The following is a 57,671-nucleotide window of genomic DNA, read 5'->3' as shown; positions in this document are numbered from 1 at the left end:
ACCGATCAGCGCATTATTGACGAGAATCAGGCCTTCGCGGAGCGGCATGCCGACGCGGTCGGATAGCTCAACCGGTGCTGCTCCGGTTCCGCCTTCACCTCCGTCCACCACAATGAAGTCGAGCTTTATGCCGCTTTGCAGCATGGCTTTCATCACCGCGAAAATCTCGTGTGGCTGACCAACGCATAATTTTATACCCACGGGCTTTCCGCCGGAGAGCGTCCGTAGCTGCCCGACAAAATCGAGCAATTCTAGCGGGGTGGTGAAGGCCGTATGAGCGGCGGGCGATATACAGTCTTTGCCCTCCGGAATGCCCCGGGTCGCCGCAATTTCGGCGGTGACCTTCGCGCCGGGAAGCATCCCGCCCTGGCCGGGCTTGGCACCCTGGCTCACCTTGATCTCGATCATCTTTATCTGATCGAGCGCCGCGGTTTTGGCGAATTTTTCGGGGTCGAAATTACCATCGTCGGTACGGCATCCGAAATAACCGCTGCCGATTTCCCAGACGATATCGCCGCCATGTTTGGCATGATAGGGGCTGAAGCCGCCTTCGCCGGTGTCATGATAAAAACCGCCTTTTTGCGCCCCTAGGTTCAGGGTTTCGATAGCCTTTGCGCTGAGCGAGCCAAAGCTCATCGCCGAAATATTGAGAATCGCGGCCGAATAGGGTTTTTGGCATTGGGGACCGCCTACATTGACGCGGAATTCTCTGGCGGCCCGTTCATTGGGCATCATCGAATGATTGAGCCAGTCATATTCTTCGGAATAGACATTCAATTCCGTGCCAAAGGGGTGGGTGGAATTGTCGCCCTTCGAGCGGGCATAGACGAGCGCGCGGTCGTTATGATTAAACGGCCTGCCGTCCAGATCGCTTTCCACGATATAGGAGCGCAGATAAGGACGCAGGTCCTCAAAGAACCAGCGCATATGGGCAAGGACCGGATAATTGCGCCGCAGCGTGTGGCTGGTCTGGATAATATCCCATAAACCGACAGCGAGCAGAATGATCACAGGCACCAATAGCCATATCAGCCAGGGATTCGCCGGAAGCATGAAGCCGAGCAAGGCTGCAGCTGCAAAGAGCAATATCGGAACCACAAATCGTATCATTTTCTACTCCGCATATTGCGTTTGCATATCTGCTGCCGAACCTCTGACAGACATATATTAAGATCAACCCTGCCGACGAACCAATTCACCTGTGTCGATAATTTCGAACGTCATCTTATCGATGTAACGAACAGGTTCGTCATTTTCTGTCACCAGCCTCCGCGCGCCGGGATATTCCCGGACGCCAATGTCCATATCGACTATCCTGAAATGCTGATATTCGATAATGTCGAGACAGGAGCCATCGTCGGTCATGCATCGATAGCGAACAAGTTCTTTCTCCATGATTTCAGTCCGGGCTTCCGTTCGGATGATCGGGTGGCGTGACGGCCACGATGCGCAACATCCGTTCGGTGCCGCTCCGGTCCGGCCAGGCAATGGTCTCGCCAGCGACCATCCCGATCAGGCCGGCACCCATCGGGGTTAATATTGACAGGCAATCATTCTCGATATCCGAGTCCTTGGGATAGACCAGCTTCACCATCCGGCGCAGTCCGCTCGTCTCGTCGATAAACTCGACCGTGCAATTCATAGTCACGATATTATCGGGCATATCGTCAACGCTGTGCAGCGTTGCGCGGCCAAGCTCTTCGTAGAGCATTTCCGCCACTTTCGGATTGCGGGCCTCCAACGCCATCGCGAATGCCTCGATCGCGTCGCTTTCATGGTCGATCATATGGATCACCGGACGCATCGCGCCCGGACTGATATTTGTATTTTTCATGACATTGTTTCTTTTTAAAACTGGCCGGGAAGCTACGCGAAACGCGAAGTTCTTCTCTCAATATAGATTGTGGAAATCCCGGACCCCGTTTTGTCACCCCGTTCTATCGAGGCCAATAGCGCAGATCCGGGTCAGCTTCCTGCGGCGAGCTGTCCCGAAAGGTGGCGATATCGCCCGAGAGGAATGGTCATGGCCATCGAATGAATATGGTGGAGCCCGGTGATGTTGTCAATCCGCCGCAAACGTGGTTCGAGCGCTAGTGAAGCAACGCACTGTGCAGCCCATAGGCGACACAGGATTTGGACTGATCCGCGATGGTGACCGGAACGCCGATCCTGTCGGTCAGCGTCTGGCCAATCAGATTGATTGCCGCGCTACCGCCGGTCAATATGATCCCGTTGGAATAGATGTCGTCGCATAGTTCGGGCGCTGTATCACCCAGAAGATTGGCCGACATATCGGCGATTGCATCAATATGTTTGCCCACCAGGACGGCCAGTTCCTGAACCGGAATGGTTCTGGTCTCGGGCAGACCGGTTGCCATATTCTGTCCTTTGACCTCGATAGATCCGGCACCAGTGACATCGGTGACCATCTGCTCGACCAGTTCGAGCTTTGTTTGCTCCGCCATATTCTGCCCGATCAGGAATTTATGCTTGAAATGGAGATGGTCCATAATCGACTGGTCCATACTGTCGCCACCCTTCCGGATAGCGACGCGGCCACATAGGCCTCCCAGCGACAGCACAACCGCTTCGGTGACTCCCGCACCGCATTCGACGACCATTGCGCCCGTCGGGCCGTCGATCTCGATTCCGGCGCCATGGGCCGCCGCGATCGTTTCATCGACCAAGGTTACCGAAGATATGCCGGCGTCTCGCGCCGCAGTCATCAAGGCATTGCGTTCGGCGCTGGTGGCGTCGGTCGGAACGCCGATAGTAGCGGTCACGCCCCCTCTGGGCAGCTTGCCTATGCTGGAGCGAATGGCATATCCGAGGAATATCCGCGCAGCATCGATATCGTTCAGAACGCCGTAGCTAAGCGGCCGGATGATCGTCAGGTCCGCCGAGTCATGACCGCGCATTTTTCTGGCTTCAAGCCCTGCCGCGACCAGCTTTTTCCTGCCGCTATCACCGGAAAAACAGCATAAGGACGGTTCGTCAAAAACGATTCCCTCCGCCGCCGTCATGATACGCGTGTTAGCCGTGCCGAGATCAATGGCGATGTCCGGCTTATGTTTTCTGGTCAGGATTCTGTACATCAACGGATTTTAGACTGCATCAGCGAAGCTGTCAGCATTATTCGTGATAGGGGCATCGTGGGCAGTTATATTCCGGAACCCGGCTTGACTAAAAAAATCCCCATCCTATCTTGAGGGCATGGCTAAGAAACCATCATCTCTCTGGCTTGGTAGCATGGAAAAACTGCTAACACTCTAGCCCGCCCCGATCGGGAGACAAGAGTCTTCCGGCACCGGGGACAGGCGTCTTTGACGCTCACCGCAGCCAAGACTTTCGATAAGCCGTCTGCGTTCTCAATAATCGATATGTGAAAAGCAATCGCTGCAATTCTTGCGGAGCTTTTCGCTGGCGTATCGCGCTGACAAACACGGACCAGTGCGAGCTGGTGGTGATTGGTCGCGCGCTAAAAGGACTGGAAAATGATACAGGATATGGCAGCACACAGGACTCATGCTGCGCAGATTTCTTCGCGGACTCCCTCGCTTGGCGAAGGCCAATTGCGCGCCATCATGGGCATATTCGCGATTTCGATAACCCTCTCGATAATGGCCTTGATCCAAACGAGCATGAACATGTGACGCACGCGACGAGGAGGAAGCCTTAATCTCGGCTGGTAGTCCCTGACCGGTAAAAGGCCTCCGATCCGATGCTGGAGATATCACCAATGAACTACAGAAAAATACGACCTTATCCACCCGAACCGATTGTTCTGGCCTGATCCGGAATGTGGCATTGCCATCCGGGTCAGGCGCATATCCGCAGGAGCATCAGCTCTTTGATATGAACGTAATCGACAGGATAATAAAATGGCAAAGAAGAATAAATCAGGAAACCGGGAACCGAGAAAACCCAAGAAGCAAAAGGCAATTTCCGAAGTAGACAATAGCGTATCCGGTGCGCTCCAGCGGAAAATGCCCGGCAGTATGAAATCCGGACAGCCAAAAATGGCCTAGCCGTATTTGGTCCACAGGGCAGGGGCTGCCGCTCTCTACCTCCTCTGGCAGCTCCTGTCCGACGAATTCACATTGTCGAACATCTCAACTTTAACGGAGGACAATATGTCCAAATCATTTCTGCGTCGGCTCCGGAAAAAGCACGACGTTATTGATCGCAAGATTGCGCAAAAACAAAAGTCACCGGGTCAGGATCCCGAAAAGATCAGCGAGCTGAAGAAATTGAAGCTGTCGATCAAGGATCAGATCGCTCGTATCGAAGCGGCATCAAACAGTCCGGCTGTGCCCGCTTCCTGACAGTGACACGACGGAGCCATTTCGTGTGGCTCCGTCACCCGGAGTACAAATGTGAATGAGGAATATGACGATGATGGTACAATATAGGGATGATTGCAGGCCGTCAATATTCAGGCCGTCCGCACTGGTTCGCGTGGCAATCGCGAACTGGGAAAATGAAGGCGGTGCAATATTGCCGGTGGCCGGGAAATCAGATCGTGAACGGTCTAAGCGGGCGAAACATCCCGAGCGATTGTCTTGTCCAGTGGGCAGGCACTAGCGCTTAACCTTGGTCAGGGACGGTAAGACCTGTTTTTTCCCTGCCACAAATATGCCAGCGAAAATAAGCGCAATTCCCGCCATATGGAATATATATAGTTGCTCGCCGAGAAACAGCATGGCGAGGCCTGCTCCCATGACCGGCAGAATGTTCAGGAATTGCCCGGTCGAGGCCGCCCCGATCAGTTCGACTCCTCGGTTGAAAAAAAGATAGGCGAAGAAGGACGGAAAAATCGCCACATAGGCAATAGCGAGCGCGCTGTTCCTTGAGGCGACAATCAAATGTCCACTGGCGATTTCTGCTGCATAAAATGGCGCGATAACGACCACGCCGATCATCAGGGTTGCGGCGAGAAAACTTAGCGGGTGGACGGCCGGGCGGCGGCGAAGCGCCACGGTATAAATCGACCAAAGCAATACCGCAAAGGCGATGATCGCATCGCCTCGGTTCAGATTGAAATTCATCAGCGTGGCCACGTTTCCCCGCGAGATAATCGCAAGCACGCCCGCCAGCGATATGATCACCCCGGCAATCTGCCGGGTGCTGGTACGCTCTTTCATCAATATGGCGGCCATGATGAGGATAAGGGCCGGCTGGGCCGCTTGCAGGAGCATCGCATTGAGCGCGGTCGTGCTTTGGAGGCCGGTATAGAGCAGCGTGTTGAACGCGCCGATGCCCAGTGTTCCCAGGAAGAGCATGATTTTCCAGTTCGCTTTCAATGTCGGCCAGTCCCGCTTCAGATGTGGCCACGCGAGCGGGAGCAAAAGCAATAATGCCAGGCTCCAGCGCCAGAAGGACAGGGCTGCAGGAGGAGTCAGGTCCCGCGCCGCCCGCCCGACAATACTGTTGCCCGCCCAGAATAATGCCGTGAACGAAAGCAGGATATAGGCATTCGACCATATCGCTAGGCCGGTTCTTCGGATCCGGGAGGCTTGCGGTGAATTGGTCATGGAAACTCGATATTATGACTGTCGGCCTGGCCTACCGGTTGAAGACATGTCTGCCGATGCCACGTTGCTTGAGACACGATGCCTATTATGACACCCGCTAGGATAAGCAACCCTCCGGCCGCTTGTCTTCGCTTTGGCCATAGCCCGTTGGGCATACCCGGCAGCAAATGGTTTGTTTTAACATGGGATTGGTGGTGCGCGACGCAGGCCGTAGCGGACGGGTCTCTCCCTCTCGATATCCTGCAAATTCCCTAACGCGGATCACGAATTATGAGATGCGATCCAACTGGCACGGTCTTCGGAAAGCTGGGTATCATCGCGGAGTATGTCACTGACACGGCGGCCCACGATCTAGCACAGGATTAGCATCCATTTCTTTGAAGAGAACGAAAGATGCAGAGGTTTAAATCGGTAACGAGAATATTGATGAAATATTTGCTATGCGAGATAGCTCTCTATAGCGGCAACCATAGCTGGATCGTTAGGCGGCGTGTCCGGTGCAAACCGGGCAACGACTTCGCCCTTGCGTGAGACGAGGAACTTCTCAAAATTCCACAGGACCTCGGGCGCATCCCAGATCGGTATATCTTTGCTCTCTAGACGCTCGCGCATGGCATTGCCATTGGGGCTCGCGGCTTCGGGTTGCTCAGTGGTTAACGCGGTATAGAGCGGGTGGCGATCATCGCCGGCGACGCTGATTTTCGAGAACATCGGAAAGGTGACATCATAGGTCAGCGTGCAAAATTCGGCAATTTCCTGCTCGGTGCCAGGCTCTTGAGCGAGGAAATTGTTGGCCGGGAAACCGAGAATGACGAATCCCTTGTCCTTGTTCGCGCGATATAATGATTCAAGGCCCTCATATTGAGGGGTGAGCCCGCATTTCGAGGCAGTGTTGACGAGGAGAAGAACGGAGCCTGCATAGTCAGCAAGCGTAGTCTCTTTGCCATCGATCATCTTTAGCGGTATGGTTTGAATGGCAGTTGTCATGCTCGGTCTTCTTTCTGATTGTGGAGGAACCGCTCAGTAACGGATGCCCTTGGCGGCCAGTCTCTCATGGAGCGCAGGGTCGACCGCCGCTTCGTGGGCTTCGCGCAGCTGGACGATCGAGGCGAGTGGAGATTCAGCATAATGGATGGCCTGCCAACCCGCTGCCGTCTTGCGCAGCACCATCGTAATCCGGACCGGCCCGCCAAACGGTTTGGGATAGAGCCGGTTGCCCGGGATATAGGTACTCCAGTTCGCATGGAAGAAGGCGATCGCGACATCGTTGCTAGCCTGGGTGACATGAAGATCATGCCAGGTAAGTAGTCGTTCGGATTTCGTGCGGTCGACTCCCCAATAGGCAAGTATCTCGTCCCATCCGTGGTGCGGTTCGCATTCCTCGGCGAGATAGGTCGCATTCTCTTCGCGCTCGTCCCACAATGAACGCATGGCAGGTACATCATAGCCGTTCCACGCCTCGAAATAAGCAGTGAGAAAAGCCGAAATCTCGTCATGTAGCGTCGTCACGCCGTTTGACCCTCGCCAAGCTTTGTAAGGGTCAACGGCTTGCATGGCATGCTGACCGTTTTTTGGTGCATGTAGAAAGATTCTGCTGCGCGACCGCCCTCGGCTCCAACACCTGACTCGCGAAAGCCGCCGAAGGGCGCGCGCAATTCGCGCATCATTGGTGTGTTGCACCAGACCGTGCCCGCCGAGATTTTTGCCTGCGCCTCCATGATGGTGGCGATATTCTGCGACCAGACATAACCGACCAGACCGAAACGGGACCGGTTGGCGATGGCATAGGCTTCTTCTGCAGTATCGAAGATCTGCACCGATGCGAATGGCCCGAAGATTTCATCCTGACACAGACGGTCGTCATTGGATTCGACCAAAGCAATGGTCGGTTCGAAATAGAAGCCCTTGTCGAATGCGGGAGGGCGTTTGCCGCCAGCCAGCAATTTGGCCCCATTTTTACTCGCTTCGGGAACGAAGCTCATCACGTGCTCATAATGGCGTCTTGAGGCGAGCGGCCCCACTTCGGTGGCCGCATCGCGCGGAGATCCGACCCTGATTCCCTTGGCCCGTTCGACAAAGGCTTCGATAAAGCGTTTGGCGATACTGCGCTGAACGAGAATCCGCGAGCCAGCCAAGCATTGCTGGCCATTGTTGGTAAAGATACCGATCAACGCACCGTCTAATGCTTGTTCGAAATCGGCGTCTTCGAAAATGATATTCGCGGACTTGCCGCCGAGTTCCATGATCGTCGGTTTCAGATTCTCTCCGGCCGCAGTCATGATCCTTCGTCCGGTCTCGGTACCGCCGGTGAAGGAAATGCAGTCAATGTCGGGATGACGCACCAGCCGGTTGCCCGCCGTCGCACCATTGCCGTTAACAAGGTTCAGGACACCTTCGGGCAGGCCCGCGGACTGGATGATTTCAACCAGTTTGGAGAGTGCCAAAGGTGCCTGTTCGGCAGGCTTCAGCACGCAGCTATTGCCGAAGGCGATAGCCGACGCGACTTTCATCGAGCCCAGCGTGATTGGTGAGTTCCAAGGGGAAACAAGCGCCGCTACGCCTACCGGTTCGCGCCGGACAAAGGTCAGATAGTTCGGATCCTGTTCGTAGAGCTCAGCCGTCATTTGGCCGATATAGTCTGCGAAGAACCGAAAATTGTCGGCGGAACGACCGACCTGTCGACCGCGAACCTGACTATAGGGTATGCCCGTGTTCGCACATTCGAGATCGGCGATTTCATCAGCAGCCGCATCGATCGCATCGGCGCAGCTGCGCAATATCTTCTGGCGCTCGGCGACACTCATATTCCGCCATTCGCCGCGTTCAAACGCTGCGCGCGCAGATGTGACAGCGCGGTCGACCAGTGCGTCCTCGGCGTCCGGGATTGCAGCGATGACCTCTTCGGTCGCGGGATCGATAACGGAGATTGGCGCGCCGGTTCCGGCGACGGGTTCTCCGTCGATAATGGCAGTGGGTGCGGTTATCATCGGACAGGTTTTCCTTTTGTTGGTTCGCAGGCTTCGGCAAGGCGTTCGCGCCATTCGGAGGTTATTGGCACCGGCAGGCCGACAAGGTCACATAAGCGGTTGGCAAGGCAAAGATTGGAGGAAAATATGGCCGGGCCGTTGCTGCCGGCGTCGTCGATAAGGGCCAGTGAGGGCATCCCGGTGCCGCTTAGCAGCACCGCATCGACGTCGAGCCCCGACATCGCCTCCGCGGCTGGTCGCGCGTCTTCACTGCCCAGCGTATAGATGCTGCGAGTATCGGCGCTGCCCGTATTGATCCGGCGAACCTCAACGAGATCGAAACCAGCGCCGCTCCAATAGGCGCTAGCCGCTTCCGACAAAGCGGGCGGATAAGGGGAGGCGAGAGCTATACGCTTTATGCCCAGTTTAGCGAATTGCCAGCGGATCGCGGCGGTAGCAGTGACTACGGGATAACCGAGCCGCTCCTGGATCCGTTCGACGATGCGTGCTTCTGCATCCGTATCGATCATGTAAGACGAGCCGGTGCAGCCAAAACCATAGGCATCCGGGCGCAGCGTATCGAAATCCTCGAGGCTCGTCTCCAGCCGTTCGATATAGTCGCGCAGCCGCTCCATCGGATCGTTCGAAGCACTTGTTAGGCGATTGACGACAAGGGCGCAGGCGGGAGGCAATATAATCCTCATTTCCGCCTCAACCGTAGGGTTGGCCTGGGGCGTGCCGATGCCGATCATCGCGTCCCGGCCATAATCGTACCGCCGCCCGGTCATGCGATTTCTGCCGCCTTGCGCAAGCCAGCGATCATCGAGCTGCGTAGCAAGTGCTCGCGCGCGGCATCCGGATCGGCGACCGTGCGTTGCAATGCCTGGAGCGATTCAAGTCGTTTGGCCGGATCGCGTTCCTGCATGCGCGCGCGGTTACGATCAGCTTGGGTGAGGATTTCCTGTTCCGCAATGGGCCGCCGTCGGCGCGTATAGCGATCAAGCCGGTCCAAGGCCGCCCCGTTCAGTATCTCTTCAAGCGTATTAACCAGTTCAAAAGCATCGTGAATGCCGCCATTCATGCCCATCCCGCCAGATGGCGAATTGAGGTGCGCGGCATCACCGGCGAGTAGTACTCGGCCGGACCGATAGTCGTCCACGATCCGCATATGGATGCGATAGGGACGGATTTGATCGACCTTGTGGCCGCCGTCGACCTTCACGATCTCCTGCAGCTTGCGTTCGATGCTCGCCGGTTCCAGTGCGTCTTCGATACTCTCTTCGCCGTCCGGGTACAGGCTGCAGCGCCACAGGTCCGGCAGGCGGAGCAGGCTGAACGTGCCGCCCTCCTTCCAGACATAGTTGACGTTGGAAAGCCCTTCGAGATGTTCGTCGAAGGGAAAGTGCGTCGTCGCAAGAATAGTCGTTTCGGGATAGGTTTTGCCCTTGAACGGAAAACCAAGCGCCGAGCGAACCACACTACGTGCGCCGTCAGCGGCGATAAGGAAGTCGGCTTCATCGGTTGTTGCCTCGTTTTTGGAATCGCGCAGCGCGACGCGGACGCCGTGATCGTCCTGCTCTACGCCTTCCACTTTGACGCCCATGCGGATATCTGCGCCTTCGGCTATCAGCATGTCCAGCATGATCCGGCAAAGCTTGGATTGTTCGCACTGGAGCCGATAGGGATGGTTCGTTGCATCGCTGATTACGCTCAGATCGAATACCGCGCGTTCGCCGCTTGGATGCATGCGGACCTGCCAGGTTGGACTGACCAGCCCTTGCGCAACCAGCGGCGCAGCGACTCCGAGCGTTTCGAGCATGTCGAGAGTGGGCGGATGAAAGGTCGATGCGCGCAGATCATCGGGCAATTCCGGCTCTGCTTCGTAAAGGGTAAACGGGATTTTTCGTTTCTGCAGCAACATGGCTGCTGTAAGACCTACGGGCCCCGCACCTACGATTATAATGGGTTTTACCTGTTTCATCTTGTTCAAACTCTTGCAATCTGATTTGTCTTAGATATAAGACTATTCAGCAGCTGTAATTACAAGCCGCGAAAATCGCAAGGAAGATTTGGCATTCACGAAATACGGCATCCCGGGGTTCGATAGGAAGATTGATGGTCAGTACAGTAGACGCGCTGTTCAAGCATAAAAACTCGGCCATCCCGGACATTGAGGCGCTGCCCGAGTCGAATCTCGAGGAGCGGGGTCGACAACGTTTTTGTAGTGCGCTTCGCCGTTTCGCTATCCAGGAAATGCCCGAAATGGTCCGCAAGGATTTTGACGAGCGTGTCGCACCGGCACACAAAGCCAAGGGTGAGTTGATCCGGGATGCGGTGGCGATTGAAGAGGTGATGAAGGACGAAGCCTCCTATCGTTTCTATAGTACGCTTCGTTATAATGCGCAGGAAATGTGTTTTCAGTCGGTTCAAGAGCCGATCGAGCGCGCGCTACCCGGAATGATTGACGTGGCCAAGGCTGCGATACAACGCAATCCGGCCGGGGGCTCACTGAAGCTCGATCCATCACTGGCCATTCCCGATTATGTATCCCAGCTTGATGTCCATCTGACGCCGGGTTGCTTTCACAGTGAGTGGGTTGAAGATGATGTGGCTCAGGGAGCGGTTGTTTCCCTCGGCGCACGTGTCTTTTCTGCTAGTATGAGCCATCGCAGTTGGGGCGGCGTCGCGAAAGTAATCAGTCGTTGGCTAAAGCACGAACGTCCTGATTTCGCGCCAGTTCGCATCCTTGATATCGGGACTTCATCGGCCAAGAATCTTGTGCCCTATGTCGAGGCCTTTCCCGGCACGGAAGCGCATGGCATCGATGTCGCCGCGCCGCTTTTGCGCTACGGCCATGCTATTGCGGAACATGAAGGTATCGCTCTCCACCTCAGCCAGCAAAATGCCGAAGCTCTTGATTTTCCGGACGGGCATTTTGATTTGATCGTTTCGAGCTTTTTCTTTCACGAAATCACGGTCGACGCGACCCGGAAAGTGCTGAAGGAGTGCCGCCGCCTGCTCCGGCCAGGGGGCATCATGGTCCATCAGGAACTGCCCGCAACCTGCCTTGTCGATGCCTGGGAAGATTTCTTCTGGAACTGGGATACCGAGCATAATAACGAGCCAAACTATACCAATTTCCGGGCGCAGGACCCCGCTGTCCTCTTGGAAGAGGCCGGTTTTGGCGCGGCCGAAAATTTTGCCCATCTCTTGCCTGATCTTGGTACCTATCCCGACCGGGCAAAGGCGTTCGGCTGGGATGAGCCCGGTCGCCCGCGCCATGGCAAGGGTGCCTGGTATGTCTTCGGCAGCAGCCTTCCGTCCTAGGGCGATATACGAATCTCAACGAAACGCGCGTCAGCGCCCCTGGTAAGGAATGCTTAGTGAATATTGATCGAAACAGTGGCTGGTATCGCTGGTATGTAGTGGTTCTGCTTCTCCTCGTTTTCATTCTTTCCTATTTTGACCGGTTCATTCTCTCGCTGGTGGTCGAGCCGATCAAGGAAATGATGGGGCTTAGCGATTTTCAGATTGGGCTGCTGCTCGGCCCGGCCTTTTCCATCTTTCATGTCGCGGTCGCGATTCCCCTGGGGTTGCTCGCTGACCGGTGGAGCCGCAAATGGCTGCTGATCGTGGGTCTCGTGATCTGGTGCACGATGACAACGATGAGCGGCTTCGCGATGTCGTTCCTGCCGCTGTTGATTTTCAGGCTCGGTCTGGGCCTTGGTGAAGCGGTGGTCAGTCCCTGTTCGGTGTCGATCATCAGCGACTATTTCAAGCGCGGCGAACGCGCTCGCGCGATCAGCCTTTACATGGCCGGGCCCTATCTCGGGGCCGGTATGGCATTTCTCGCTGGCGGGGTTTTGGTATCCGCGCTGCACGACGTTGGCGATGTTGAGCTGTTTGGGCATATGTTCGCACCATGGCAGATGACTTTCCTCATGGTGGGCGCTCCGGGAATTTTGTTCGCGCTACTGTTGATGACAATCAAGGAGCCTCCCAAGACCGACACGATCGCAGCCAACGCAGAAGGCGGCTCGAAGATCAGCGCTGTGCGCTACATGCTTGATCGGTGGAAGGGCTTTGGCGTCTTGTTTGCCGGTGCGACATGTAATTTTGCGATGGCGACGCTGACGTTCTGGAATGTGCCTTTATTCTCGCGCGTATATGGCTGGGACGTGATGACAACCGGTGCGGTCACCGGTCTATTTTACTTCACAGCCGGCCCGCTTGGGACCGCGCTCGCGTTATGGGCGAGCAAGCGGCTGGGCCGAGATGGTGATATGGGTGGGATGTATACGCTGATCCTCGGCCTGTGCATCACCGTTCCGATGAGTGCTCTTTATCCGATCATGCCGACTGCGCAATTGGCCGTTGTGGCCATGTTTATCGCATTCATCGGCAAATCTGCCGCAACGGCTGGTGGCCCCGCCGCGTTGCAGATGATTACACCGGGCGAGATGCGGAGCCGTTCGGTTGCTATCTTCAACACCGTGATCACGTTGGTTGGCCCGCTGCTCGGACCGCCGCTGATCGGTGCCGCAACTGACTGGTCCGGCGATCCAAGGTCGATCGGGGTCGTGCTCTGCGGCTTTGTCCTATTTGTAGGAATACCGACGATTCTGGTGATGATTTTCGGCCTCAAACATTACCGTGTACTCGCCAAGGAAATGACGGTCTTGACGACCGCGATGGACGAAAAGGAGGCGGCCACTGCGGCGCTCGGGCCCAAGGGCGCTGTCGCCTGATTAATTGATTTACCAATCGCACAAATAGTCACCGATATATGGGTGGCGTGCGGAAGGTCCAGGGATGCTCGACAATCAAACTCGGGATTTTATTGTCGAGGAGGGCAGATCTCTTTTGCCAAAGAAATTAGGTGACGCAATGACCCTTCCCATCATGACCGCCTTGCCGCGCGAACGCCGCGGCTATGTCGATGGACCCGATGGACAGCTCCATTATCGCAGTTTCGGCGAGGGTGTGCCGGTGCTGCTCGTCCATCAGGCACCTTGGTCGTCGCTGCAGTTCCGGCACGTGTTGCCAATCATTGCCGATGCAGGCTTTCGCGCAATCGCAATTGATCTGCCGGCGCACGGCATGTCGGATCCGCCCATGCAACCGGGCATCGAATGCTATGCCGCAAATCTGGCTGCGCTACTGAAGGCGCTTGGCGTCGGGCCAGCGATCGTTCTCGGCCATCGCGGCGGCGGTCTTGCGGCGGGCAGGTTGGCTGCCGAGCATCCAGAACTGGTCAAGGCGTTGATTTTGGACAATGCGCCCTTCTATACCGAGGAAGAGAGAGCATCGCGGATCGGGAAATTCCCCGATAATCAGGCGATTTCACCCGACGGCAGCCACATCACCGATCGCTGGGCCTGGGTTCGGGAGAAGGGTGACCCTGACTGGAGTGACGAGACCATCCATATCTCGGTACTTACCTATTTCCTTCATGGTCCCTGGAAGGAACATGGCCACAGCGTGATCCCGCTCTACGATTTTCGGGCAGACGTGCCGCGAATCTCCTGTCCGACGCTCGTTATCGCGAGCCGGACGGACCCGATCTATCCCTGGGGCAAGCAGATCGTCAAGACCCGGTCCGATTGGGCCTATGCAGAACTGGCTGGTGGGGCAGGCATGGTGCTTGACCGGGCCGCCGAATGGAGCGCAGTCGTGTTGCCGTATCTAAGACAATTTTCAGTTTCTGATTCATCTGATTGAATTTCTCTAGCTGAATCCACCCTATTAGCGCCCAACGGTGAGCGCATTAAGCTCATGTTAAAAAACAAGATTCTGAGTCAATTCCACTCGGAAACAAAAACTATTGGACTATGAAAATTATTGATATATAAATAGGACAAATGAGTTTCAGTTCGAGCTTGATGGACGATGGTAGTCGAGTTTGATCTAGAAAGATCTGTACACCAGGGAAGGCTAAAATGATGAATTACAAAACTACGGGGCGCGCCCTTCTGATCAGCGCGACACTTCTTTCGTCAACATCGGTATGGGCGCAGGTTGCCGCTACAGATGAAGGAGCGTCAGACGCACCGCAAGAGATCATCGTAACCGCGCAGCGTCGCGAGCAGTCGCTGCAAGAAGTGCCTTTGGCCGTGTCTGCTTTCGGTGCGGAAGATCTGCAAGCCAGACAGATCACCAATACGCTGGACTTGGTGAATTACGTTCCCAACCTTATCGGCCATCACAATACCGCAGTCGGCACTGCCAACGCCTATTCGATGCGCGGCCTTGCCAACTCCGAGTCGATCTCGACCTTCGATCCGCCCGTCGGCACTTATATCGACGACATTTATGTCTCGCGCCAGGGCGCCAACAATTTCTCGCTGTTTGATGTCGAGCGCGTAGAAGTATTGCGCGGGCCGCAGGGTACGCTCTTTGGCCGCAATACCACGGGCGGAGCGATTAACGTCATAATGGCGCGTCCGCAGGAAGAGTTCGGCGGTTTTGCCGAGGTAGGCTACGGTCGGTTCAACCGCGTTCAGCTGCGTGCTTCAGTCGATGTGCCGGTGATCGAGGACAAGCTGCTCACCAAACTATCCGGATATTATATCGAGTCCGACGGCTATGTGAACAATCTGAGCAACGGCGACCAGTTGAACGGCGAAGAGAATTGGGGCGTTCGCGGCGCTGTTCGCGCGCATCTGTCCGATAACGTCATGTGGGATGTATCGGCTGACTATATTCACAATTCGAACGCCAATCTTCCGCATTTCTACGATCCAACGACCGATCAGCGGATTACCTACACCAAGATCAGCGCTGAGACCCCTCTCGGGACCGGGCTGGTTTCATCGCGGCTCGCCGACAACACCGCGGGCAACCTCGCTGAAAGCTATTCCATCAGCTCGAATCTCGAGGTTGGAGTGGGCGACAATGCAACGATCAACGTGATTTCCGGCTACCGTCATCTTTATCAGGAATTCCTGACCGAGAGTCTGGCCGGCGCAACCGGCGTTGTAATCGATGGCGTGAATCTCGTATCGGCTTCGCCCGGAGCGGGCATCCCGCTGGCGAGCGACAGCTGGCATAGCCAGTTCAGCCAAGAGATTAAATTCAGCGGCGAGGCCTTTGGCGGCCTTCTCGATTATGTCGCCGGTGTTTATTACATCAATGAAACCAACGAGACAGACTTCGCGAACTTGCTGATCCTGTCCAGTGGAACGGCGTTCGTGAATGGTGATCGGGTCATGACCAATGATACCGAAGCTTATGCCGGCTATGTCCAGGGCGACATACATGTGACGCGGGATTTGACGTTGACGGCGGGTGTGCGTTACACGGACGAACGGAAGACCATCGCCTATTCGCCCAATGCAAACCCGTTGCCACTGACCTCATCGTCGGTTCCCTTTGATACGCAGGATCTGATCGATCTCGGCATACCTGTCGAGCAGCGTTCAAAGGTTTGGACGCCGCGGTTTGCTCTCCAGTACCAAGCGGCCGATGACATCATGGTGTTTGCTTCGGCAACGCGTGGTTTCAAATCTGGTGGCTGGAATGCACGGGCCTATTCGCCTGACAACGCAGATGCTTTCTACCCAGAAACGATCTGGTCGTTCGAAGGCGGTGTCCGTTCGCAATGGCTCGACCGTCGTCTTACCGTAAACCTGACAGGTTTTTACTTTACCGATTACGATCAGCAGCTTCCGGGCGGCGGCCTCAATCCATTGACGGGTTCGATCACTTATTTGACTCGTAACGTCGCCGACATGGAAAATTACGGCCTCGAAGTAGAATTGTCGACGACACCGGTTCACGGGCTCAACCTCTTCTGGTCATTCGGTTTGCAAAACGCGAGCTTCAAAAACGTCAACGACATCACGCGTGCGCAGCAGGCGAGTTGCCAAACCGGCGACGTGACCGCCTGTAACGTCAGCATCATCACCCCCGACGGGCAGATCGCGGAACCAACCCGTGCTCCGTCATTCACTTCGACGGTGGGTGCCAGCTACAATTGGGAACTGGGCAACGGATTGTCGGTTCAGCCCGCAGTGAACTGGAACTATATCAGTTCAACATGGGTCTCGACGTCCAACGATCCACGGGGCTTTCAACCGGGGCACAGTGTCCTCAACGGAGGCGTTACGTTGCGCTCGGAAGAGGGCTGGTCGCTCGGGGTCGAATGCAACAACTGCTTCGACGATCTCTATATGACGTCCTTCCTGATCTACCCTTATCTCAGTGATCCGGGTCGTTGGATGGCGCGTTTGCGTTACGACTTCTAATATTTTGGTGTATTGGGGAATGGGCGGCAATTATGCCGCCCATTTTCTATTCTCCCGGGCAAGGATTCCATGGCAGACAATAGCGCCGACAAACCAATGAAAGACGTAAAGCTGCCCCGTTTCAGCAAAGGCGCGCGTTCGCGCTTTTTTGACGATCCCGCGGTCGACCAGATAATGACTTTCCTGCTCGAACTGATGGCGGAGACGAATGCGCTTCGCGAACGCGCAGACACGATCGAAAGACTACTGGATGAAAAGGGAACTATCAGCCGAGATGAGATCGAGGCCTATCGCCCCGATGCCGAGGGCGAGGCTGAGCGTTCGGCCTGGAGCCAGGCGTTCATCAAGCGGGTGATGCGGTTTCACGAACCCGATTGAGCGTGACTGCATATCCTAATCTCTTCTCGCCTCTGAAGGTCGGAACCCGGGAACTTCGCAACCGGGTTGTCCATGCCTCTACGTCGACCCATTTTTCCAAGGATGGCCGCGTCACCGACCGGTTGATCGCTTATTTTGCGAACCGCGCCAGGGGCGGCGCAGCGATGCTGATCAGCGAGCCTATGGCCATGTTGAGCTGGCAGACGCTTCCGACCCGCCCCCAGATTCTCTCGGGCTTAAACGCTGATATGTTGCCGCGCTGGGCCGAAGCTGTAGCGCGCGAGGGCAGTCTGATGATTGGCCAGATCCAAGACAATGGACGTGGTTTTCGCGCCGGACATCGCAATCTTTCGGCACGGGGGGCGTCGGCACTTCCTGACGATCTAAGCTGGACGGTGCCGCAGGTGCTGGAGACCGGTGACGTTCACCAGATGATTGATGAATTCGTTACTTCGTGCGGGATGCTGGCTGATGCCGGATTTGCCGGAGTGGAGATATCTGCCGGACATGGCCATATTTTTCATCAGTTCCTTTCTGCCCGTTCCAATCGCCGCGAGGACGAATTTGGCGGCGATCTAGAGGGTCGGGCGCGGCTACTGGTGCTGCTGATGCAGGGCATACGCGCGCGTTGTGGCGCCGATTTTCTGATCGGTGCCAAATTGCCGGCGGAAGATTTTTCCGAAGGAGGTATCGGGCTCGAGGAGGCTGAGGCCATTACTGCGCTGCTCCACCGTGATGGAGAAATGGACTATCTCACCTACTGCTGGGGCAGCCATTCGGAATCGCTCTATACTCATCTCCCTGACAATCACGGGCCGCGCACCCCTTATGTCGAAACCATTCATCGGCTGGGCCGCGCCGCTGCACCGGGTGTACAACTCGGCGCACTGGGCCTGATCACTGATCCGAATGAAGGCGAGCGGATTATTCGCGACGGGCTCGCTGATCTCGTCATGCTCGCCCGTCCGCTGATCACCGACCCGGCTTGGCCGATCAAGGCGGAACAGGGGCGCGAAGCCGAGATCCGCTATTGTGTCTCGTGCAATACCTGCTGGCACATGATCACCTCTGGCCGTGCGCTACAGTGCGACAATAATCCCCGGGTCGGCTTGGACGACGAGGCAGACTGGACTCCCGCAGCGTCGCCGCAACCAAAGCGTGTCGCGGTGATCGGCGCGGGCATCGCCGGTATGGAGGCGGGCTGGGTTGCCGCAGCGCGCGGTCATACGGTCCGCATCTTCGGAGCTTCGGAACAACCCGGAGGCAAGACCAAGCTCCATGCCGGTTTGCCAGGCGGAGAAGGGGTCAGCAGCATTTACGATTACCAGCATCTTGCCGCGCAGCGCCATGGTGCACAAATGCACTTTGGCTATAGCGCGTCCGCGAAGGACGTACTTGCATTCAAACCGGAAATCGCGGTTCTGGCAACCGGATCTACTCCCGCGTGGCCGTCTTGCCTGCCGGAGGAATGGAAGGACGAGGGCATTGTCCCGGATATACGGGAAGCTGCAGCGCTGTTCCTGGATCATAAGGCGCACAACTCCGGCACGGCGGTGATCTATGACGAAGATAGCACTGCGTTTGTCTACGATACCGCTGAATTGTTGATGGAACGGTTTGACAAGGTTGTGATCCTCACGCCGCGGGAAAGGCTGGCGAGCGATGAATCCCTGATTGTCCGGCAGGGCATCTATCACCGGCTCTACCGTAAGAAAGCGCTGATCGTCACGTCGGTCCGGCCACTGGCAACCTCGCGTCTCGAAGATGGCGAGATTGCCTATGAAAATATCTATAGCGGTGAGGAAGGTGTGATCGAAGATGTCGCTTTTTTCACCTATGCAACCGCGCGAACGCCGAACGATGCGCTGGTCGCTCCGCTCCGGAATGCCGGTGTCACCGTGTACAGCATTGGCGACGCCAAGGCTCCACGTATGGCGCTGAGTGCTACGGGCGAGGGCTATCGGCTCGCCATGGAAATCTGACGAAAGGAATAGGGCATGTATCCCGATCTTGAAGGAAAAGTAGCCATTGTGACCGGCGCGGGTCGCCACAAAGGACTGGGTGAGGCCATTGCCCGCAAGCTCGCTGCCGATGGCGTGAAGCTTGTCATCCACGATCTCGGTGAGGTCGACGGCGAATTGGCACCGGCCCATGGCGTCGGCGCGTCAAAGGAGATGGCCGAAGTCGCCGAGGGAATTCGCGCGACCAATCCGGATGTCAGCACATTTCAAGCGGACATGCGTGAAGAGGCGCAGGTTGAAGCCCTTATTGGCCATGCCGTCACTACCTATGGCAAGCTCGACATTCTCGTGAACAATGCCGGTGTCGGCTATTTGTTCGGGCCGCTTGTCGATGCGACGCAAGAAATGTGGGATACGGTACTCAATGTTAACCTGCGCGGGGCGTTTTTTGCCATGAAACATGCCATTCGCCAGATGCAGAAACAGGAAATCGAAGAAGGCTGGGGACGCGGAAGAGTTGTTTCGGTCGGAAGTCGAGGTTCAAAATCGGGGTCGGCATTAACTTCTTCCTATATCGCTTCCAAACACGGCCTTGTCGGCCTTACCCGTTCGGCGGCGATCGAACATGGTGGCGAGCAGATTACCGTGAATGCGGTGTGCCCCAATCATGTGACGACGGGCCTCGGGTCCTGGCAGAATGAGTTTATGGCCGAGAAGCGCGGCCAGAGCGTTGAGGACTATCTCGCTGCGATGCGCGACCGGATTCCGCTCGGTCGGGTCGGCGAGGTCGAAGACACCGCCAATGCCTGCGCATTCCTGTGTTCGGGGCAGGCCCGCTATATCACTGGCGAGGCGATGAACGTCTCGGGCGGTGAGGAAATGCACTGAGCGGGCCATTCCGGCGAATGGGCTGGCCCGGACCGCTTCGCCACTCGCCATTTCGTGCTATATGGGCGACCACCGTCCTCTCGCAGCTGGGCAGCTTTATCCAGATTGTAGCGATCAGCTGGACAATGGCATCGCTCAGCGCATCAGCCGCGATGGTCGCGCTGGTCCAGACGGCCGCGAACTTTCCGATGATACTTTTAGCGGTAGCAGCGGGGGCGCTGGCCGACATGTTTGATCGGCGTCATGTGATGTTGACCGCACAATTTCTGATGCTGCTCTTGTCGCTTGGCCTCGCACTTTGCGCCCTTCTTGACATGTTGACACCTGTGCTGCTCTTGAGTTTTACTTTTCTGATCGGATGCGGCACCGCTCTGCACGCTCCTGCCTGGCAGGCATCAGTAGGCGAACTGGTGCCGCGCAATCAGATATCCTCCGCAGTAGCGACCAATGTATTTGGCAATAATATTGCGCGCAGTATTGGCCCGGCACTCGGCGGCGCGATAGTCTCCGTTGCAGGCGCGGGGGTTGCATTTGCCATCAACGCTTTTTCCTATGCCGGGGTAATCGCGGTTCTCCTGCGCTGGAAGGGGCCGGGTGTCCTGTCTGGGCATAGGCCAAACTTTATCCAGATGGTCAGCGGCGGGTTCGGATATGCGCTCGCGCAAGTTCGGGTGCGGAACCTCTTTTTACGGACATTTGCATTCGGGTTCGGTGCAGCCGCAATCTGGGCCTTTATGCCGCTGGTTGCGATCAGGCTGGGCGGAGGCGCGCAATTGCTAGGTGTGTTGTTTGCCTGTTTTGGCGTTGGCGCGATGTTCGGTGCGATAGCGAGTATCGCTATTCGAAGCCGCTATGGCATCGGCGCGCTGGTAGGCGTCGCCGTAATGGCTGTCGCACTACCTCTGTTCCTGCTCGGACTCACTCGATCTGTACCGATTGCGGTTTTCGCGCACCTGCTAGCCGGTGCCGGATGGGTGGCGGTGCTCTCCACCTTCAACGTTTCGGTGCAGCTTGCGGTGGCACGCAGCCATGTCGGGCGCACGCTTGCGATCTATCAGATGATGGCGTTCGGCGGCGTTGCACTTGGCAGTGCGACTTGGGGCGTAATGGCCGATTATGCCGGTATGCCGACGGCGCTTGTCGCCGCCGGCGCGTTCCTCGCGATGAGTGGAATGTTTGGTGCGCTGTTCGCGCTTCCCGAACCGACTGCAGAACAGGAGAATTAATCCAGACGCATGGCTTCGATCCCTGCCTGACCCGTCTGTTCGTCCTGCTCAGGTGTTCCGCCGGACACGCCGATGGCGCCGATGCAGCGCCCTTCAGCCATAATCGGCAATCCTCCGGTCATAGGCAGATAGTCGGTCAGACGAAGAAGGGCCGGATCGGCGGCAACGCGATCGGCCAGAACCCGGCTCGGCGCGCGCAACAAAGCAGAAGTCCGAGCCTTTTCGCTAGCCACTTTCGCCGTCAAAAGACCGGCTCCGTCCATCCGTTCGAGGCAGAGGGGATAGCCGCCGTCGTCGACGACGGCGACGGACATTGTCAGCCCGTTTGTGCTTGCAGCGCGAAGCGCAGCATCAAGGGCTGAACGAGCGAGGGCGGCATTCAATGTCGGTTTATGCGATAACATGTGGGTTTCCTTTTCGGTGCAATGGTGCCAAAGATTTGAAATGAAATCGCTAACATGCGATCAATAGAGCTAGCCGCTCGTCTTGAAAGGGGAGAATAGAACAAGTGACCGGAAAGAACGGCGGCAAAGCGGGTGTGGATCGTGGACAAGCGGTGCCACTGTACCACCAAATATTTCTGCAACTGCGCGAAGAAATCACGAGTGGGGAGCGCGCCTTTGGATCGCGGCTGCCGACCGAGCAGGAACTGACCAAAGAATATGAGGTTTCGCGCATCACCGCGCGGCGGGCCCTTGAAGAACTGGCTGATCACCAACTCGTCGAACGCAAGCGACGGGTCGGGACCCATGTGATCTTTCGTTCGCCGGCGCGCCCGATCCACGGCAATATCGAGCAGGCGCTCGAATCGCTGCGCAATTTTGGCCGCGCAACGCAGGTCAAACTGCTTGAGGTCGATATGGTCTCTGCGCGACCACCAATTGACGAGGCGCTTGATTTGCCAGCCGGGACTGAGCTTCTGCGCGTGGTTCGTACCCGCTGGCTCGACGGTGAGCCGCTCGGTCATTTTGTCAGCTACATCCCTTCCGATCTCGGCAAGGCAATGACACGTGCCAATCTCAAAACGACGCCGATGCTGACGTTGCTCGAGGACGCGGGCGCGCATATTGGCGCCGCCCATCAGACGATCTCGGCTACACTTGCTGATGCTGCCGTTTCGGCGAGCCTGCACGTCGACATCGGATCGCCGATCCTGCGAGTGAGCCGGACGGTCTTCGACGTCAATGAACGGCCGGTGCAACACATCCTCGCCCAGTTCCGCCCTGATCGTTACCAGATTCGCCTCGATCTGAATTCTCCCCGTATTCTGGAACCGCAGATTATCTGACGGTCTTTCCAGTTTCTTGGATTATTGATATAGAAATATAACAATTAAATCGCTACGATGCTAGCATCATAGTGGGGAATCTGGAGAATGAACGACTGGACCAGCGATACTGAACCGCAGCTGCTGAGAATTTTCGGCACGACTGCGACCGTTCCAGACATCGCAGCTGCCGAATCCTGTTATAGCGAACTGCTTGGATACCGGGTGTTGGAAAGAGGCCGGATCGATCAGGCACTCGCCAAGCGCTGGGGTGCGCCGGCGGCGGCCGGTGCCGCCTTCTGCACCTTGCATCCCGAAAATGATGACGATGTCTTTATCAGACTTATCGAAGCACCCGCCGTGCCGGACTATTCACCGCTGACCAGCTTTGGCTGGACGGCATTCGAAATCATCGTGGATGATGTCTATGGGTTGGCGGATCGGCTGGACGCTTCGCCCTTTCGCCATCTCGCAGGGCCGAGTCCGCTCCAGTTCATGCCATCAATCGTCGCCATGCAGGTCGTGGGCCCGGGTGGTGAATGCCTCTATTTTACAATGGAGAGTGGCGACCGGAACACATCAATCCTGCCCGGGCCTTCGGGCTTTGTCGGTCGACCATTTATCGTCGTAGCCGCAGGATCCGATTTTGATCCGATGCTTCGCTGGTATGTAGATCATTTCAGATTACGGGAAAGACCGATGCGCAAGAGCAAGGTAGGAGTGCTTCAGCATGCTCAGAATCTTCCTGCTGATCACGCCTTTTCGCTCAGCGCAATCGGCATGGCGCAGCACGGAAATCTGATCGAGCTCGACGAATATCCGACCGGTGGTGACTATATCGCCGGAGTTCGGCCCCGGGTTGAAGGCTATTTGCCACCCGGCAATGCGATTGTCAGTTTCGAGGTTACCAGCCTTTCGCCCTTCGCTGACCTTGCGCATGGACCCGAGGCTATCTCGGCAGGGGCCTGTTACGGTGGCCGACGCTCGCTTGTTCTGACCGGGCCGGCGGGCGAATTAATTGAGTTGATCGAATCGCGTTGAATTGTGATATAGATAGAACAATATAGCCGAGATATGGATTCCGCCCTTTGGGCGAAACAAGGAGTTAGAGATGAAGGTTCGTGACGTTCAACATGCCGTTCTTCCCCGCACGACTGCCGAGGAAGGCAGTAGGCAGAACGCGGTAGTTTCGCTGCGCCGGCTGCTAAATAGCAAGGTCAGGCCAAGAAACGTCGGGATATTCGAATCCGAAGCCGCTCCCGCGTTCGCCGAACGTCATGGTCGTCAGCCTCAATCGCACGAAGAGGTACGCGAAGCCTTTCTGATGTCCCCCGGCTATCGGATGTGGAGCGCCGCCAACCGGTCCGCTCAGGAAATGATATGGGTTTCGGTCGGAGAGCCAACCTATCGTGATCTCGAACGCATGGAGCAGGCGACGAAGGAGCTGATCGAAGCCGATGACAAGCTTGGTAGTCTCTCGCTGGATTCGTTCTATGATCCCTCGCCGGAAGTGGCTGATGTCGACATCCATCTCCAACCCGGCGGATATGCGATGAATCGCAGCGACTATGATGTTGTTTCGGGCGCGCTGTACGAATGTGGTGGCAATGTCTTTTCCTTCGGCCAGGGCATCGGTCGCGGCGACAGCAAGGCGGGTGTCATCATGCGGCTACTCAATGAAGAATTTGACGGGTTCAAACCAGCCAGGATGCTCGATATCGGTTGTTCAGCGGGAGCTGCCTCTGCCGCCTATCCCGCCGAATGGCCTGACGTCGAAATTCATGCGGTCGACCTCGGTGCCGGCATGTTGCGTTATGCCCATGCCCGCGCGGAGTCGCTCGGCGTTGCCGTGCATTTCCATCAGATGGACGCTTCGGACATGCGTTTCGAGGACGAAAGTTTTGATCTTGTCGTGTCGCACAACCTGATGCACGAAATCGGTGAGGAAAAGCGTCGGGCGATGATCCGCGAATCTTTCCGTCTTGTCCGGCCCGGAGGCGTAGTCATTCATCAGGATGTCGCTATCCGCAACCAACCGACACTGGTGCATGAAATCGAGCGCGATTGGGATACGCATTTCAACGGTGAGGTGCACTGGAACACCTATGCAACGGCCAATCTGCAGGCTGATATGATTGCCGCCGGGTTCCCCAAGGATAATGTCGTCGAACATGATCTTTCGGCGCTACATGGCATGGCAAATAATCGCTGGTATGCGATCAGCGGCAGGAAACCTCTCTAATGACAAACCAAGCTCAAGCCATTGCCGCGCTGATCGAATCTGCGCGTGGACAGCGTCCCCAAAGCCTCGACAATCGCGAAGCCGAGGAGACGCTCAATATCGCTCTGGCGCTACTCGTCGAGCTGTCAGTCGCCAATGACAAGATTGACAGGCTTGAGAGGGTGGTCGCGGAAATGCGCGGCGAGGACGTCGCGACGCTGCGCGATATCCGCTATGAGGGAGAGGTCGCCGAACAACGTCAGGACGCGACTGACGCATTGCTGATGCGCACACTACGGGTTCTTATAGATCCCCGTGCCCAGGCGAACGACTAGGTTAGGTTCAGCCCGTCTGGCCCTGCCAGCTGTCCACGACTTCGCAGGCGGTCGCGAACCAGCTCTTGCTGGATCCGGTCAGCTTTCCGAGCAGCTGTTCGAAAGCGTCCATCCTGTGGGGCAGGCCAGTGATATAGGGCGTGATTGTAAACGGTAACACGCGACCGCCAAACCGGTCCGCCTCGATGCTCAGCCAGTCGAACGCGTCCTCGATCTGCCGGGCGACGCCTTCCATAGAATGCTGCTGCAGGGCTATCATCTGCCGGTCGGAAAGTTCGTGGTTGAACGGCATGCTGACAATCGTGCCGGCCTCGGTCGTCGCGAGATAGGGCAGATCGTCGTTGACCCAATCGCACATATAATCGAAGCCTTCTTCGACCAGCAGGCGCGGCGTATTCCAGCTCTGCGACCGTGCGATCGACTGCCAGCCTCGTGGCATCGTGCCCATCGCCTCGGCCAGCGTATCGCGTGCCTGAGCGATCAGTGCGCGCTCTTCCGCTTCGGGTAAGCCGGTCGCAATAGTTCCGTTCATGTCCGTCGAATGGGCGATGATCTCATGGCCTTCAGCCAGAATATCCGAGATGATGGATGGGTAGCGTTCGGCAATGGCGGCATTAACCGCGATAGTCGCATGTACCCCGGCCTTCGCAAAGGCGTCGAGCAGGCGGTAGAAGCCTACCCGTGTGCCATATTCGCGCGCTGTGTAATGGCGATAGTCGGGATAAGGGGTCACCATATGACCGGGCGCGCGGAAAGGCGTATCTTCCGGTGTGATCGGGAACCATTCGAGGTTGACCAGCAGCGTGACCGCCACCGTCTTGCCATCAGGCCATGCAACCGGTTTGCGTGTGGGCAGAGGAGAGGGGATATAGAGGTCGTGGTCCATGCCTTCACGGCGCTTGGGATATTCGAGATAGGAGGGGTCGAGGCTCATCCTGCGTCCTTCGCATAGCGGGCGGCGTCGGCCGCGGTCGCGTCATAATAATCGTTGGCGAGAAAATGGTCGGCAATATCGCCCGAGCGAGTGATCCAAGCGCGCCCGTCTGCGGCGATATGCCTGAGCACCTCCTCGAACGGACCGATCCGGTGCGGCTGGCCGATCAGATAACTGTGCAGCGGGATGCACATGACGGTGCCTGATTGTTCACCCTCGGCTGCAAGCCGTTCATATTGCCGGATCAGCGTGTCAGCATATTCGCGCGGGGACATATTGTAGACGAAGAAGCCATAATGGTCGTTGACCTCGATACTGTACGGCATCGAGATCAGCCGTCCGTCCTCGACGTGGACCGGTCCGGGCTGGTCGTCATGATAGAGGTCACAGGTATAGGTCATGCCATATTCGGCGATAAGGTCGAGCGTGCGCGGTGTATGGGTGAGCGCGGGAGCGAGCCAGCCCTTGATCGTCTGCCCCGTCGCATCGCGGACGGTCTTGATCGAATCTTCGATGATCGCGCGTTCTTGTGCTTCGTCCATCCCATAGCTGTAGCGGGTGTTGTAGATTCCGTGGCTGAAGAACTCCCAGTCCAGCGCGTTGGCATGGGCGACAATTTCTGGATGGTGTTGGCACAGCGCGACCGACAGCGAAACCGATCCCTTGAAACCGTGCTTCTCCATCACCTCGGCCATCCGCCAATGTCCAATACGGTTGGCATAGTCACGATGCCCGTAGGGGACGATGTCGGGATGCGGCCTCGGCCAGCTCTTGCGTTGGGGATTGGCTGGCGGATCGATCTCGTAATATTCGAGATTGGGCGAGACCCAGACCGCGACGGTCTTGCCGTCGGGCCATTCGATCTTCGTTCGATCGCGATAGGGCCGGAAATCGTAGAGTCCGGGATCTTTTTCGCCTTCGCGCATCAGCGGGCCTCCAGCCAGTCGATTACCGTCTGCACCGGTTCGACATCGGCATATTTGAGCTGCAGGTCAATCAGATTGGCGAAGTGATAGCTTTCATGCTTGTCGGCGCAGGTCTCGATCGGGACGATGGTCCTGTAGCCGTGGCTGAGACTGTCTACCGCAGTTGCGCGGACGCAGCCCGAGGTCGAACCTCCGGTCACGACGACGGTGTCGACCTTGTGCCATGACAGATAGCTGGCCAGCGGTGTTTCGAAAAAGGCGCTCGGCATCCGCTTGGTATAGACGAGGTCATTCTCGTCGATGGCGCAACGCTGATCGAAGGCATGTCGCTCGCTTCCATATTTGATGTTTTGCAGAGAATCCTCGGTATCGGTCCGGGTGCCCCAGATTCCGGCATCGCCCGCATCGGCCTTATAGGCGACATGCGACCAGATCACCGGCATGTCGCGTTCGCGGGCAAGGCGCGAAATCGTGTTGATATGTTCGATCTGGCGTGGATCGGTTTCATAGGACGTCTTGAACATGTCGAGTCGGGTATAGGCCTGCTGGACGTCGACATTGACGATGGCGAGTTTCTCGCCAAAACCAAATTTCTTGCGGGCCGGGTTGGCCATTACCTCGTCGAACAACTGACGTGCCGTCTTGTCCTCGCAGATCATCTTGGTGCCGATCGTCATATAATAGTTTCCAATTCTGTTGGGCCAGCTTCGCCTTGAAAACCGAGCGGCAGCCCGGCATCCGGTGTGAATCCGTAAAGCTCTGCATCCGGCAGCGCTTGCTGTACAATTTTTCGCACCGCCAGAAGTTTTTCGAGATCGATTCCCGTTTTCAGCCCCATCGCCTGTAACATGAAGACGAGGTCCTCGGTTACGATATTGCCACTGGCACCTGGCGCGAAGGGGCAGCCGCCAATTCCGCCGAGCGAACTGTCAACGGTAGTGAGTCCGACGTCCAATGCAGCGAGCACATTGGCAAGGCCGAGGCCGCGCGTATTGTGTAGATGGATGCCGGTCAGCGCCCGGTCGCCGACAACGCTGCGCACCGCTTTTACCATATGCTTCACTGCGTGCGGATCGGCGTAGCCAGTGGTGTCCGAGAGACCTACCTCGTCGCAGCCTGCCTCCATCAACCGTTCGGCCAGGCGCAAGATCTGGGATTCGGGAATGGTGCCTTCAATGGTGCATCCAAAGACGGTTGAGAGGCTCCCCTCGAAATGCGGGCGCTTGCCTTCCGGCAAGCTTGCAATCGCCGTGGCTATGCCGGTCGCTTCCTCGATCACCTGATCGTGCGTGCGGCGCAGATTGGCGAGGCTGTGAGATTCCGAAACCGAAAGTGGCAATGTGATTTTATCGGCGCAAGCCGTTATTGCATCGTGCGCGCCACGCAGATTTGGTACCAGTACGGCAACGGTCAGGCCGGGAATTGTCTTGGCGAAGGCAACAATTTCGGCTGTGTCTGCAAGCTGGGGCAGCAACTTGGCGGGGACGAAGCTTCCAACCTCTATTTCGCGCACGCCCGTGGCTGATTCGGCTGCAATCCATGCCTTTTTGGCAGCGGTCGGCATGACTGCTGAAATGTTCTGTAACCCGTCGCGTGGGCCCACTTCGCTAATAAATATTTCTTGGGACATAAACCTCTGCTTGCTTTAATGTCCTATTTCTATATCAAATAAGATCAGGATGTCGAGAGACAAGATTTTGATGATGAGATTTGAAAGAGTAGGGGTATAATGGAGCGGTTGCCGTTGGAAGGGATAAAAGTTGTCGAGTTCACCCATATGGTGATGGGCCCGTCGATCGGCCTGATGCTGGGTGATCTTGGTGCTGACGTTATCAAGGTAGAACCGGAAGGCGGCGATCATACCCGCCGTCTGCTGGGTTCTGGTGCTGGCTATTTTCCGATGTTCAATCGCAACAAGCGCAGCGTTTGCCTCGATCTCAAAGGCGAGCAGGGTAACGCCGAAGCCCGCCGTCTGATCGATGAAGCCGACGTAATGATCGAGAATTTCCGGCCGGGTGCCTTGGCGAAGCTCGGGCTTGGGCCGGAAAATTTTACAGAGAGCAATCCGCGCCTCATTTATTGTAGCGCCAAGGGTTTTCTCACTGGCCCATACGAGAACCGCACCGCACTCGACGAAGTCGCGCAGATGATGGGCGGACTTGCGTATATGACCGGTCCCCCCGGGCGGCCTTTGCGTGCTGGTGCTTCGGTGATTGATGTAACCGGGGGTATGTTCGGGGTTATCGGTATCCTTGCTGCGCTTGAACGGCGGCACCGGACCGATAAGGGCGGCGAGGTGAAATGCTCGCTGTTCGAGACAACGGCCTTTCTGGTAGGCCAACATATCGCGCAAAAGGCTGTGACTGGCACGACCGCGCCGCCGATGCCCGCCCGCATTTCGGCCTGGGCGGTCTATGACGTCTTTGAAACATCGAATCAGGATGAGCAGCTCTTTGTCGGCGTCGTCAGCGATCCCCAATGGGTGGCCTTTTGCGAGGTCATGGGACTGGAGGACCTTGCCGCCGATCCGACGCTTGCGGTCAATAATGAGCGCGTGCGCCAGCGCGAACATATCCTCCCGGTGATTCGGGAACTTTTTGGCCGCATGACACGCGACGAATTGGTTGGCAGGCTGGAATCTATCGGCTTGCCTTACGCACCGATCATGCGTCCCGACGATCTGCTCGAAGATCAGCACCTGCTCGCCAGCGGTGGTTTTGTTGAGGTAACTCTCGACGATGGCAGCCGCGCGAAACTTCCTGCCCTTCCGCTTGAAATCGACGGGAAAAGGATGGGCTTGCGGCATGATTTGCCGCGGGCTGAAAATAGTAATGGCATCGATTTCAATTAGGTGAGGGCGTCTTGGAACGGACTATATTCGATAAAATCTGGGACGGTCATACGATCGGTCCCCCTGCTGGCGAGACCGATCTTGTTCTCGTTGACCGCATTTTGCTCCACGAGCGAACGGGCGGAGTAGCGCTGAAAAGCTTACTTGCACGTGATATTCCCGTTCGTGATCGCGATCATGTTTTTGCGGTCATGGATCATATCGTCGACACCTTTCCAGGGCGCACCAGCAAGACGCTGATGCCGACGGGAAAGGATTTCATTGTCGCGACCCGCGAGGGCGCCCGGGCAGCGGGCATCCGGCTTTTCGACCTCGACAGTCCCGATCAAGGAATCGTCCATGTCATATCGCCCGAACTGGGCATTGTACTGCCGGGTACGACGCTGATTTGTCCGGATAGTCATACCTGTTCGCAGGGCGCGCTCGGCGCGTTGGCCTGGGGCATCGGATCGACCGAGGCCGAACATGCGCTCGCCACATCGACCTTGCGTGTCCAGCGGCCCAAGCGAATGCGCCTCACTATTTCGGGCAGGCTCGCACGTGGGGTAACCGCCAAGGACTTGGCTCTCGCTTTGCTCGGCCGTTTCGGGGTCGGCGGCGCCGCCGGGCATATCGTCGAATATGCGGGCAGTGCGGTAGAAGCACTTGATATCGAACAGCGGCTGACCTTGTGCAACATGGGTACGGAATTTGCCGCGTTCAGCGCGATCATCGCGCCCGATGCAACCACAGTCGATTATGTGAAGGGGCGCCGATACGCGCCAGTCGGCGACGATTGGGATCGCGCGGTGAATGACTGGCTCGCTCTGCGCAGCGATGCCAACGCGATCTTTGACACTGAACTGACCTTCAATGCGAGTGATGTCGCGCCGATGGTCACTTGGGGTACTACGCCACAACAAGTGGTGGCGATCGACGGCGCGGTGCCAGCCGTCGGGGAAATTGGAAAGGCTATGGCCGAAGGTTACCAACGTGCGTTGCACTATATGGGTCTGGAGGCAGGCACTGCGCTGGAGTCGCTGAAAATTGACGCAGCCTTTATCGGTTCTTGCACCAACAGCCGGATTAGCGACCTGCGACGGGCTGCGGCTATACTCGACGGTCGAAAAGTTGCGCCCGGCGTGAAGGCAATATGCGTTCCGGGATCAAGCAATGTCAAACGTCAGGCGGAGGAAGAGGGCTTGCACCGCGTGTTCCAGCGTGCCGGCTTCGAATGGCGCGAATCGGGTTGCTCTATGTGCTTTTTCGCGGGGGGAGAAAGTTTCGGCCCGCAAGAACGGGTGGTGTCGTCTACCAACCGCAATTTCGAAAGCCGTCAGGGGCCCGGCACGCGCACGCATCTCGCCTCGCCGGAAACCGTTGCCGCCTCGGCCATCGCCGGGCATATCGCCGATCCGCGTAAGCTGGAGATCTAAGATGGAGCCATTCACCACCTTCACAGCCATCGCGGCTCCCCTGATGCGGGACAATGTGGATACTGATGCAATCATCCCTTCGCGAGAGATACGGCAAGTATCGAAAAGCGGTCTGGCTGATGGTCTGTTCGCGGGTTGGCGCTATTTGTCGATTGGCGAACGCGATCCGGATCCCGATTTCATGCTCAATGATCCGGCATTAAAGAATGCCCGGATATTAGTAGCCGGGGAGAATTTTGGCTGCGGATCGAGTCGCGAGCACGCCGTATGGGCGTTGGCCGAATATGGCTTCCGAACGATTATTGCGCCCTCATTTAACCCGATCTTCCGCAAAAATTGTCTGGCCAATGGTGTGTTGCCGGTGGTGCTTACAGCTTCGATTGTCGAACCTATCGCTCGCGGGCTTGCCGCGGCACCCGGTTCCCTCCTGACGGTAAATCTCGTAGAGCAGGAATTGCAAGACGAAGTTGGCGGTTGCTGGACCTTCGAGATCGACGGTGATGAAAAGCGAGCCCTGCTTTCTGGCCTTGACCCAATCGACCTCACGCTGACCTTGTCCGATACAATCGCCGCCTTTCGCGACCGTGACAAGCGGGAGCGGTCATGGGCCTATTCCACACTATCACGTTAACGTGATGTCGTCGTGCTGATGTTCGAACGATTGCCCGAGTTAAGTCACCGTGTATGGCAAGTGAGTTGAGGGGATGCAACGACTGAGAGTCAAAAGCTCTGATGGGCAATAACTATTACCCCCAACCCACGCCATACCCATGAGGGGCCCACGTTTTGGCACACTCAACAGCAAGAGCGATTTTACTAAGCTGAGAGTGATAGTGCGCGAAGCAGTCCACAGCGAACAGGTTTCAAGTGTGATTTCCCTGACATTAGGTAATTAACGGGAAATTTGCTCTATTGAGTACCAAGCCAGTGCGCTTCACGCTGCACAGACAAGCAAAGCAGGATGTCGGTAGCCGATGAACAGCGCTACTTCGTGTCCGAGGCCAGCGTTTAAGCGATGATCTGATCCAAGAGTGTTCTAATGTCGATATTCCGGCTATATGGTTTAAGCCTGATATTTAAGGTGGTCCAAATATTAGTCACGAGCGCTTTGGCTTAATCAGGGTGCGACATATCAAACACGCGGCGTGTGGACCAAGTCACGGATCCATCGTTTGGGGAAGAGAAGGAGCAGATGTGCTAATCGGATTTTTTGCAGCTATTTCGGCTGCGGTGGCAGTTGCTGCAGGTGCTTTCGGGGCTCATGCTGCACCAGGACAACAGGAAGCGGAATGGTTTAGAACAGGCGGGCTTTATCAATTGGTTCATGCCGTTGCGGTACTGGCGATTATGGGCGTCGCTAGAGGCCCAGCGACCTTGCTTCTTCTCGGCTCTGCAGTTTTCGCTCTTACATTATACGCTATGGCGCTTGGCGCACCACGGTGGCTAGGTGCTGTAACGCCAATTGGAGGGGCCTTCCTGATTGGGGGATGGCTATGGGCTGGTTGGATATATTACCGCGGTTAGGAAATATATTCATTTTCAGAACGATCCGATTTCGCAGTTCATTAACGCCGAACAAACTTAAGCTAACGATCGCAGGTGGTCATCATAAGTAGTTTAATGATGTGTGCCGCGTTATTACGAGGTGCGGCCACATAGCTCTAAGTTCAACTAGTTTGGATTGGCCGTCCGAACACTGTCGTGAACAAGACCCAGAGGCTGCACCGGTCGCTGGCACTCTGTTCACCCTTGGGCTTCCCGAGGAAGGCCTCTTGCTCCGACACATTCATTCGTGTCGCGTGGTTCTTGAATCGATGAACACGTCCCTCCCGCAGCTCTAAGTCAACAGGGTTGTTAGGGAGATTCCGATCAACCAATCGATGCCAATAGAAATGAAAATCGAGACCTTCTTGACCGACAGATGTTGTAGCCAGAACGAGGGTAGAAATATTTGGCGGTGCGCAAAAAATATGCCTGACAAAAAGAATCCTGGCTAGAGTTTCCCCGCCGCCTGTTTGATCGCACGTCTGATGCTCATATATGTAGCGCATCGGCAGATATTGCCGCTCATTGCCGCATCGATATCGGCATCCGTCGGGTCGGGATTTTCGCTAAGCAAAGCGGTCGCTGCCAATATCTGGCCAGATTGGCAATAGCCGCATTGGGGCACATCATTCTCCACCCATGTCTCGCGTATCACATCAGCCGCGCTTCCTCCCAATCCTTCGATGGTCGTAATCTTGGCATCGTCGAGACTGTCATGCGGCGTGATACAAGCGCGTGTCGGGACGCCATCCACATGAACCGTGCAAGCGCCGCACTGCGCAATGCCGCACCCGAATTTTGTGCCGGTCATTTTCAGATGATCGCGTAGTACCCAGAGCAAAGGTGTTCCGGCTGCCGCTTTGACGGTTTCATTTTTGCCATTTATGTTCAATGTAATAGTCATGAAATGCTCCTCAATCAGCTTGCTGCGTTTACTGGAATATCCAGCTTGCTGCGACTTGCGCCCATAAGCGGCAGGCTCCTGATCCGTTGTCCGGTCGCATTGAATATCGCGTTGGCCAGCGCCGGGGCAGCAGGCGGCGTTCCCGGTTCGCCCACTCCAGCAGGCGCACTATTGGACGGCACAATCTCGACCTCGAAAGCTTTTGGCGCTTCGCCCATACGCATGACCCGCCAGTTGGGGAAATTGTCCTGAACGACTGCGCCATTTTTTGCAGTAATCTCGCCAAATAGAGCATTGGACAGCCCGAAAATAGTGCCGCCCTCCATTTGCGCACGGGTATGTCGGGGATTGATGACCGTTCCGGCATCAACGGCGAGCCATATGCCTGGAATGCTCAACGTTCCATCTTCGGCCACCTTCACTTCAATCACAGTAGCTATATAGGACAGGAAGGATCTGTGCGCGGCGATACCAAGGCCGTGACCGGCCGGGAGCTTCCGCCCCCATTTGGCTCTTTTTGCGGCCAATTGGACAACATTGGACAGACGCCCAGTTTCAAATGGATATTCCTCTGCCGAGCCACCGTAGTTGGAATAGGTGGCTCCTTCAGCATTGGGATCAATCAATCGGGAATCTCCGATCAGTTCAAGCAGATAATCCTTCTGGTCCCTGCCAGCGGCATGGGCCATTTCCGCTGCAAAACTCTGGACTGCAAAAGCATGGTAGATATTCGCAACCGATCGTAACCAGCCGATACGCAAATGCGCCTTGGCACTGCCTGATTCGACCTGCAGGTTCGGGATTGCAAAGGGTACATCTGTTGCTCCCATGCCCATTTCGCCGTCGGATGGCACATCCATGCCCGCGGTGAATGTGGAGCCAATGGGCGGGAAAACAGTCCGATGACGATAGGCATTACACTTGCCATCGGCGTCCAGTCCCGCTTCCAGTCTTTGCGCACTAGCGGAATGATAGAAACTATGCCGGATATCATCTTCTCTGGTCCATGTTACCTTGACCGGTTTGCCCACCTCTCTTGCAATAAGAGCAGCCTCTACAACAAAATCCGGTTTGGATTTGCGCCCGAATGCACCGCCCAGCCAGGTTGCGTGGACGGTAATATTTTCCTTATCGATGTCCAGCAGATCGGCCAATGTTTGCCGGGTCGCTTGCGGATCCTGAACACAGGCCCAGCATTCCAGCTTGTCACCGGTCCAACGAGCCGTAGCCGCTGGTGGCTCCATCGGTGATTGCGCCAGATGCGGGGCGTAATATTCGGCCGTGATCCTTTTCTCTGCGCCAGCCAGGGCAGTGCCTGCATCACCTCGACTGCGCCGAACAGTGCCGGGGAGTTTTGCCTTTGCTTCCATTGCCGCACGAAAATTATCCGAGTCATAATTGGCATTCGGTCCATCCAGCCATTCGACCTCCAGCGCGTTGCGACCCTGAATCGCGGCCCAGGTATCGACCCCGACTACCGCCACACCGCCGAGCGCCTGAAACATTGCGGGCGGTTTTGCATCCGGAAGTTTTACGGTTCGCAATACGCCGGGAATTGCCAGCGCCTTGGCATCGGTGACCGTTCCGGTTCGACCAAAGACCTGGGGTGGCCGGGCAACGACGGCGTAAACCATGTCGGGCACATTGACATCAATGCCAAAGGTCCCTTCCCCTCTGGTGATCCGCGGAACAGTCAGCGAAGGAATTTCCTTGTTTATGAAGCGCCAGTCCTTCGGCTCTTTCATGACAATATCGGCTTCTGCCGGAACCTGCAGTCTGGCGGCAAGCTTCGCCAGATTGCCGTAAGACAGGGTATTGCCATTTTCGCTGTTCGAGACTTTGCCTATTGCGGCGCTGCATTGGGAGGGCTCCAATTTCCAATAAAGGGCTGCGGCAGCGACAAGCATCTGTCTCATCGCCGCGCCGGCAAGGCGCAGCCGGTGAAAATTATAACGGACCGAACGCGATCCGTCGGTGTTCTGGTCCCCATAGCGCTCGTGACCTTCGGCCTGAACGATCTCGACATTCGGCCAATCTGCCTCCAGTTCATCGGCAATGATCTGAGCCATAGCGGTCCAGACCTGCTGACCCATTTCCGAACGATGGCAAGTAATCTTGACCGTCCCGTCTTTTTCGATCGCAATCCACAATGCTGGCGTTGCATCCCCGCCGTCTACATCGGTAAGCGGGCTGGGACCTGCTTTGGGCACGTCCATATTATCAGCATCGATAGCGGGTTCCGTGTTGGAACAACCCGCCAGTGTGACGGCGACAACGAAAAGTCCGGTTCCAGCAACAAATCCGCGGCGCGTGAGGTTGACAATAGAAGGGGACTGTTCGCCCCGTATCGGATTTTTCTCACGCGAGGGAATGATTCCAATATCTTCTAAGAACATTTCAAACCTCTTCAAATATGGCAATAAAGCCGGCGATTATTGGTTCGTGCGGCACGTAGAATCAACCTATCACAATTTATTACGAAAAGAAGATTATTTATTACGAAAAGCGATGGATTTCATGTTTGACCAGCCGGTTCGCTTTGACAGTGCCCGATTAGCGGCTAATAAGATAAGCCAATGGAATATTCCGCAGCGCAAACCCTATCGACACATCCAGAGCAAACCATGGTGACTGACAATCCATGGATCGCGATCCCGTTTTGACGCTGGAAGCGCAAGCGAGGGCAGCTTTGAAGCGCGGCGATATCCCCGCTGCGGCGGCTGCCGCGAAATCTATGATATTGGCTGATGAGGCCCAACCCGCAGGCTATTTCCTGCTGGGGATTGCCGCCGCCGAAGCCGGCCAGATCGTCAAAGCCGTACCCCTTATCGAGGCCGCAGTAGACCGCGGACCCGAGGCGGAACATCTGGCACAGCTGGCGAAGCTGCTCATCCTCCTCCGGCGCGATGGCGAAGCCGCCAACGCCGCGCGAAAGGCGATGGACTTGACGCCCGGCGACGCTCGGACGCTCGATACAATCGGTTGCGTTTTCACGCGGCTGGGAGACCATGAGGGTTCGGTCGAGCCTTTTAGATCGGCGGTCGCGGCCGATCCGGTCAATCTCGACTATCGTTATAATCTTGCCGCGGCGAGCAGCTTTACCGGCCGGGTCGAAGAAGCCCGCACGCATTACGAGGCAATAATTGCCGCAGACCCCGGCAATGCGCGGGCCCATTATGCCCTTGCTATCGCCTCGCGCCAGACATCAGACTCCAACCATGTGCCTAGGTTGAAAGCCGCTCTCTCCGGAGCACAGAAACCTGGCGATGGCCTGCGCATTCGCTATGCGCTGGCAAAGGAACTGGAAGACATCGGCGACCCTGAGGCCTTCACGCATCTTTCTGCCGCCAATGACGAACACAAGCGCTCGCTGCGATATGATTTCACGCAGGACGAGGCGATTTTCGACGCCATCGAGACCTTGTTCACGCAGTCCGGGCAAACACATTTGCCCGGCGCAGGAAACTCCGGCAAAGCGCCGATATTCATAGTCGGAATGCCCCGCACGGGAACAACGCTCGTCGATCGAATTCTCTCCTCACATCCAGATGTGGAATCGGCGGGAGAATTGCAAGCCATGCCGCTAGCGGTCAAGCGACTGGCAGCGACATCGTCCCGTAATGTCATCGATCCGGAAACCGTCATGACGAGTGGTGATATCGATCCGGCGAAAATTGGTGACGCTTACCTCGCCCAGGCCAGCCATCATCGTCACCTGGGTACAGCCCGTTTTACCGACAAGTTGCCTGCCAATTTTCTCTATATCGGCCATATCGCGCGTGCGCTGCCCCATGCGAAAATCGTGTGCTTGCGCCGCAATCCTATGGATACGGTCTGGAGCAACTACAAAAATCTGTTTGCCAGCCAGTCCGCTTATTACGCCTATTCATATGACCTTCTGGACACCGCGCGTTACTATGCCCGCTTCGATCGACTGATGGCTATGTGGGACAAGTTGTTCCCCGGACTGGTGCTGCAGTTGTCCTACGAAAAACTGGTCGCAGACCAGGAAGAGCAGACACGGAGTCTGTTAAAGCATTGCGGCCTTGACTGGAACGAAGCCTGCCTGACTTTCCATGAAAATAGTGCGGCCGTGGCCACGCCCAGCGCCGCGCAGGTTCGCCGCCCCATCAATGCTGACGCGGTCGGCAAATGGCGCACGCATGAAGCGGCGCTGCAGCCGGCACGAGCCTTTTTCGAGGAACAGGCTATCCCGATCGAATAGAGTGCCGCTGCGCCGGTGAGGCCACAGCGAAACGGGCCGCTAATATGACAGGGGCACCTGTCGTTTCCGGCAGGTGCCCCTTTCTCTTCATTCGTGAACTCCGACGATCAGAACTTGAATCGTCCTTCAAGGCCGACGGTCCGCGGATTGAGAATGGCCTGCCGGTAATAGCGCACCGTAACACCGTCATTCACGCCAATTCGCGAGCGATCATTGGCGACTGACACCACGGCATATTTGTCGAAAACATTGTCGACGAACAGACCTACGGTGAACCGCTCTGTGTCATAAGAGATCGATGCACGGTTCAGGATATAGCTTGGAATCTTGTCCCCATAGGCGCGATCCCAACCGATCCGGGAAACAACATTTCCGCGGTAGGTTGCCGTCCAGTTCGCAATCACGTCACCACCCATGACCGGTTTGACATAGGTTACACCAAGGCTGGCTGTATTCTTGGCCGATCCCGGCAAACGATCACCTGCCAGAGCGTCGAGTTGAAGGAACCGATTGGAATAATCCCCTGGTGTCTCGCGAATGGTGATGATGCCGGGCACGTCCTCGGTCAATTTGGCGTCGGTATAGGAATATGTTCCCTGAATCGTCAGTTCCGGCGTCGGCTTGAACTGGAACGAAGTCTCGAAACCCTTCGACTCCGCTGAACCGCCATTCACCGTAATACCGGTTGCACCGTAGAGCGTGGACGAATTGACCTGGATGCCAGCCCATTTGATCTGGAAGACGTTGAAATTGAATGAAAACATGTTTTCAAACAATTGCGCCCGCACACCAAGTTCGAGATTCTTGGTCGTGTCCGGTCCATATTGCAGTTCTTCGGGCAAGGCACAGATGATTTGCTGGCCAGGTACGATGTTATCCGGGCAAGGCGCGACACGGTTCGGGCCGCCAATACGATAACCCTTGCTGTAGGTGAAATAGGCCATCAGATTCGGGGTGAAATTATAGGAAGTGTTGAACTTCCACACCCAGCCGTCTTCGCCTGCGTCCCCGCCGTTCGCCGGCAGATCGTAAGGACTGAGCGGGTCTCCCAGTACCGGTAGGGCCGCCGCGCCAGCGATCGTGGAGCTATAATCGAAGTATCGGGCGCCAGCAGTGACCTGCCATTCGGGCGTGACCTCGAACGTGCCTTCTCCGAAGATCGCCTTCTCGGTCACCTTTGAGTTAATATAGCTGACATATTCAAGCGCTTCGGGATTGGTTACTGCGTCGACCCACGGGTGGTTCGGAATATGCTCGGCATAATCGCTCTGATATTTAATCTCGTTGTAAAAGCCGCCAAGTACCCAGCTAAACGGGCCACCGTGCCTTGAAACGAAACGGATCTCGGCGTTTTTCTGTTTGCGGGTGGTATCCGATTCATTCCAGGCTGCGAAAGCGGGGAAGAGCTCATAATCATAATCCAGATCGAGCAGCAGGTCGGTAACGTCACTCTCGCCCCGGTATTTGACCTCGGTATAGGCGCCCGTCGCAACGATATCGAAGATATCCGCGACATTGGCATTGACCTCGGCGCTAACAAGATGAGCATCGCGTTTGACCGGTTCAGTGAAACGGCTGGCGTTCTCATAGCGGCCAGTCCCGAGCACGCCCGCACTGTTCGACTGCGCGCCACCAGTCTTGGTCTGCTGATAGGCGTAGGTAAGAATCAGCTTCAAGTCTTCGGTGGTCTGTAAGAGCAACTGGTTGCGCGTGGTGAAGGTCCGTTCGTAGTTGAGATCCTTCTCCCTGGTGAGATTCGCGGCATAGCCATCGGCAGTGATGCTATCGGGACCATCCGGTTGCGGAAGGGATACACCCGGCTCTTTGACCAATGTCGTATAATCGATGAAGCCGGGATCGAAATAATAGCCGGTGGCAGAACGGAACGCTACGTGATCCTCCAAGATCGGAATATTGATCATACCGTCAATCTGGACACCAAAGGAGTCGCTGTGGGACTTGGCGTAGACGCGACCGTGGACCTCTCCTTGGACCTCGCTGGTATTGGGGCGGTTCGGAATGTAACGGATCGCGCCGGCCAATGTGCCGAGGCCGTATAGCGTCCCTTGTGGTCCGAGCAGCGTCTCGACGCGTTCTATATCGATAAGCTTGAAGTCATAATAAAGGGGGACTTCGCCCAGGTAGATGCCCAGCGCGTCGTCATAGGTTGCACCGCCATCGCCTACTCCGGAGGCATTGAGACCGCGCAGGACGATCGTACCTGTCGAGCCCGGGCCCGTATCGGAAATTGTGAGGCCAGGTGTGAAATCGGCGAGATCGCGCACATCGTCGATCCGGTTGCGTTCGAGGTCCTCGGCACTGACAACCGAAATGTTGACGGGTGTTTCCATGAGTGTCGTCGCTCGCCGCGTTGCGGTGACGATGATCATATTGTCGGCACCGGCCTCTTCAGCGGCGATATCTTCCGACATTTCCTGTGCGAGAACAGGTGCGGCAATCATAGTGCTGGTCAACATTGTTGCTGAAAGCAGGCCCAGCTTGAGTCTTGCGTCCTTTATCATTATTCTTATCCCTCATTTTAAATGCCCCCGCGGGCCAGACGTTTGTCGTTCATCCTGCGACTTTGTCTTGAGGATCTTCCAGTTCGCCCGCTTACCGTTATTCGGCTTTCAAGCTGGCGTTTCTGAATTTGCGGTTATGATTCCGCCCGATTTTTGCGATCCCGAACCTATTTTTCTAAGTGTTCTCCTCCTTGAATGTTAGCCGACGATAATTTGTCGCGCCGGGCCTTGTATTTGTTGATCAGTGGTTGAAACGGGAAGACGAACTGCTCGTAAATCGACAGCCGCTTGCGGTCATCCTGGCCCACCTCTTCGGACTCCCCTTCGCGAAACGTGCCGAAAATCCGGTCGAGCAAGATCAGGGAATTGCCGTAATTGCACCGCGTATCTTCGTAGCTCAGCGCCGTGTGATGGAGACTGTGATGCCGGATGGTGGTGAAGACGTAGGAATAGAATAGAGGCGGGTCCGAGCGCACATTGGCGTGGGCGAATGTGGACACCACGGTGAGCACGTTGAAGCCGCAGAACAGCGCCGCCGTGTTCAGATCGAAGATCGCAATGACGCTGAGGCTGATCAGGAACAGTTCGATCGGATTGCCCACGGACCCTTTCATGGCATTGAGCTGGGTAATGTGGTGGTGCGGGGCATGAGTCAGCCAGGCCGGATACCAGTCGTGCATCAGTCGGTGCATCCAGTACTGGCCGAACTCGTAAAGGAAGACCACAAACGCAACTTGCAACAGGAACGGCATCTGCATTGCCCATTCCGTGCTGATGCCGATGGATTCCTTGAACGAGGCCAGTGGTTTGTCGGCCAGTGTCTCGGTTGCCCACCCGATCGCGGTATATTGGAGAGCGAGATAGAAAAGATCGGTGGCAAATTCCTTGCGCGTCAGACGCCAGCCTTCGTGGCGCTCGAGCAGTTGTTCGAGACCCAGGACGAAAAAGCTTATGGCAAGGCCGGTTACAACTATCGACCAGGGGCTTCCGGTCACTGATGCTGGCGCAAACATCCAGAACAGGATGACAGCGATTATGGTTGCGGGAGGGATCAGGTTGACCAATGTCCGCTTGATTGGATTCTCGCACTTGTCAGGAGCAGATATTGTGCAGGAGCGAACAGTAGCGGCGCTGGCCGACCCGCTCTCTTTTGCTGCTTCGCGATCTGATGATCGACCCATAGAAAACCTCCTATCAGGCCGGAAATCGGCCTAATGCCTCAGGTTTTCTTCTCCCAATGGATGCCGTTCTCAATCGCGACACAACCTACGATATAGATATTACCTAATGCGTCAAGAGTAATAACCATGGTTTGTTAGCATGTGCACAATAAATTTTCCAAACGCCCGAAAACTCTGGTTTTTTGGTGTTCAGCAATACTCTCTGGCGCGCTGGACATGGCTAGTGGCTGCGTCGCTTTCCGCTTTTGCCTAGCTTCAAAACAAGGACAGCGAATCAGGACGGGCGGCCACAGCCAGCCGTTTTCCTTATTCGGCTTCCGCCCCGGCGTTGCTCCACCAGGAAATAGAGTGTACGTCGTGAGCGCTCGTCCAGATGCCATCCGGTGTATAGCGTATGGCACCACTACCAGCGGCAGCACCCGGACGTGCGAGGATCTCCAGAGTTTCCGCATCAATGGCGACGAAGGTCTGGTCGTCGGTTGTCCGCAGCCAGACTATGCCACCACCGGTGTCAATGTCACCATAAAGCAAGCTATCACCGACTTTGATGCGGCCAGTGACCGTGACAGTTTCGGGATCGATCCGCGCAACCGTGCCGTCTCCCTGTTCCTGTACCCAGACGCCGCCTTCGCCAGCAGCGAGAAAACCGGGCTGTTTGCCGAGTTCAGTCGAACCGGTCACCTTGTTGGTCGCCGGATCGATACGCTCGATCGACCGTCCTTCGCTGCTCACTGCCCACAATGCGTCTAGGCCATAAGCGAGAAAAAATGTTTGCGGGGCAACATCGATGGTTGCGATCACTTCATTTGTTTCCGGATCGACGCGTGCGATTTTTCCTTCCGCATCGCTCGGCACCCAGATCGATCCCGCGCCTGCGACCACATTTGTTTCGCCTTTCGGGTTGGCAATGCCAGTGGCGATCATCGCCTCCACTTCCGCTGTCTCGAGGTTGATTCGATAGAGGTTCGCATCTTCGCAATTGGCTACCCATAGCGAATCGGCGAATATGGCCATCGTGCCGCATGGGCGCGGCATCTTGACCGACACGAGCATGCCTCCGGTCGACCACTGTTCGACCCGGCCCCGATTGGTGGCCCACACCGTGTCACCGTCGACGGCGAGAAAATCCGCAAAATCGGGCACTTCAATCACCTGTTCTACCAGGTTCGCCGGTTGCAGCGCGGTTGGCAAATCAGTCGATTGCTGTTCAGTTGGAGAGCAGGCCGCAGCAAAAAGCAGCATCAGGGTGATTGAACGTTTCATGTGAATACTCCTGCGAAGCGCCGGTATTGGCATATCAGTAACGATAAGGATTGGTATCGATCGTGGTCGTACTGCGCGTCTGGTTGCAGAGAAAAACCGTGCCGGTGAAATAGATGCCCGGCTCGGTAATCGTCTGCGCATAGGCGAAGGCCTCGCGCAATTGCTTCACCGTCATCTGCACCGGCGCTTCGTCCGGTTGATGGGTGAGTCCGTAGGGATAGTCTTTGCCATCCGTGCTGATCTCGACATGGCAACCCATGACGTGCGTTACGGGATGCGTGTCAACGAATTCGATCAGCCGCTTCATGCTGTCGAACCAGGGCTCCCAGTAGGTTATGTAGCAGCGCCCGCGATAGAACATATCGCCTGTGTAGAGAATCTGGGTGTAATTGTCATAATAGGCAAATTCCGACACCACGTGGCCGGGTGAGCCCCAGATCTCGATCTCGCGTCCGCCAAGATCGAGCTTCACATGCTGTTCCGGATAATTGGTCATGCCCCAGAACCCGAGCATTTCCTCGTGGGTCAGGCCCATGTAGCGCGTGTTTGGCCGGTCTGCGAACTGATTGACCGCGGCATAATGGTCGGAATGAAGATGGCTGAAGGCCACCAGCAACTCCAGGCTCGCAGGGTCCCGACCGTTGCGAGCGCACCAGTCTTCGATACACTCGTCTACCACGCCGCGCAGGTCCCAGTCGTTGCGCAACTGGGTGAAACCTTCGTCGAGCAACAGGACACGATCATTACCGAAATAGAGCGGCGTGAACGGTGCTTCGAAACTATAGGCTTTGTTCTGGCGCAGGATCGCGGTGTGCGCATTATACCAGTGGACCTGGACCGGCGGATCGGTGTTGTCCATGCAGGAAGCGGAACCGCAGATCCAGCGCTTGGGAAAGCCGCCCGGAGCGGGAACATTGCTCTTGAAATCTATTGGCGCCGGGCGCGTGGCGGCCATTGCCGAATTGCTGAACGTGGTAAGCGCATTACCGGCAACCGCAACCGTGGCGGCAGCGGCGTTATATGATATGAAAGTGCGACGATCCATGACAGTCCTCTCTGATTTTAAAACGGCCGGGGCGGGTTGATCTGGGGTACGTCTGCGGGCCAGACCGGTGTCCGCTGGTCGGGGCTGACTCCGTTGAAAAGCACGAAATCCGGCCGGATGAGCAACATGTCCTTGCCGCGGATTTCGCGTGCATATTGCAGCACTTCGTCGATCACGTCCGGTTCGAGCTGCAATATCCGTTCATAAGGCTTGTAGGTTGCGAAGCGCGGGTAATATCTGCCCGGCGCGAACATCATTTCGACATGGCCGCCCAAAATCCATTTTGGCGAACGGTCCGCCGCGAAAGTCTTCAGCCGCTCGAGCGATGTCACGAAGTCGCGGTCATTGCTGATATTGATCTTGCCGGGATACAGGAAGTCTCCGGTGAACAAAATCTGGCAATAGGGATCGTAAAATGCGACTCCATCCTCATGGGTGCCGGGCGTGGGAATAACTTCGATCACGCGGTCGCCAAGATCGATTGCACCGGTGCCCGAAGGCCAGCTGCTGCGAAATCCATAATGTTGTTTCATCACATCGAACGGTGTGGGCACGATGGTTGTATCGGGTCGTCCGGCAAATTGCACCAGGCCCTGATTCTGCGCAATATCTTCACCCGAAGTCAGGGCAATGGTCAGCGGCACCTTGCTTCTTCCTCTTGCCTGACCCCAGCGGGTGATGATGGCATCCACTGTCTCGCGCAGGGGGTAATGTTTGGCGTTGGCGGTCGCGCCGCTGTCGATCAGCAGAGCCCCCTTGTTGCCAAAGAGCAAATAGGTGAAGGGCGCTTCCCAATGCACGCAGACATTTTGTCGCAGGACGAAACTGTCCTCATTATATTGCACCACTTGTACACGTGGGTCGCGGTTCTTCGCTGCCACGTTGGAGCCGTAGGTCCAGCGAAAGGCAAGTCTGCCCGGGGCCGGTCCGTCGCTGCTATAATCATGGACCACTGGTTCCGAGGGATGCAGCGGCACCGCTGAATCGGTGTTGCGGACGCCGGGAGTATTATAGCCCAAATCGGGATTGCCGTTGCCGGAGGCGGTAGGATTAAGTGTCGGTGTTGACGTTTGCGGCATCGAATACTCCTGACTAAAGGTTCCAGTACGGCGTTAACCGACTGCTTTCGATGCATACTCCCCCGAGACGCCGCGTTTCACCCGATTTCCGGATGATTCGGCATGCGTATTCAGCAAACATACGGATATTACTAAATATATCAATGGTAATAAATATAGATGGACAACGAGTCGTTTTGCCGCAATGCTGCAACTGCGAAAGGAAATCGAATCATGATCAAAGGGATACGTCGCGCGGGGGCATTGGCAATGCTGGCATGTGCATTCATTATAACGTCGTGCTCGCCAACGGCTGAGGAAACGGCAGCACCACGCACTGAATTCAATATTGGCTGGTCTATATATGCCGGCTGGATGCCTTGGCCATATGCGGAACAGGCCGGCATTGTTAAGAAATGGGAAGACAAATACGGCATCAAGATCAATATCGTTCAGGTCAACGATTATGTGGAATCGGTGAACCAGTATACCGCTGGCCAACTTGACGGCGTTACCGTCGCCAATATGGATGCGCTTACTATCCCCGCTGCAGGCGGCAAGGACACCAGCGCAATTATCGTTGGCGACTATTCGAACGGCAATGATGGCGTCCTTTTAAAAAGTGCCGACGACCTTCACGCAATCAAGGGCCGGAAAATCAACCTCGTTGAACTTTCCGTTTCTCACTATCTGCTGGCGCGCGCGCTTGACGCGGTTGGACTGTCGATGACCGATGTCAGCACCGTCAATACTTCGGACGCGGATATAGCCGGTGCCTTCTTGTCGAAGGATGTGACAGCCGCAGTAGCCTGGAACCCACAGTTGTCGACGATGAAGCAAGCGCCTGGCGCGAAAATGGTATTCAGTTCTGCCAATATTCCGGGCGAGATTCTCGACCTGTTGGTCGTCGATACCGCAACGCTTAAAGCCAACCCTAATCTCGGCAAGGCGCTCGCTGGAATCTGGTACGAAACGACCGCATTGATGCAAAAGCAGGATGAAGAAGGCAAGGCGGCGCGAGCGGCAATGGCTGCGCTCGCCGGCACAACGCCGGAAATGTTCGACGGTCAGCTTGCAACCACCTTCCTTTATGCGGATCCCAAGTCTGCGGTTGCGGCAACATCGGACAAGTCACTGATCGAAACCATGACCCGCGTGCGCGACTTTAGTTTCTCTCAAGGACTGTTCGGTCAGGGCGCAAAGTCGGCAGATGCTGTGGGTATGGCTTTCCCGGGTGGCAAAACGCTGGGGGATAAGAATAATATCACCTTGCGCTTCGACGAGACATATATGCAAATGGCCGTTGATGGGGCGCTGTAATCTGACGACATATGGAAACAGCAAGATCGGGATAGGAGTATCATGCGCTGGGTGAATCGTCGCATAAGTCGAGGCAATAATCTGCTCTTGGGCTCCATTCCGATCTTGATACTGGTCATGATCTACCTGTTTGCGGCTGCCGAGCGCCACTCGATCAATCCCAGCGACAAGCTTCTCCCGCTACCCGGCGCAATGGTTCAGGCCATGTGGGGACTGTTGTTCGAACCCGACCAGCTTACCGGCCGGTTACTCTTCTGGGCGGACACGCTCGCCAGTCTCCAGCGCCTCGGACTAGGGCTCGGCATCTCGACCTTGTCAGCGCTCCTGGTAGGGTTGCTCATTGGTATCCTGCCGCCGGTTCGCGCTACCTTCGGCATGCTGGTGACCGGCATCGCGGTCATCCCGCCCATTGCCTTGCTGCCGATATTGTTCATCGCCTTCGGTCTTGGGGAGGCGTCCAAAGTGGCGCTGATCGTCATCGGTATTGCGCCGTTCATGATCCGCGATATCGCTGCCCATATTGGGGGGTTACCACGAGAACAGATCGTCAAGGCGCAGACTTTGGGCGCAAGCACCTGGCAGCTAATATTGCGGGTCGCTTTGCCCCAGGCCATGCCACGGCTCATCCAGGCGGTGCGCCTTTCGCTTGGACCGGCCTGGGTGTTCCTGATCTCTGCCGAGGCGATCGCGTCTGATATCGGTCTCGGATATCGTGTCTTTCTCGTCAGGCGCTATCTCGCGATGGATGTAATTCTGCCTTATGTCGCGTGGATTGCGTTGATCGCGGTGGCGATGGACTTTCTTCTCGCCCGCTCCAGCCGCAGCCTGTTTCCATGGGCACATGGAGCAAGCCGTTGAGTACCGTACTCAGCTTGCGAAACCTGTGGGTCGAATATGGCGACAAGGTGGTTCTGGAGCGTATCAATCTCGAGATTGAAGAAGGCTCTTTTGTTTCGATCATCGGACCTTCAGGGGCAGGCAAGAGCAGCCTGCTTCGGATAATATTGGGACAGGAAGCACCGACGTCCGGTTCGATCCTGCTCGATGATGTACCGCTGAATCCCGAATGCGGGCCTGACCGTGGTGTCGTGTTCCAGCGCTATTCTGTATTTTCGCATCTGACGGTCCTCGGCAATGTATTGTTCGGTCTCGAATGTGCCCAGGCGCCGTTAACGGCACGACTATTTGGAGCGCGGCGGCGCGTAGCGGTTGCGGAAGCGGAAGAGATGCTGGCGGCGGTTGGCCTAAGCGACAGTCTACACCTCTACCCGGCGCAGATGTCGGGCGGCATGCAACAGCGTCTGGCAATCGCGCAGGCGCTCATAAAACGGCCACGTATCCTGTTGCTTGACGAACCTTTCGGAGCACTTGATCCGGGCATCCGGTCGGACATGCACGCGCTGATAACCCGGTTGTGGAGCGAATATTCCCTGACTATAATCATGGTTACCCATGATATCCGCGAAGCCTTTTCGCTTGGAACCAGAGTCCTGGCCTTGGACAAATTGCGCCAGGATCCGCACGCCCCGCATCGCTATGGCGCATCCGTGGCCTACGATATTCCGATCGAGAAAAAGAACGCGCTACCGGAAGATCTGGGCATCGACGTTGTGAGCAATAGCAGCGTCGAAATTGTCGGCAGTATTACTATTGACACAACTAATAATAACTGAGAGGAGTAATATCATGATTTCGGAACCCACAAAACTAGCCCGGCTTAGTATGAGCCTCCCTGCAGAATTATTGCTCCATCTCGACAATATGGTCGAAGAGCGCGGTCTGCCGTCACGGTCGCAGCTGATGTCAGAGCTGATCCGTCATGCGCTGGCAGAGCACGAAGCGCTGACCCGGCCCGAAGAGATGCTCGCCGGTACTATTACGCTGGTTTATAGCGGCGACCACGCAGGCGTGCGCCAACAGCTCGCGACGACCCAGCTACATTATCTGAAAGAAGTCATCTCCTCGCAACATGTCTTCCTTGAGGATGACCAGTCCCTTGAAGTGTTGCTGGTACAGGGTCCAGCGGTGCGGCTCGAGGGACTGTGCGATTCCTTACGGCGCATTCGCGGGGTGCATCAGCTACGGCTTGTCACCACCACAGCCTTGCTGCCGCCGCTTCACGAACAGGACGAGGCAACTGAAAAGAGCAAAAAGACCAGGAGCGCTGCGGCATGACCAAGCCACTGGCCGATCCTATGGCGGCGCGCGATCATGCGCGGGCAATGGCTGGCACGAAGGTAGACGCCATGCCTGTCTTGCCTCCGGTCGCCGAGGATCTGCCCGCGGATGTAGCCGCCGAAGATTTGCTTTGGGAAGAAACGATAGCGGCCGGCGGATATACCACTCGCAGGCTGACACGAGGCTCGCGCTTGCGCCTCATCGACCTTGAGGGCGACGCTTGCGCTTCGGTTCTGATTTTCAATGCAGAAATGCCAACCGAACGACTCAATATCGCGGACACGGTCAAGATACAGTGGAATGCCTATCTCGGTGCCGGAAAGTTTCTGCTCTCGGATATGGGCCGGGTCATGATGAGCATATTGAAGGACGATGCGGGTACCCATGACGCATTTTGCGGCACGTCCAACGCCGCGACCAACACAGGAAAATACGGAGAAGGTCACAACAGCAGTGCCTTTCCCAACGGTCGTGACCGTCTTTTGCTGGGATCCGCCAAACACGGGCTAGAAAGACGTGACGTACATCCGTGCGTCAATTTTTTCAAAGGAACGAGGATCGAAGCCAACGGGACTATTACCCCGATGGTCGGTCCCTTTGAGGCCGGGCGGGAACTGGTCCTGCGCGCCGAGATGGATGTGATTGTCGTTATCGCCAATTGCCCGCACATTCTCGATCCGCGCGAGAAATGGACAGTTACCCCGCTGCGTATTTCAGCGTGGCGCGGGGCCGTGACGTCCGACGACGACGATATTCGTAATGCTACGCCAGAGGGCTTGCGTGCCTTTCAAAATGTTGAAGATTATTTCCGTCGCTAGGAAGGGATAATGCCTCCAAAATGACAACTCCCCTAGAAACACCCGAACTTTCCGGTACCGTCGTCCATGATGAAATCGTGCCCGCCCGGGCCCCTTGGCTTCATCATCTCGCTGCCGGTCAAACCCTGCATATTGTTGATCTGGAAGGCAATCAGGCGGTCGACTTTCTGCTCTATTCATCCGCCGACGACTCCGAACGCTATAGCGCTCAGGACACCGTCGCAGCGCAAGGCAACCTGTTTCTTCGCGCCGGTACTGTTCTGCGGTCGAACGAAGGGCGCGCGATGATGACCATCCTCGCTACTTCGGTCGATTACCACGACACGATCGGTGGCGCCTGTTCCTGCGAGTCCAATACGCTGCGCTACGGTCATCATACCAAGAGCCAGCATGCCTGTGTCGAGAATTTCCTCGAGGCCAATCTGACCGAAGGGCGCGGCAAGCGCGACATTGTTTCCAACATAAACTTCTTCATGAACGTGCCGGTCGAGGAAGACGGGGCGCTGGGGATCGTCGATGGTATTTCGGCCCCCGGGCTGACGGTCGACCTGCGCGCGGAAATGGACCTGATCGTGGTTGTGTCGAACTGTCCGCAAATCAATAACCCGTGCAACGGTTTTGATCCAACCCCGGTGCGAATGATCGTCACCGCATGAGCGTTGAAACGGTTCTTATTGCCAACCGCGGAGCGATAGCCACCAGAATTATTCGAACGATACGCGATATGGGGATGCGATCGGTTGCGGTCTATTCCGAGGCGGATGCCGACTCCCTGCACGTATCGCAGGCGGATGTGGCTGTGTGCATCGGTCCCGCGCCAGCAACGGAAAGCTATCTCGATATTGCCGCGATCATAAATGCCGCACGCGAGACCGGCGCAGGCTTCATCCACCCGGGATATGGCTTTCTGGCGGAGAATGCCGAATTTGCAGAAGCATGCGCTGCTGCCGACATTGTTTTCATCGGCCCCACGCCGGAAAATATGCGAACATTCGGTCTGAAACACAGCGCCCGTGCGCTGGCTACAGAACATGGCCTGCCGCTTGCGCCCGGTACCGGACTTCTTGACGATGAAGACGATGCCGCACGCGCTGCAAACGAGATCGGCTATCCGGTCATTCTGAAAGCCACGGCTGGCGGCGGCGGCATTGGCATGCATATTTGCGAGGATGAGGCGGCTGTACGCAAGAACTGGGACAGCGTTGCTCGTCTCGGTGCCGGGAATTTCGGCGACGCCGGTGTATTCCTGGAACGCTATATCGCCCGTGCGCGCCATATCGAGGTGCAGATATTCGGCGACGGGATCGGCCGGGTCATGCCGCTCGGCGAACGGGATTGTTCGCTACAAAGACGGAACCAGAAGGTCGTCGAAGAATCGCCAGCGCCTGATCTCGACGACGATGTGCGCCGCAAACTCATCGAGGCAGCGGTCCGTCTGGGTGCAGCGGCCGAATATCTTTCCGCTGGTACAGTAGAGTTCCTGTTCGACGCCGAGCGTCAGGAATTTTTCTTTCTGGAAATGAACACCCGGCTGCAGGTCGAACATGGCGTCACCGAAGAGGTGATGGGCATTGATCTTGTTGAATGGATGATCCGCGGGGCAGCGGGAGACTTTTCGTTTCTCGATCGCGAGCCACCGGTGTCAAAAGGCCATTCGGTCCAAGTCCGCCTATATGCCGAGGATCCTGCGCTGGATTATCGCCCGACCAGCGGCATCATCACTGCCATCAATTTTCCTGAATCTATTCGTGCCGAAACATGGTGCACGGCCGGCAGCGCGATCAGCGCCTGGTATGATCCGATGATCGCCAAGCTCATCGTTCACGCCGATACAAGAGAAGCAGCCATTGCGGCGATGCAGGTCGCGCTCGACGAAAGTCGCGTGGACGGGCTCGAGTCCAATCTCCGCTGGCTGCGCGCTGTCGTCCGCGATGATCGATTCATTTCCGGACAGGTCGCGACCAGATTGCTGGATACGATTGTCTATAATCCGCACAGCATCCGCGTGGTTTCCGGCGGCACAGCAACCACGGTTCAGGACTGGCCGGGCCGCGTTGGTCTCTGGTCGGTCGGCGTCCCGCCCTCCGGCCCGATGGACGACCATTCCTTTCGTATCGGCAACCAGCGGCTTGGCAATCCGGAAGGAACGGCAGGGCTCGAGATTACGTTTACCGGCCCAACCCTGTATTTCAACGCACCCGCACGCATTTGCGTCACGGGAGCCGATTTCGGTGCCCGGCTAGACGATGAGCCAGTGGAACGGGGCGTCCCGCTCGACATCGCTGCAGGCCAGACGCTCGCGCTTGGCCGCGTCAGCGGCGGCGGCATGCGCGGTTATATCTTGATCGCCGGTGGGCTAGACATTCCATCCTATCTTGGCAGTCGCAGCACGTTCGAACTGGGTCAATTCGGAGGCCATGCCGCACGAAAACTGGTGGCAGGTGACACGCTGCATCTGGCGGAAGCGGAGGTCAGCGCGCCCGCACCGGTTTCCGAAATATCGGATTTCGGCAACCACTGGACGCTGCGTGTCCTATACGGTCCCCATGGCGCGCCGGACTTTTTCACCGGAGATGACATCCGCGCGACCCTCGATGCCGATTGGCGTGTGCATTATAACAGCAACCGCACCGGCGTTCGTCTGGTCGGACCCAAGCCGCAATGGGCAAGGGCCGATGGCGGCGAGGCGGGCTTGCATCCCTCCAACATCCACGACAATCCTTATGCTATCGGTGCGGTCGATTTTACCGGCGACATGCCGATCATCCTCGGCCCCGATGGACCATCGCTCGGCGGATTCGTCTGTCCGTTCGTGGTGATCGCTGCGGATCAGTGGAAAATCGGGCAACTGGCCCCGGGCGACCGCCTGCGTTTCGTACCGGTCACGCTTGACGATGCCAAAGCTGCCGACCGCGCTCCGCTAGAACTGACGGCGAACCCATCCCGCACAGGCCCGCAGCGCGAGATCGCCGATCTTTCCCCGATCCTCGCTGACACACCAGCCCAGGGGCTGCGCCCCCGCACGGTGTACCGGCAGCAGGGCGACCGCAATATATTGGTTGAATATGGACCGATAGTCCTCGACATCGAACTGCGCATTCGCGTTCATGCCCTGATGACGCTCCTCGAGGAAAAAGCCTTGCCAGGCGTGATCGATATCGTGCCCGGCATCCGCTCCTTGCAGCTGCATTTCGATGATGACATTCTTGACCAGAGTGGCGCGCTTGCTGCGCTCATGGAAGCCGATAATCAACTGGGCGATCTCGAGGACTTCACGGTTCCTTCCCGGATCGTGCATCTGCCACTCAGCTGGCGGGACCCGGCGACGCTGGAAACGATCGAAAAATATATGGCCGCCGTCCGCGACGATGCACCATGGTGCCCGGACAATATCGAGTTCATCCGGCGTATCAATGGCCAGCCCGACGCGGATGCTGTCGAGGATATTATTTTCGACGCGAGCTATCTCGTAATGGGGCTGGGCGACGTCTATCTCGGTGCGCCCGTGGCGACACCGGTCGATCCCCGGCACCGGCTGGTAACGACCAAATATAATCCGGCCCGGACATGGACCCCGCCCAATGTCGTCGGAATAGGCGGCGCCTATATGTGCATTTACGGCATGGAAGGCCCAGGCGGCTATCAGTTGTTCGGCCGCACCATTCAGGTTTGGAATACCTATCGGCAGACCGATGCCTTTGTCGACGGCAAGCCCTGGCTGCTGCGCTTCTTCGATCAAATCCGTTTTTTCAGCGTGAGCGCCGAAGAATTGGTCGAATGGAGAAGAGATTTCCCCAATGGCCGCCGGTCGATCCGGGTCGAGGAATCGGAATTCCGTCTCGCCGACCATCGCGCCTTTCTGGCCGAGAATGCAGAATCCATCGAGTCATTCGAAGCAACGCGCCAGTCCGCATTTGAGACCGAACGCGCCGAATGGCAAAAAAGTGGAGAATTCGACCGTGTCACACAACTGGCAGAAGACCCCGCAATCGGCGCTCCCATTGCTCCCGCGATAAAAGTGCCCGAGGGCACCGACCTGATCGAGGCCCCCTTTGGCGGAAGCGTGTGGAAGCTCTTGGTTGCAGAAGGGGATGAGGTAAAGGCAGGGGACGTAATTGCCGTGATCGAAGCGATGAAGATGGAAAGTCCGCTCGAAAGCCCCGATAATGGCACGATTGCAGCACTCTATATCCGCGAGCGCCAGTCGCTGGAACCCGGCGCGCCAATGCTGGCGCTGAGGAGGCATTAATGACCATGCTCGACCGGCAAAGCCCTGCGGCGATCGCGTCAGCCGTAAATGGTGGAAAAACAAGCGCGCTGGCAGTGGCGCAGGAAACGCTCGCCCGTCTCGAGGCGTATGACGTGGTTCAGCCGCAAATATGGATCAGTCGCGCCGCGCCCGCCGACATGCTTGCCGCGGCCCGCGAGGTCGATGCCCGCATTGCGGCAGGGGAACAGCTGCCGCTGGCCGGCGTGCCCTTTGCGGTAAAGGACAATATCGATGTCGCCGGGTTTGAGACCACGGCAGGTTGTCCGGCATACGCCTATTCTCCCGCGGATTCTGCAACCGTAGCCGAAAAGCTGCTCGAGGCGGGAGCCATTTGCGTCGGCAAAACCAATCTCGATCAATTCGCTACCGGTCTTGTCGGCACGCGCAGCCCTTATGGCATTCCCCGCAACGCCTATAATCTCGCTTATGTCAGCGGCGGTTCGAGTTCGGGGTCGGCGGTCGCGGTCGCGGCAGGCCTCGTCGGTTTTGCGCTTGGCACCGATACCGCCGGTTCCGGACGGGTGCCCGCGGCTTTCAACCATCTTGTCGGGCTCAAGCCAACCAAGGGCCGCTGGAGTACACAGGGCCTCGTGCCGGCATGCCGCACCATCGACTGCATTACGGTGTTTACCGACAATCTGTCGGATGCACGGCTGGTCGATGATGTGCTCGCTGGCTTTGATGCAGCTGATCCTTATTCAAAACCGCTGGCCGACGTTGCATTGCGACCGAAACGCGTCGGTGTGCCGCGTCGTGATCAACGGGCCTGGTTCGGCGATAGCCAGTCCGAATATCTTTACGACCGGGCGATCGCCCGTTTGGGAACCAATGCGGAAATAATCGAGCTGGACATATCGCCCCTCAACGAAGCGGCGAGTCTTCTTTACAATGGTCCATGGGTCGCTGAACGAACGGCAGCCATCCAGGATCTGCTGGCCAGCAATCCCGATGCGATCCACGAGACGGTACGTCAGATCACAGAGGCCGGTTTGAGCAAGAGCGCTGTCGATGTGTTCAACGGCATGTACCGGCTAGCCGAACTCAAACGTCAGGCGGACGGACTATGGGACGAGGTCGACATGCTCGCCTTTCCCACCACCGGCACGACCTATCGCGTCGCGGAACTGTTGGTGGCACCGATCGCGTTGAACAGCAATCTCGGCTTCTACACCAATTTCGTGAACCTGCTCGACATGGCAGCAGTCGCGGTGCCCGCCGGCACCCGTTCGAACGGGACCGGCTTCGGTATCACCTTGATCGGCCCTGCCGACAGCGACCAGGCCCTGCTCGGCGCAGCCGAAACTTATCTGGCGGTAGCAGACTTACCTGCTCCGCCCGCACTCGATCTGGAGGGAAAAATGGAAAGCGTGAAACTTGCCGTCGTCGGCGCCCATTTGAAAGACATGCCACTGCACTGGCAGCTGACCTCTCGCAAAGCCGTATTCGTCGGAGCCTTCGAAACCGCTCCCACCTATCGCCTTTATGCGATCGCCGACAGCGTCCCGCCAAAGCCGGCACTGGTACACAGCGAAGACGGGGCTGCTATCAAGGTTGAAGTCTACGAACTCGACGTCGCCGCCTTCGGCAGCTTTGTGGCAGAAGTTCCTGCCCCGCTTGCAATCGGGACTGTTACCTTGGCCAACGGCAGCAGCGTCAAAGGCTTTGTTGCCGAGTCTCGCGCGACGACAGGCGCACAGGATATTACGGATCTAGGCGGCTGGCGCGCCTTTATCGCCGCGAAATAGCGCGCTAGTTACCCGTTAAGCGGTCGAAAATTGGATCACCGCGAGCAATGTAAATATTACGCTTGACGTGTTTGATAATATCAATACCATAGCAGTCATACCAAAAAATAAGAATCGTTCACAGGAGAGACACTGCAATACCGGGCCGGTTTAGCGCTCGGGCAGTAGCTATTCTTGGGCCTCGGCCCTCAGGTTAAAGAGGTAGGTGGTATGAACGGAGTTCGGGTAGGAAACAGGATCATTGGAGCTGAAGCGCCGGTCACTGTCGGATGGGAAAACATCGGCAGGGTCGAAGGCGGACCGGCCAAGCAATTCATTTTCACATATTTCCAGCCCACTGTGCTCTTCGCCGTTCTCGCCTTCTGGTATTATGCACCCAATTCCATTGCTGTAGCATCGACGGCCATCTGGCTCGGCATCAGTTTCAAGCTATTCTTGCTGGGACTCGAATGGGTCAATCCGCGTTATGATAGCTGGCGGCTCACCTGGAAGGAATTGGCCACCGACCTGTTCTATGTCGGACTCGGTTACACATTGCTCCGCATGGTCGACAATTACATCGGCGACGGCGTCATCATTGAAGCCATTCAGGGCTCATTTGACTGGGATAAATTCTCATGGTTTACCGATTTGCCGCTGCTGGTGCAGGCCCTGATGATCTCGCTGATTTTCGAATTCGGTCAATATTGGATGCATCGCGGCATGCATAATTGGTATCCGCTCTGGCTGACCCATGCCCCGCATCACTACATCACCCAATTGAACATCAACAAAGGCGCGGTCGGCAATCCGATCGAGCTCTTCCTGATCGGGCTTGGCATCGGCGGTTTCTTCGATTTCATCCCGCGGGCCTTTCTGCTGGCAGGCGCGATCGGACTGACGGTCGGCATCTACCAGCATATCAATGTCCGTTTCAATTCGCCGCGCTGGTGGCGGTTCCTGTTCAACACCACCGAGCACCATAGCGTGCACCACTCCCAGGATTATGAAGCCACTCGCAGCAATTTCGGCGCCAGCTGGATTATATTCGACCGCCTTTTCGGTACCTGTGTCGACGGTGAGGCAGAATTGCTGGGAATGGAAGGCGGACGCCGCATGCCGATCAACGAGACCATGACCTTCCCGTTCACCGAAGGCTATAAGTCGATCAAGTCCCGGATCAAGGATCGCCGGCAGCCACCGACCGCGATACCGGCCGAATAGTTGACCGTTTTGTCCCTGCCTGAAACAACTTTCTCTCGGCAGGGGTTAAATTTGCCACTGCGCGGCGCAAAGCGACAGGCTCTCTTGTTTCCCGGAACTTGCTGGAGGAATTGTAAGTGAAATTGCCTTTCATTGACTGGATTTGGCGCGCGAAGGGCTCGCTGCCCCTCGAAACGCCAATGTCTCCGGCAAACGCATTCGACAGGCTTGACCCGCTGTTCCAGACGAATGGAACAACCTACGAGATCGAAGGTGATACGCTGACGTTCAGCAAGCATAATCCCGCCGCCCAGGACAAGTTGGCCACATTCACCCGCGGAACGCTGATGGTCGTCGAGCGGGAAGGGCGTTCGGTGCTCACATATAACGTGACCAGCCCGGCATTGCTGGCTTGCTTTCTCGCCCCGCTGCTCTTTCTGGCCTTGGGCCAGGTTAACGTGGCCATTGGCGAGTATGAAAAGTCCAAAGCCGAAGCAGCAGAAAAGTCCGGAAAAGACGCCGACAAACCGGAAAAAACTGACGAAGAGGACAAGGATATAAAGTTGCACTGGTTTGACGCAGCCTTGGGCGCACCCGCACCGGAAAGGCCGGACAAGAAAGACAAAGAAAAAGACAAATATAAAAAATACTCGCCGAAGACTGCCTATATTTTAGCTGCGATCTTCGCGGCCCTCTATCTTGTAGGCCGCATTCTCGAGCCATGGCTAATCAGGTCTAGGTTTCGCAAGAAATTGTCAGATATGCCGTCGATTAATGACATAAATTCAGTCGAACGACTTAGTCAGGAATGATATTCGAACTTCGTTCCCATCAATAGCTGCTGCACCCTTATCAATTTGCCGATTGAGAAGTTCGAGATATCAATGGGCCGAAATACCGCGAAAACAAGCCTGAAACAGACTTTTGCCGCTCAGAACGGTGAATATATATTATAACAGGGATATCTTTCTCAGCTTTGCGAAGGCGCAACCATTCCAAGTGCTGCCTGCACCTTGCTTTTCAACTTTTTCCGGGATCCGGAGTATTGCGAGTCTAATGATTTTTGCGATCTGGTTTTTTGATCGCGTCAAATTTTTCATCGTTATCCATGTTCCCAAAAAGGCTCGTCTCCCTGCGCACGTCCAGCAGCACCTTTTGAATTATTGCAGACAAACCACTGGACAGCAGCGTTTGTTCGAGCATTGTCGTTGGTGTCGTTGGTGTCGTTGGTGTCGTTGGTGTCGTTGGTGTCGTTGGTGTCGTTGGT

At 56.5% G+C, this 57,671-nt stretch carries 52 protein-coding genes (1 of these 52 running past the window's edge); 29 read left to right on the top strand and 23 right to left on the bottom strand.

The features are described from left to right. From AAC060_RS00260 to AAC060_RS00245, 4 genes are all read right to left on the bottom strand, one after another. Window positions 1-1,110: the 5' portion of an FMN-binding glutamate synthase family protein gene (locus tag AAC060_RS00260; protein WP_339821514.1), read on the bottom strand. The gene continues 504 nt to the left of window position 1, outside the view; the window shows 1,110 of its 1,614 coding nt (coding positions 1-1,110); the start codon lies at window positions 1,108-1,110; its stop codon lies off the left edge, out of view. Window positions 1,111-1,173: 63 nt separating this feature from the next. Then, window positions 1,174-1,395 (bottom strand): hypothetical protein, encoded by a 222-nt coding sequence (locus tag AAC060_RS00255; protein ID WP_339821512.1) that lies wholly within the window; start codon window positions 1,393-1,395, stop codon window positions 1,174-1,176. Window positions 1,396-1,399: 4 nt separating this feature from the next. Beyond that, on the bottom strand, window positions 1,400-1,834 hold the full coding sequence (gene rnk / locus AAC060_RS00250; RefSeq protein WP_339821509.1) for a nucleoside diphosphate kinase regulator: 435 nt from the start codon (window positions 1,832-1,834) through the stop codon (window positions 1,400-1,402). A gap of 256 nt (window positions 1,835-2,090) precedes the next feature. Next, window positions 2,091-3,095, bottom strand: coding sequence for a rod shape-determining protein (locus AAC060_RS00245; RefSeq protein ID WP_339823740.1), 1,005 nt, complete (start codon window positions 3,093-3,095; stop codon window positions 2,091-2,093). A 786-nt stretch (window positions 3,096-3,881) separates the two neighbouring features. Here AAC060_RS00245 and AAC060_RS00240 point away from each other — a divergent pair. Both AAC060_RS00240 and AAC060_RS00235 read left to right on the top strand, forming a co-directional pair. Further along, complete coding sequence (locus tag AAC060_RS00240; protein WP_339821506.1) at window positions 3,882-4,028, top strand: hypothetical protein; 147 nt, start codon at window positions 3,882-3,884, stop codon at window positions 4,026-4,028. Window positions 4,029-4,133: 105 nt separating this feature from the next. Then, window positions 4,134-4,325, top strand: coding sequence for a YdcH family protein (locus AAC060_RS00235; protein WP_339821504.1), 192 nt, complete (start codon window positions 4,134-4,136; stop codon window positions 4,323-4,325). Window positions 4,326-4,580: 255 nt separating this feature from the next. Here the strand turns inward: AAC060_RS00235 and AAC060_RS00230 are convergent, their stop codons facing one another. The 6 genes from AAC060_RS00230 to AAC060_RS00205 form a co-directional block, all read right to left on the bottom strand. Then, window positions 4,581-5,534, bottom strand: coding sequence for a DMT family transporter (locus AAC060_RS00230; RefSeq protein ID WP_339821501.1), 954 nt, complete (start codon window positions 5,532-5,534; stop codon window positions 4,581-4,583). Between the two features lie 438 nt (window positions 5,535-5,972). After that, window positions 5,973-6,521 carry a glutathione peroxidase gene (locus tag AAC060_RS00225; RefSeq protein WP_339821497.1) on the bottom strand — a complete coding sequence of 183 codons (549 nt, stop codon included), beginning with the start codon at window positions 6,519-6,521 and terminating at the stop codon, window positions 5,973-5,975. Window positions 6,522-6,554: 33 nt separating this feature from the next. Then, window positions 6,555-7,043 (bottom strand): nuclear transport factor 2 family protein, encoded by a 489-nt coding sequence (locus AAC060_RS00220; RefSeq protein WP_339821493.1) that lies wholly within the window; start codon window positions 7,041-7,043, stop codon window positions 6,555-6,557. Continuing rightward, window positions 7,040-8,521, bottom strand: coding sequence for an aldehyde dehydrogenase (locus AAC060_RS00215; RefSeq protein WP_339821490.1), 1,482 nt, complete (start codon window positions 8,519-8,521; stop codon window positions 7,040-7,042). The genes AAC060_RS00220 and AAC060_RS00215 overlap by 4 nt, the downstream gene beginning before the upstream one ends. Then, window positions 8,518-9,288, bottom strand: a complete 771-nt coding sequence (locus AAC060_RS00210) for a hypothetical protein (protein ID WP_339821488.1) — start codon at window positions 9,286-9,288, stop codon at window positions 8,518-8,520. The genes AAC060_RS00215 and AAC060_RS00210 overlap by 4 nt, the downstream gene beginning before the upstream one ends. After that, window positions 9,285-10,481, bottom strand: coding sequence for an FAD-dependent monooxygenase (locus tag AAC060_RS00205; RefSeq protein ID WP_339821485.1), 1,197 nt, complete (start codon window positions 10,479-10,481; stop codon window positions 9,285-9,287). The genes AAC060_RS00210 and AAC060_RS00205 overlap by 4 nt, the downstream gene beginning before the upstream one ends. Window positions 10,482-10,615: 134 nt before the next feature. Between AAC060_RS00205 and AAC060_RS00200 the strand changes: the two genes are divergently transcribed. The 8 genes from AAC060_RS00200 to AAC060_RS00165 all read left to right on the top strand — a co-directional run bounded on the left by AAC060_RS00200 (window position 10,616) and on the right by AAC060_RS00165 (window position 21,199). Beyond that, on the top strand, window positions 10,616-11,827 hold the full coding sequence (locus AAC060_RS00200) for a class I SAM-dependent methyltransferase (protein WP_339821482.1): 1,212 nt from the start codon (window positions 10,616-10,618) through the stop codon (window positions 11,825-11,827). A gap of 56 nt (window positions 11,828-11,883) precedes the next feature. Beyond that, entirely contained in the window at window positions 11,884-13,248 is a 1,365-nt protein-coding gene (locus tag AAC060_RS00195) for an MFS transporter (protein ID WP_339821479.1), read from the top strand. A 139-nt stretch (window positions 13,249-13,387) separates the two neighbouring features. Next, window positions 13,388-14,221 carry an alpha/beta hydrolase gene (locus AAC060_RS00190; RefSeq protein ID WP_339821477.1) on the top strand — a complete coding sequence of 278 codons (834 nt, stop codon included), beginning with the start codon at window positions 13,388-13,390 and terminating at the stop codon, window positions 14,219-14,221. Window positions 14,222-14,439: 218 nt separating this feature from the next. Next, window positions 14,440-16,746, top strand: a complete 2,307-nt coding sequence (locus AAC060_RS00185) for a TonB-dependent receptor (protein WP_339821473.1) — start codon at window positions 14,440-14,442, stop codon at window positions 16,744-16,746. 69 nt (window positions 16,747-16,815) lie between these two features. Beyond that, on the top strand, window positions 16,816-17,124 hold the full coding sequence (locus tag AAC060_RS00180) for a hypothetical protein (protein ID WP_339821469.1): 309 nt from the start codon (window positions 16,816-16,818) through the stop codon (window positions 17,122-17,124). A gap of 2 nt (window positions 17,125-17,126) precedes the next feature. Continuing rightward, a complete protein-coding gene (locus AAC060_RS00175) occupies window positions 17,127-19,106 on the top strand; it encodes an NAD(P)-binding protein (RefSeq protein ID WP_339821468.1) in 1,980 nt (659 codons plus the stop codon). 15 nt (window positions 19,107-19,121) lie between these two features. Next, window positions 19,122-19,973 carry an SDR family NAD(P)-dependent oxidoreductase gene (locus AAC060_RS00170; protein ID WP_339821466.1) on the top strand — a complete coding sequence of 284 codons (852 nt, stop codon included), beginning with the start codon at window positions 19,122-19,124 and terminating at the stop codon, window positions 19,971-19,973. A 17-nt stretch (window positions 19,974-19,990) separates the two neighbouring features. Further along, window positions 19,991-21,199: an MFS transporter gene (locus tag AAC060_RS00165; RefSeq protein WP_339821463.1), complete on the top strand. Its 1,209-nt coding sequence runs from the start codon at window positions 19,991-19,993 to the stop codon at window positions 21,197-21,199. Here AAC060_RS00165 and AAC060_RS00160 read toward each other — a convergent pair. Beyond that, on the bottom strand, window positions 21,196-21,603 hold the full coding sequence (locus tag AAC060_RS00160) for a heme-binding protein (RefSeq protein WP_339821460.1): 408 nt from the start codon (window positions 21,601-21,603) through the stop codon (window positions 21,196-21,198). The genes AAC060_RS00165 and AAC060_RS00160 overlap by 4 nt on opposite strands. A 104-nt stretch (window positions 21,604-21,707) precedes the next feature. Here AAC060_RS00160 and AAC060_RS00155 point away from each other — a divergent pair, with 104 nt between their 5' ends. The 4 genes from AAC060_RS00155 to AAC060_RS00140 all read left to right on the top strand — a co-directional run bounded on the left by AAC060_RS00155 (window position 21,708) and on the right by AAC060_RS00140 (window position 25,022). Further along, the gene (locus AAC060_RS00155; RefSeq protein ID WP_339821458.1) at window positions 21,708-22,487 is read left to right on the top strand and encodes a GntR family transcriptional regulator; all 780 of its coding nucleotides are present in this window, start codon (window positions 21,708-21,710) and stop codon (window positions 22,485-22,487) included. Between the two features lie 87 nt (window positions 22,488-22,574). Beyond that, window positions 22,575-23,507: a hypothetical protein gene (locus AAC060_RS00150; protein WP_339821456.1), complete on the top strand. Its 933-nt coding sequence runs from the start codon at window positions 22,575-22,577 to the stop codon at window positions 23,505-23,507. Window positions 23,508-23,577: 70 nt separating this feature from the next. Then, a complete protein-coding gene (locus AAC060_RS00145) occupies window positions 23,578-24,708 on the top strand; it encodes a class I SAM-dependent methyltransferase (RefSeq protein ID WP_339821454.1) in 1,131 nt (376 codons plus the stop codon). After that, on the top strand, window positions 24,708-25,022 hold the full coding sequence (locus tag AAC060_RS00140) for a hypothetical protein (RefSeq protein WP_339821453.1): 315 nt from the start codon (window positions 24,708-24,710) through the stop codon (window positions 25,020-25,022). Before AAC060_RS00145 ends, AAC060_RS00140 begins: the two co-directional genes overlap by 1 nt. Window positions 25,023-25,029: 7 nt before the next feature. On the opposite strand, the gene AAC060_RS00135 is transcribed toward AAC060_RS00140, so the two are convergent. Genes AAC060_RS00135 through AAC060_RS00120 form a run of 4 tightly spaced genes read right to left on the bottom strand, consistent with a single transcriptional unit; the run spans window position 25,030 to window position 28,512 of the window. Beyond that, window positions 25,030-25,956: a polysaccharide deacetylase family protein gene (locus AAC060_RS00135; RefSeq protein ID WP_339821451.1), complete on the bottom strand. Its 927-nt coding sequence runs from the start codon at window positions 25,954-25,956 to the stop codon at window positions 25,030-25,032. Further along, window positions 25,953-26,882, bottom strand: coding sequence for a polysaccharide deacetylase family protein (locus tag AAC060_RS00130; RefSeq protein ID WP_339821450.1), 930 nt, complete (start codon window positions 26,880-26,882; stop codon window positions 25,953-25,955). The genes AAC060_RS00135 and AAC060_RS00130 overlap by 4 nt, the downstream gene beginning before the upstream one ends. After that, window positions 26,882-27,559 carry an isochorismatase family protein gene (locus AAC060_RS00125; RefSeq protein WP_339821448.1) on the bottom strand — a complete coding sequence of 226 codons (678 nt, stop codon included), beginning with the start codon at window positions 27,557-27,559 and terminating at the stop codon, window positions 26,882-26,884. The genes AAC060_RS00130 and AAC060_RS00125 overlap by 1 nt, the downstream gene beginning before the upstream one ends. Continuing rightward, the gene (locus tag AAC060_RS00120; RefSeq protein WP_339821446.1) at window positions 27,556-28,512 is read right to left on the bottom strand and encodes a hydroxymethylglutaryl-CoA lyase; all 957 of its coding nucleotides are present in this window, start codon (window positions 28,510-28,512) and stop codon (window positions 27,556-27,558) included. Before AAC060_RS00120 ends, AAC060_RS00125 begins: the two co-directional genes overlap by 4 nt. Before the next feature lie 114 nt (window positions 28,513-28,626). Between AAC060_RS00120 and AAC060_RS00115 the strand changes: the two genes are divergently transcribed. From AAC060_RS00115 to AAC060_RS00100, 4 genes are all read left to right on the top strand, one after another. Further along, complete coding sequence (locus AAC060_RS00115; protein WP_339821443.1) at window positions 28,627-29,733, top strand: CoA transferase; 1,107 nt, start codon at window positions 28,627-28,629, stop codon at window positions 29,731-29,733. A gap of 11 nt (window positions 29,734-29,744) precedes the next feature. Further along, window positions 29,745-31,148: a 3-isopropylmalate dehydratase large subunit gene (locus AAC060_RS00110; RefSeq protein WP_339821441.1), complete on the top strand. Its 1,404-nt coding sequence runs from the start codon at window positions 29,745-29,747 to the stop codon at window positions 31,146-31,148. Between the two features lies 1 nt (window position 31,149). Continuing rightward, window positions 31,150-31,779, top strand: coding sequence for a 3-isopropylmalate dehydratase small subunit (gene leuD, locus AAC060_RS00105; RefSeq protein ID WP_339821438.1), 630 nt, complete (start codon window positions 31,150-31,152; stop codon window positions 31,777-31,779). A 563-nt stretch (window positions 31,780-32,342) separates the two neighbouring features. Continuing rightward, the gene (locus AAC060_RS00100) at window positions 32,343-32,672 is read left to right on the top strand and encodes a DUF423 domain-containing protein (RefSeq protein ID WP_339821435.1); all 330 of its coding nucleotides are present in this window, start codon (window positions 32,343-32,345) and stop codon (window positions 32,670-32,672) included. 469 nt (window positions 32,673-33,141) lie between these two features. Here the strand turns inward: AAC060_RS00100 and AAC060_RS00095 are convergent, their stop codons facing one another. Together AAC060_RS00095 and AAC060_RS00090 are read right to left on the bottom strand one after the other, a co-directional pair. Beyond that, on the bottom strand, window positions 33,142-33,597 hold the full coding sequence (locus AAC060_RS00095; RefSeq protein ID WP_339821432.1) for a (2Fe-2S)-binding protein: 456 nt from the start codon (window positions 33,595-33,597) through the stop codon (window positions 33,142-33,144). Window positions 33,598-33,611: 14 nt separating this feature from the next. Further along, entirely contained in the window at window positions 33,612-35,993 is a 2,382-nt protein-coding gene (locus AAC060_RS00090; protein WP_339821429.1) for a molybdopterin cofactor-binding domain-containing protein, read from the bottom strand. A gap of 245 nt (window positions 35,994-36,238) precedes the next feature. Between AAC060_RS00090 and AAC060_RS00085 the strand changes: the two genes are divergently transcribed. Continuing rightward, window positions 36,239-37,822 carry a sulfotransferase gene (locus tag AAC060_RS00085; protein WP_339821426.1) on the top strand — a complete coding sequence of 528 codons (1,584 nt, stop codon included), beginning with the start codon at window positions 36,239-36,241 and terminating at the stop codon, window positions 37,820-37,822. Window positions 37,823-37,929: 107 nt separating this feature from the next. Here AAC060_RS00085 and AAC060_RS00080 read toward each other — a convergent pair whose 3' ends face one another. From AAC060_RS00080 to AAC060_RS00060, 5 genes are all read right to left on the bottom strand, one after another. Beyond that, window positions 37,930-40,344: a TonB-dependent receptor gene (locus tag AAC060_RS00080; protein WP_339821423.1), complete on the bottom strand. Its 2,415-nt coding sequence runs from the start codon at window positions 40,342-40,344 to the stop codon at window positions 37,930-37,932. 167 nt (window positions 40,345-40,511) lie between these two features. Next, a complete protein-coding gene (locus tag AAC060_RS00075; RefSeq protein WP_339821421.1) occupies window positions 40,512-41,525 on the bottom strand; it encodes a sterol desaturase family protein in 1,014 nt (337 codons plus the stop codon). Between the two features lie 306 nt (window positions 41,526-41,831). Further along, complete coding sequence (locus tag AAC060_RS00070) at window positions 41,832-42,788, bottom strand: YncE family protein (protein ID WP_339821419.1); 957 nt, start codon at window positions 42,786-42,788, stop codon at window positions 41,832-41,834. 34 nt (window positions 42,789-42,822) lie between these two features. Further along, the gene (locus AAC060_RS00065) at window positions 42,823-43,833 is read right to left on the bottom strand and encodes an MBL fold metallo-hydrolase (protein WP_339821417.1); all 1,011 of its coding nucleotides are present in this window, start codon (window positions 43,831-43,833) and stop codon (window positions 42,823-42,825) included. A 17-nt stretch (window positions 43,834-43,850) separates the two neighbouring features. After that, complete coding sequence (locus tag AAC060_RS00060; protein ID WP_339821416.1) at window positions 43,851-44,912, bottom strand: MBL fold metallo-hydrolase; 1,062 nt, start codon at window positions 44,910-44,912, stop codon at window positions 43,851-43,853. 213 nt (window positions 44,913-45,125) lie between these two features. Between AAC060_RS00060 and AAC060_RS00055 the strand changes: the two genes are divergently transcribed. The 10 genes from AAC060_RS00055 to AAC060_RS00010 all read left to right on the top strand — a co-directional run bounded on the left by AAC060_RS00055 (window position 45,126) and on the right by AAC060_RS00010 (window position 57,216). Then, window positions 45,126-46,211, top strand: coding sequence for a putative urea ABC transporter substrate-binding protein (locus tag AAC060_RS00055; RefSeq protein WP_339821414.1), 1,086 nt, complete (start codon window positions 45,126-45,128; stop codon window positions 46,209-46,211). A gap of 42 nt (window positions 46,212-46,253) precedes the next feature. Then, window positions 46,254-47,069 carry an ABC transporter permease subunit gene (locus AAC060_RS00050; protein WP_339821411.1) on the top strand — a complete coding sequence of 272 codons (816 nt, stop codon included), beginning with the start codon at window positions 46,254-46,256 and terminating at the stop codon, window positions 47,067-47,069. Continuing rightward, window positions 47,066-47,884: an ABC transporter ATP-binding protein gene (locus tag AAC060_RS00045; protein WP_339821408.1), complete on the top strand. Its 819-nt coding sequence runs from the start codon at window positions 47,066-47,068 to the stop codon at window positions 47,882-47,884. Before AAC060_RS00050 ends, AAC060_RS00045 begins: the two co-directional genes overlap by 4 nt. Window positions 47,885-47,897: 13 nt before the next feature. After that, complete coding sequence (locus tag AAC060_RS00040) at window positions 47,898-48,386, top strand: CopG family ribbon-helix-helix protein (RefSeq protein WP_339821405.1); 489 nt, start codon at window positions 47,898-47,900, stop codon at window positions 48,384-48,386. Then, a complete protein-coding gene (locus AAC060_RS00035; protein WP_339821402.1) occupies window positions 48,383-49,207 on the top strand; it encodes an urea amidolyase associated protein UAAP1 in 825 nt (274 codons plus the stop codon). The genes AAC060_RS00040 and AAC060_RS00035 overlap by 4 nt, the downstream gene beginning before the upstream one ends. 20 nt (window positions 49,208-49,227) lie before the next feature. Next, complete coding sequence (locus tag AAC060_RS00030) at window positions 49,228-49,863, top strand: urea amidolyase associated protein UAAP2 (protein WP_339821398.1); 636 nt, start codon at window positions 49,228-49,230, stop codon at window positions 49,861-49,863. After that, window positions 49,860-53,456, top strand: coding sequence for an urea carboxylase (gene uca / locus AAC060_RS00025; RefSeq protein WP_339821395.1), 3,597 nt, complete (start codon window positions 49,860-49,862; stop codon window positions 53,454-53,456). The genes AAC060_RS00030 and uca overlap by 4 nt, the downstream gene beginning before the upstream one ends. Beyond that, window positions 53,456-55,222, top strand: a complete 1,767-nt coding sequence (gene atzF, locus AAC060_RS00020) for an allophanate hydrolase (protein WP_339821393.1) — start codon at window positions 53,456-53,458, stop codon at window positions 55,220-55,222. Before uca ends, atzF begins: the two co-directional genes overlap by 1 nt. Before the next feature lie 210 nt (window positions 55,223-55,432). Further along, the gene (locus tag AAC060_RS00015; protein ID WP_339821390.1) at window positions 55,433-56,425 is read left to right on the top strand and encodes a sterol desaturase family protein; all 993 of its coding nucleotides are present in this window, start codon (window positions 55,433-55,435) and stop codon (window positions 56,423-56,425) included. Between the two features lie 116 nt (window positions 56,426-56,541). Then, the gene (locus tag AAC060_RS00010) at window positions 56,542-57,216 is read left to right on the top strand and encodes a hypothetical protein (RefSeq protein WP_339821387.1); all 675 of its coding nucleotides are present in this window, start codon (window positions 56,542-56,544) and stop codon (window positions 57,214-57,216) included. Window positions 57,217-57,457: 241 nt separating this feature from the next. Here AAC060_RS00010 and AAC060_RS00005 read toward each other — a convergent pair. Continuing rightward, the coding region (locus AAC060_RS00005; protein ID WP_339821384.1) for a hypothetical protein at window positions 57,458-57,671 on the bottom strand (214 nt) is incomplete at its 5' end.

Source organism: uncultured Parasphingorhabdus sp. (assembly GCF_963975555.1).
Taxonomy (GTDB): domain Bacteria; phylum Pseudomonadota; class Alphaproteobacteria; order Sphingomonadales; family Sphingomonadaceae; genus Parasphingorhabdus.
Note: the sequence above shows the minus strand (reverse complement) of the source record. Positions and strands in the feature narration are given on the sequence as shown.

Excerpts from the sequence above, each read along its gene's own strand:
- AAC060_RS00255 (WP_339821512.1), bottom strand. The coding sequence starts at position 1,395 with ATGGAGAAAGAACTTGTTCGCTATCGATGCATGACCGACGATGGCTCC.
- rnk (WP_339821509.1), bottom strand. The coding sequence starts at position 1,834 with ATGAAAAATACAAATATCAGTCCGGGCGCGATGCGTCCGGTGATCCAT.
- AAC060_RS00245 (WP_339823740.1), bottom strand. The coding sequence starts at position 3,095 with ATGTACAGAATCCTGACCAGAAAACATAAGCCGGACATCGCCATTGAT.
- AAC060_RS00240 (WP_339821506.1), top strand. The coding sequence starts at position 3,882 with ATGGCAAAGAAGAATAAATCAGGAAACCGGGAACCGAGAAAACCCAAG.
- AAC060_RS00235 (WP_339821504.1), top strand. The coding sequence starts at position 4,134 with ATGTCCAAATCATTTCTGCGTCGGCTCCGGAAAAAGCACGACGTTATT.
- AAC060_RS00230 (WP_339821501.1), bottom strand. The coding sequence starts at position 5,534 with ATGACCAATTCACCGCAAGCCTCCCGGATCCGAAGAACCGGCCTAGCG.
- AAC060_RS00225 (WP_339821497.1), bottom strand. The coding sequence starts at position 6,521 with ATGACAACTGCCATTCAAACCATACCGCTAAAGATGATCGATGGCAAA.
- AAC060_RS00215 (WP_339821490.1), bottom strand. The coding sequence starts at position 8,521 with ATGATAACCGCACCCACTGCCATTATCGACGGAGAACCCGTCGCCGGA.
- AAC060_RS00210 (WP_339821488.1), bottom strand. The coding sequence starts at position 9,288 with ATGACCGGGCGGCGGTACGATTATGGCCGGGACGCGATGATCGGCATC.
- AAC060_RS00205 (WP_339821485.1), bottom strand. The coding sequence starts at position 10,481 with ATGAAACAGGTAAAACCCATTATAATCGTAGGTGCGGGGCCCGTAGGT.
- AAC060_RS00200 (WP_339821482.1), top strand. The coding sequence starts at position 10,616 with ATGGTCAGTACAGTAGACGCGCTGTTCAAGCATAAAAACTCGGCCATC.
- AAC060_RS00190 (WP_339821477.1), top strand. The coding sequence starts at position 13,388 with ATGACCCTTCCCATCATGACCGCCTTGCCGCGCGAACGCCGCGGCTAT.
- AAC060_RS00185 (WP_339821473.1), top strand. The coding sequence starts at position 14,440 with ATGATGAATTACAAAACTACGGGGCGCGCCCTTCTGATCAGCGCGACA.
- AAC060_RS00180 (WP_339821469.1), top strand. The coding sequence starts at position 16,816 with ATGGCAGACAATAGCGCCGACAAACCAATGAAAGACGTAAAGCTGCCC.
- AAC060_RS00170 (WP_339821466.1), top strand. The coding sequence starts at position 19,122 with ATGTATCCCGATCTTGAAGGAAAAGTAGCCATTGTGACCGGCGCGGGT.
- AAC060_RS00165 (WP_339821463.1), top strand. The coding sequence starts at position 19,991 with ATGGGCTGGCCCGGACCGCTTCGCCACTCGCCATTTCGTGCTATATGG.
- AAC060_RS00160 (WP_339821460.1), bottom strand. The coding sequence starts at position 21,603 with ATGTTATCGCATAAACCGACATTGAATGCCGCCCTCGCTCGTTCAGCC.
- AAC060_RS00150 (WP_339821456.1), top strand. The coding sequence starts at position 22,575 with ATGAACGACTGGACCAGCGATACTGAACCGCAGCTGCTGAGAATTTTC.
- AAC060_RS00145 (WP_339821454.1), top strand. The coding sequence starts at position 23,578 with ATGAAGGTTCGTGACGTTCAACATGCCGTTCTTCCCCGCACGACTGCC.
- AAC060_RS00140 (WP_339821453.1), top strand. The coding sequence starts at position 24,708 with ATGACAAACCAAGCTCAAGCCATTGCCGCGCTGATCGAATCTGCGCGT.
- AAC060_RS00135 (WP_339821451.1), bottom strand. The coding sequence starts at position 25,956 with ATGAGCCTCGACCCCTCCTATCTCGAATATCCCAAGCGCCGTGAAGGC.
- AAC060_RS00130 (WP_339821450.1), bottom strand. The coding sequence starts at position 26,882 with ATGCGCGAAGGCGAAAAAGATCCCGGACTCTACGATTTCCGGCCCTAT.
- AAC060_RS00125 (WP_339821448.1), bottom strand. The coding sequence starts at position 27,559 with ATGACGATCGGCACCAAGATGATCTGCGAGGACAAGACGGCACGTCAG.
- AAC060_RS00120 (WP_339821446.1), bottom strand. The coding sequence starts at position 28,512 with ATGTCCCAAGAAATATTTATTAGCGAAGTGGGCCCACGCGACGGGTTA.
- leuD (WP_339821438.1), top strand. The coding sequence starts at position 31,150 with ATGGAGCCATTCACCACCTTCACAGCCATCGCGGCTCCCCTGATGCGG.
- AAC060_RS00095 (WP_339821432.1), bottom strand. The coding sequence starts at position 33,597 with ATGACTATTACATTGAACATAAATGGCAAAAATGAAACCGTCAAAGCG.
- AAC060_RS00090 (WP_339821429.1), bottom strand. The coding sequence starts at position 35,993 with ATGTTCTTAGAAGATATTGGAATCATTCCCTCGCGTGAGAAAAATCCG.
- AAC060_RS00085 (WP_339821426.1), top strand. The coding sequence starts at position 36,239 with ATGGATCGCGATCCCGTTTTGACGCTGGAAGCGCAAGCGAGGGCAGCT.
- AAC060_RS00080 (WP_339821423.1), bottom strand. The coding sequence starts at position 40,344 with ATGATAAAGGACGCAAGACTCAAGCTGGGCCTGCTTTCAGCAACAATG.
- AAC060_RS00075 (WP_339821421.1), bottom strand. The coding sequence starts at position 41,525 with ATGGGTCGATCATCAGATCGCGAAGCAGCAAAAGAGAGCGGGTCGGCC.
- AAC060_RS00070 (WP_339821419.1), bottom strand. The coding sequence starts at position 42,788 with ATGAAACGTTCAATCACCCTGATGCTGCTTTTTGCTGCGGCCTGCTCT.
- AAC060_RS00065 (WP_339821417.1), bottom strand. The coding sequence starts at position 43,833 with ATGGATCGTCGCACTTTCATATCATATAACGCCGCTGCCGCCACGGTT.
- AAC060_RS00060 (WP_339821416.1), bottom strand. The coding sequence starts at position 44,912 with ATGCCGCAAACGTCAACACCGACACTTAATCCTACCGCCTCCGGCAAC.
- AAC060_RS00055 (WP_339821414.1), top strand. The coding sequence starts at position 45,126 with ATGATCAAAGGGATACGTCGCGCGGGGGCATTGGCAATGCTGGCATGT.
- AAC060_RS00050 (WP_339821411.1), top strand. The coding sequence starts at position 46,254 with ATGCGCTGGGTGAATCGTCGCATAAGTCGAGGCAATAATCTGCTCTTG.
- AAC060_RS00040 (WP_339821405.1), top strand. The coding sequence starts at position 47,898 with ATGATTTCGGAACCCACAAAACTAGCCCGGCTTAGTATGAGCCTCCCT.
- AAC060_RS00035 (WP_339821402.1), top strand. The coding sequence starts at position 48,383 with ATGACCAAGCCACTGGCCGATCCTATGGCGGCGCGCGATCATGCGCGG.
- AAC060_RS00030 (WP_339821398.1), top strand. The coding sequence starts at position 49,228 with ATGACAACTCCCCTAGAAACACCCGAACTTTCCGGTACCGTCGTCCAT.
- uca (WP_339821395.1), top strand. The coding sequence starts at position 49,860 with ATGAGCGTTGAAACGGTTCTTATTGCCAACCGCGGAGCGATAGCCACC.
- atzF (WP_339821393.1), top strand. The coding sequence starts at position 53,456 with ATGACCATGCTCGACCGGCAAAGCCCTGCGGCGATCGCGTCAGCCGTA.
- AAC060_RS00015 (WP_339821390.1), top strand. The coding sequence starts at position 55,433 with ATGAACGGAGTTCGGGTAGGAAACAGGATCATTGGAGCTGAAGCGCCG.